The 57,671-nt window shown below is 70.2% G+C and carries 43 protein-coding genes and 1 riboswitch (1 of these 44 running past the window's edge); of the genes, 23 read left to right on the plus strand and 20 right to left on the minus strand.

The genetic code is table 11. The annotated features are described in order from the left end of the window. Positions 1-116 precede the first annotated feature (116 nt). Together iscB and ABT130_RS21050 are read left to right on the plus strand one after the other, a co-directional pair. On the plus strand, positions 117-1,511 hold the full coding sequence (iscB, locus tag ABT130_RS21045) for an RNA-guided endonuclease IscB (RefSeq protein WP_350957562.1): 1,395 nt from the start codon (positions 117-119) through the stop codon (positions 1,509-1,511). After that, positions 1,453-1,956: a mycothiol transferase gene (locus tag ABT130_RS21050; RefSeq protein WP_350957564.1), complete on the plus strand. Its 504-nt coding sequence runs from the start codon at positions 1,453-1,455 to the stop codon at positions 1,954-1,956. Before iscB ends, ABT130_RS21050 begins: the two co-directional genes overlap by 59 nt. A gap of 19 nt (positions 1,957-1,975) precedes the next feature. On the opposite strand, the gene ABT130_RS21055 is transcribed toward ABT130_RS21050, so the two are convergent. Both ABT130_RS21055 and ABT130_RS21060 read right to left on the minus strand, forming a co-directional pair. Beyond that, the gene (locus ABT130_RS21055; protein ID WP_350957565.1) at positions 1,976-2,686 is read right to left on the minus strand and encodes a CHAP domain-containing protein; all 711 of its coding nucleotides are present in this window, start codon (positions 2,684-2,686) and stop codon (positions 1,976-1,978) included. 18 nt (positions 2,687-2,704) lie between these two features. Next, positions 2,705-2,843: riboswitch (cyclic di-AMP (ydaO/yuaA leader) on the minus strand. A 493-nt stretch (positions 2,844-3,336) separates the two neighbouring features. Continuing rightward, entirely contained in the window at positions 3,337-3,537 is a 201-nt protein-coding gene (locus ABT130_RS21060) for a TetR family transcriptional regulator C-terminal domain-containing protein (RefSeq protein WP_350957568.1), read from the minus strand. A gap of 47 nt (positions 3,538-3,584) precedes the next feature. On the opposite strand from ABT130_RS21060, the gene ABT130_RS21065 reads away from it, so the two are divergent. Continuing rightward, entirely contained in the window at positions 3,585-4,625 is a 1,041-nt protein-coding gene (locus tag ABT130_RS21065; protein ID WP_350957570.1) for a hypothetical protein, read from the plus strand. A gap of 137 nt (positions 4,626-4,762) precedes the next feature. Then, positions 4,763-5,947, plus strand: coding sequence for a DUF6716 putative glycosyltransferase (locus ABT130_RS21070; RefSeq protein WP_350957572.1), 1,185 nt, complete (start codon positions 4,763-4,765; stop codon positions 5,945-5,947). A gap of 371 nt (positions 5,948-6,318) precedes the next feature. Here the strand turns inward: ABT130_RS21070 and ABT130_RS21075 are convergent, their stop codons facing one another. The 4 genes from ABT130_RS21075 to ABT130_RS21090 all read right to left on the minus strand — a co-directional run bounded on the left by ABT130_RS21075 (position 6,319) and on the right by ABT130_RS21090 (position 12,038). Continuing rightward, positions 6,319-7,647, minus strand: a complete 1,329-nt coding sequence (locus ABT130_RS21075) for an alpha-2,8-polysialyltransferase family protein (RefSeq protein WP_350957575.1) — start codon at positions 7,645-7,647, stop codon at positions 6,319-6,321. Continuing rightward, complete coding sequence (locus ABT130_RS21080) at positions 7,644-8,573, minus strand: glycosyltransferase family 2 protein (RefSeq protein ID WP_350957578.1); 930 nt, start codon at positions 8,571-8,573, stop codon at positions 7,644-7,646. The genes ABT130_RS21075 and ABT130_RS21080 overlap by 4 nt, the downstream gene beginning before the upstream one ends. Positions 8,574-8,842: 269 nt before the next feature. Continuing rightward, positions 8,843-11,011, minus strand: a complete 2,169-nt coding sequence (locus ABT130_RS21085; protein ID WP_350957581.1) for an N-acetylneuraminate synthase family protein — start codon at positions 11,009-11,011, stop codon at positions 8,843-8,845. Between the two features lie 64 nt (positions 11,012-11,075). Further along, positions 11,076-12,038 (minus strand): alpha/beta hydrolase, encoded by a 963-nt coding sequence (locus tag ABT130_RS21090; protein WP_350957584.1) that lies wholly within the window; start codon positions 12,036-12,038, stop codon positions 11,076-11,078. Between the two features lie 112 nt (positions 12,039-12,150). Here ABT130_RS21090 and ABT130_RS21095 point away from each other — a divergent pair, with 112 nt between their 5' ends. The 3 genes from ABT130_RS21095 (at position 12,151) to ABT130_RS21105 (ending at position 14,495) form a co-directional block, all read left to right on the plus strand. Next, complete coding sequence (locus ABT130_RS21095) at positions 12,151-13,323, plus strand: sugar ABC transporter permease (RefSeq protein WP_350957587.1); 1,173 nt, start codon at positions 12,151-12,153, stop codon at positions 13,321-13,323. A gap of 95 nt (positions 13,324-13,418) precedes the next feature. Further along, on the plus strand, positions 13,419-13,688 hold the full coding sequence (locus tag ABT130_RS21100) for a hypothetical protein (protein ID WP_350957590.1): 270 nt from the start codon (positions 13,419-13,421) through the stop codon (positions 13,686-13,688). Positions 13,689-13,772: 84 nt separating this feature from the next. After that, positions 13,773-14,495 (plus strand): MgtC/SapB family protein, encoded by a 723-nt coding sequence (locus tag ABT130_RS21105; RefSeq protein WP_451935246.1) that lies wholly within the window; start codon positions 13,773-13,775, stop codon positions 14,493-14,495. A gap of 36 nt (positions 14,496-14,531) precedes the next feature. Here the strand turns inward: ABT130_RS21105 and ABT130_RS21110 are convergent, their stop codons facing one another. Next, on the minus strand, positions 14,532-15,878 hold the full coding sequence (locus tag ABT130_RS21110) for an aspartate aminotransferase family protein (RefSeq protein ID WP_350957593.1): 1,347 nt from the start codon (positions 15,876-15,878) through the stop codon (positions 14,532-14,534). Positions 15,879-15,967: 89 nt separating this feature from the next. Here ABT130_RS21110 and ABT130_RS21115 point away from each other — a divergent pair, with 89 nt between their 5' ends. Beyond that, positions 15,968-16,867 carry a LysR family transcriptional regulator gene (locus ABT130_RS21115; protein WP_350957658.1) on the plus strand — a complete coding sequence of 300 codons (900 nt, stop codon included), beginning with the start codon at positions 15,968-15,970 and terminating at the stop codon, positions 16,865-16,867. Between the two features lie 84 nt (positions 16,868-16,951). Here ABT130_RS21115 and ABT130_RS21120 read toward each other — a convergent pair whose 3' ends face one another. Further along, complete coding sequence (locus ABT130_RS21120; RefSeq protein WP_350957596.1) at positions 16,952-17,827, minus strand: AEC family transporter; 876 nt, start codon at positions 17,825-17,827, stop codon at positions 16,952-16,954. A gap of 164 nt (positions 17,828-17,991) precedes the next feature. Between ABT130_RS21120 and ABT130_RS21125 the strand changes: the two genes are divergently transcribed. Then, the gene (locus tag ABT130_RS21125) at positions 17,992-18,564 is read left to right on the plus strand and encodes a putative glycolipid-binding domain-containing protein (RefSeq protein WP_350957598.1); all 573 of its coding nucleotides are present in this window, start codon (positions 17,992-17,994) and stop codon (positions 18,562-18,564) included. Positions 18,565-18,705: 141 nt separating this feature from the next. On the opposite strand, the gene ABT130_RS21130 is transcribed toward ABT130_RS21125, so the two are convergent. The 4 genes from ABT130_RS21130 to ABT130_RS21145 all read right to left on the minus strand — a co-directional run bounded on the left by ABT130_RS21130 (position 18,706) and on the right by ABT130_RS21145 (position 31,500). Next, positions 18,706-21,690 carry a carbohydrate binding domain-containing protein gene (locus ABT130_RS21130; RefSeq protein ID WP_350957600.1) on the minus strand — a complete coding sequence of 995 codons (2,985 nt, stop codon included), beginning with the start codon at positions 21,688-21,690 and terminating at the stop codon, positions 18,706-18,708. A gap of 90 nt (positions 21,691-21,780) precedes the next feature. Then, a complete protein-coding gene (locus ABT130_RS21135) occupies positions 21,781-23,814 on the minus strand; it encodes a carbohydrate binding domain-containing protein (RefSeq protein WP_350957603.1) in 2,034 nt (677 codons plus the stop codon). 93 nt (positions 23,815-23,907) lie between these two features. Further along, positions 23,908-29,694: a pullulanase-type alpha-1,6-glucosidase gene (gene pulA / locus ABT130_RS21140; protein WP_350957605.1), complete on the minus strand. Its 5,787-nt coding sequence runs from the start codon at positions 29,692-29,694 to the stop codon at positions 23,908-23,910. A gap of 207 nt (positions 29,695-29,901) precedes the next feature. Beyond that, a complete protein-coding gene (locus tag ABT130_RS21145) occupies positions 29,902-31,500 on the minus strand; it encodes a glycoside hydrolase family 13 protein (protein ID WP_350957608.1) in 1,599 nt (532 codons plus the stop codon). A gap of 401 nt (positions 31,501-31,901) precedes the next feature. Between ABT130_RS21145 and ABT130_RS21150 the strand changes: the two genes are divergently transcribed. The 10 genes from ABT130_RS21150 to ABT130_RS21195 all read left to right on the plus strand — a co-directional run bounded on the left by ABT130_RS21150 (position 31,902) and on the right by ABT130_RS21195 (position 43,989). After that, complete coding sequence (locus ABT130_RS21150; RefSeq protein WP_350957611.1) at positions 31,902-33,194, plus strand: sugar ABC transporter substrate-binding protein; 1,293 nt, start codon at positions 31,902-31,904, stop codon at positions 33,192-33,194. Positions 33,195-33,207: 13 nt separating this feature from the next. Further along, positions 33,208-34,827, plus strand: coding sequence for an ABC transporter permease subunit (locus tag ABT130_RS21155; RefSeq protein ID WP_350957614.1), 1,620 nt, complete (start codon positions 33,208-33,210; stop codon positions 34,825-34,827). Continuing rightward, entirely contained in the window at positions 34,824-35,678 is an 855-nt protein-coding gene (locus ABT130_RS21160) for a sugar ABC transporter permease (RefSeq protein WP_350920549.1), read from the plus strand. Before ABT130_RS21155 ends, ABT130_RS21160 begins: the two co-directional genes overlap by 4 nt. Before the next feature lie 94 nt (positions 35,679-35,772). Then, positions 35,773-37,623, plus strand: coding sequence for a glycoside hydrolase family 13 protein (locus ABT130_RS21165; RefSeq protein WP_350957616.1), 1,851 nt, complete (start codon positions 35,773-35,775; stop codon positions 37,621-37,623). Positions 37,624-37,731: 108 nt separating this feature from the next. Continuing rightward, entirely contained in the window at positions 37,732-39,342 is a 1,611-nt protein-coding gene (locus tag ABT130_RS21170; protein ID WP_350957619.1) for a glycoside hydrolase family 13 protein, read from the plus strand. After that, a complete protein-coding gene (locus ABT130_RS21175; protein WP_350920541.1) occupies positions 39,332-40,381 on the plus strand; it encodes a LacI family DNA-binding transcriptional regulator in 1,050 nt (349 codons plus the stop codon). The genes ABT130_RS21170 and ABT130_RS21175 overlap by 11 nt, the downstream gene beginning before the upstream one ends. Before the next feature lie 97 nt (positions 40,382-40,478). Further along, a complete protein-coding gene (locus tag ABT130_RS21180) occupies positions 40,479-40,757 on the plus strand; it encodes a hypothetical protein (RefSeq protein WP_350957621.1) in 279 nt (92 codons plus the stop codon). Positions 40,758-41,081: 324 nt separating this feature from the next. Further along, positions 41,082-42,293 carry a right-handed parallel beta-helix repeat-containing protein gene (locus tag ABT130_RS21185; protein WP_350957624.1) on the plus strand — a complete coding sequence of 404 codons (1,212 nt, stop codon included), beginning with the start codon at positions 41,082-41,084 and terminating at the stop codon, positions 42,291-42,293. 95 nt (positions 42,294-42,388) lie between these two features. Beyond that, positions 42,389-43,033, plus strand: coding sequence for an ACT domain-containing protein (locus ABT130_RS21190; RefSeq protein ID WP_350920532.1), 645 nt, complete (start codon positions 42,389-42,391; stop codon positions 43,031-43,033). Positions 43,034-43,257: 224 nt separating this feature from the next. Next, positions 43,258-43,989, plus strand: coding sequence for a hypothetical protein (locus ABT130_RS21195; RefSeq protein ID WP_350920529.1), 732 nt, complete (start codon positions 43,258-43,260; stop codon positions 43,987-43,989). Positions 43,990-44,062: 73 nt separating this feature from the next. Here ABT130_RS21195 and ABT130_RS21200 read toward each other — a convergent pair whose 3' ends face one another. Next, entirely contained in the window at positions 44,063-45,355 is a 1,293-nt protein-coding gene (locus ABT130_RS21200) for an ABC transporter ATP-binding protein (protein WP_350920526.1), read from the minus strand. Positions 45,356-45,649: 294 nt separating this feature from the next. Here ABT130_RS21200 and ABT130_RS21205 point away from each other — a divergent pair, with 294 nt between their 5' ends. From ABT130_RS21205 to ABT130_RS21215, 3 genes are all read left to right on the plus strand, one after another. Then, complete coding sequence (locus ABT130_RS21205; RefSeq protein WP_350920523.1) at positions 45,650-46,714, plus strand: LacI family DNA-binding transcriptional regulator; 1,065 nt, start codon at positions 45,650-45,652, stop codon at positions 46,712-46,714. Between the two features lie 25 nt (positions 46,715-46,739). After that, the gene (locus ABT130_RS21210; protein ID WP_350920520.1) at positions 46,740-47,627 is read left to right on the plus strand and encodes a carbohydrate kinase family protein; all 888 of its coding nucleotides are present in this window, start codon (positions 46,740-46,742) and stop codon (positions 47,625-47,627) included. Positions 47,628-47,759: 132 nt separating this feature from the next. After that, positions 47,760-48,461 carry an SIR2 family NAD-dependent protein deacylase gene (locus ABT130_RS21215; protein WP_350920517.1) on the plus strand — a complete coding sequence of 234 codons (702 nt, stop codon included), beginning with the start codon at positions 47,760-47,762 and terminating at the stop codon, positions 48,459-48,461. Between the two features lie 112 nt (positions 48,462-48,573). Here the strand turns inward: ABT130_RS21215 and ABT130_RS21220 are convergent, their stop codons facing one another. From ABT130_RS21220 to zwf, 7 genes are all read right to left on the minus strand, one after another. Beyond that, a complete protein-coding gene (locus ABT130_RS21220) occupies positions 48,574-48,900 on the minus strand; it encodes a cupin domain-containing protein (protein ID WP_350920514.1) in 327 nt (108 codons plus the stop codon). A gap of 69 nt (positions 48,901-48,969) precedes the next feature. After that, complete coding sequence (locus tag ABT130_RS21225) at positions 48,970-49,587, minus strand: AAA family ATPase (RefSeq protein WP_350920511.1); 618 nt, start codon at positions 49,585-49,587, stop codon at positions 48,970-48,972. Between the two features lie 430 nt (positions 49,588-50,017). Further along, the gene (locus tag ABT130_RS21230; RefSeq protein ID WP_350957626.1) at positions 50,018-51,265 is read right to left on the minus strand and encodes a TIGR03118 family protein; all 1,248 of its coding nucleotides are present in this window, start codon (positions 51,263-51,265) and stop codon (positions 50,018-50,020) included. 245 nt (positions 51,266-51,510) lie between these two features. Beyond that, positions 51,511-52,128, minus strand: a complete 618-nt coding sequence (eda, locus tag ABT130_RS21235; protein WP_350920505.1) for a bifunctional 4-hydroxy-2-oxoglutarate aldolase/2-dehydro-3-deoxy-phosphogluconate aldolase — start codon at positions 52,126-52,128, stop codon at positions 51,511-51,513. Next, entirely contained in the window at positions 52,125-53,081 is a 957-nt protein-coding gene (gene glk / locus ABT130_RS21240; RefSeq protein ID WP_350957628.1) for a glucokinase, read from the minus strand. Before glk ends, eda begins: the two co-directional genes overlap by 4 nt. Before the next feature lie 43 nt (positions 53,082-53,124). Continuing rightward, positions 53,125-54,993 (minus strand): phosphogluconate dehydratase, encoded by a 1,869-nt coding sequence (edd, locus tag ABT130_RS21245; protein WP_350957631.1) that lies wholly within the window; start codon positions 54,991-54,993, stop codon positions 53,125-53,127. 50 nt (positions 54,994-55,043) lie between these two features. Continuing rightward, the gene (gene zwf / locus ABT130_RS21250) at positions 55,044-56,519 is read right to left on the minus strand and encodes a glucose-6-phosphate dehydrogenase (RefSeq protein ID WP_350957634.1); all 1,476 of its coding nucleotides are present in this window, start codon (positions 56,517-56,519) and stop codon (positions 55,044-55,046) included. Positions 56,520-56,665: 146 nt separating this feature from the next. On the opposite strand from zwf, the gene ABT130_RS21255 reads away from it, so the two are divergent. Next, a protein-coding gene (locus ABT130_RS21255; protein WP_350920493.1) for an ROK family transcriptional regulator crosses the window boundary here: on the plus strand, positions 56,666-57,671 show its 5' portion. It continues 197 nt past the right edge of the window; only the first 1,006 of its 1,203 coding nucleotides appear in the window; its start codon is at positions 56,666-56,668; the stop codon falls past the right edge of the window.

A 57,671-nucleotide genomic window follows, 5' to 3' on the forward strand; every position in this document is an offset into this window, starting at 1 on the left:
GGCAAGAAACGGCTCACGGACACCGCCTCGCGGCGGTACCTGGTGTTCGACCTGGGCGAGGGGAGATCGAGCGGACCGGCACCCGGTCCGTTCGGCGTCACCCCGAGGACGCTTCGGTGTCCGAGGGAGCGAACCGTGAGGTTCACCCGGTCGTGTTCGTTCTGGACAGGCACGGCCACCCGCTCGACCCCTGCCATCCCGCCCGTGCCCGTCGCCTGCTGGCGGCCGGGCGGGCGGTGGTTCACCGTCACACCCCGTTCGTCATCCGCCTCAAGGACCGGTCGGTTGCCGATTCCACCGTGGCGGGCGTGCAGGTCGGTATCGACCCCGGCTCCAGGCACACCGGCCTGGCCGTGTTCACCGGCCACGACGGGAGCCGGGCCGGACGGTATGCGATCCGGCTCGACCACCGGGGCGCACTGATCCGCGACAGGCTCACCTCGCGAGCCGCGTGCCGGCGCGGCAGATGGTCGCGGAACCTGCGCTACCGCTCCCCCCGGTTCCTCAACCGCACCAAACCGCAGGGGTGGCTCGCGCCGTCCCTGCGTCACCGCGTCGAGACCACCATGTCGTGGGTGGCGCGGCTGACCCGGTGGGCGCCCGTGACCGCTGTGCACGTGGAGAAGGTCTCCTTCGACACCCACGCCCTGTCGGCCGGGCGGCCGCTCGAAGGAGTGGATTACCAGCGGGGCACCCTCGCCGGGTACGAGGTCCGCGAATACCTGCTGGCCAAGTGGGGGCGCACCTGCGCCTACTGTGGCGCGAGCGGTGTACCGCTCAACCTCGACCACATCCACTCCCGCAGCCGGGGCGGCTCTGAGCGCGTCAGCAACCTGACCCTGGCCTGCATCGGCTGCAACCAGACCAAGAACGCCACCCCCGTGCAGGAGTTCCTCAATGACAAGCCCGCACTCCTGGCGAAGATCCTCAAGCAGGCAAAAGCACCACTGCATGACGCCGCCGCCGTCAACACCACCCGCTGGGCCCTGTGGCAGGCGCTGGAGGCCACCGGCCTGCCCGTGGCAGGCGCCTCCGGCGGGCGCACCAAATGGAACCGCTCCCGCACCGGCGCCCCGAAGTCCCACACGTTGGACGCGTTGCACGTCGGCGAACTGGAGAGCGTGACTGCCTGGCCGTCCACGGTCCTGGTGGTCACGGCGACCGGTCGCGGCACCTACGCCCGCACCGTCCCCGACCGATACGGGTTCCCCCGTCTTGCCCGGCCACGGAGCAAACTGCACCACGGCTTCCAAACCGGCGACCTGGTCCGGGCAAACGTCCCGGCAGGCAAGAAGGCCGGGGTTCACACCGGCCGGGTCGCCGTCCGCACCACCGGAAGCTTCAACATCACCACCCGGCACGGCACCGTGCAGGGCATCGGCCACCGCCACGTTCGCATGCTCCAGAGAGCGGACGGCTACGGCTACGCAACCCATTCAGAAACGCGGCACCGTGCCGCGTTTCCTCCCCCGTCTGAAGGCGGGGGTCTCCACGCTGGAGGTAACCGATGAAATCGCGGGCCTGACCGCCGAGCAGCTCGGAGAAAAGACCGTACCCCCCTCGGAGCCGTCCCTGCTCGGGCTGGTCCGGCACATGGTCGTGGTCGAGCGAAGCCGGTTCCGGAACGTGCTGAACGGAGAGAACCGCCGGAACCTCTGGCGGACCCCGGAATCCGGCGAGCACCCCGAATCCGACGTCGATGGAGCCGGTGTCGATGAGGCGTTCAGGGCCTGGGATGAGGAGTGCGCACACTCTCGCGGCATCGTGGATGCCACCGGGCCGCTGGACGTCACCGCGAAAGGGGCACGACGGCGGGACGATCGATGCGAAGGAGTCGCGAAGGCGGCCGGGGGAACGCCGTCAGGGGCGCCGCTCGAGCGAGCGGCGCCCCTGGGCGAGTGCGGATCGGCCCGCGTTCACCGGCGGGGGGTCGGGTGCCCGCCCCATGGGGGATGACGCGGGCGGCGGGTGTGGATCAGTCGGCGTAGACGGGGTAGCCGTAGCCGACGACCTGGGAGACGGGCCGGATGCGCTGCTCGACGTTGCCGTTGCCGGTGTTGCCCTCGATCGTGGTGATCGTGCCGTCTCCGTTGTCCTTCTTCACGAAGCCGACGTGGTCGATGCCGTCGAGGCTCTTGCCGCCGGCCCAGTCGAAGTAGACGACGGCGCCGGGAGTGGGGGTGGTGCCCCAGTGATGGTTGTTCTTGAACCACTTGGCGTGGGTGACGGTGTAGGCGTCCCAGCCCATCGTGGGCCGGATGCCGGCCATCTCACCGACCCAGGAGACGAACATCGCGCACCAGGGGGCGTTGGCGTAGCCCTGGATGCTGCCGCCGTCACGGGCGACGGTCTCCTTGGCGCGTGGGGAGGACATGTACCACGAGTGGAACTTGGTCCCGCCGCCCTGGGAGTTCTCACGGACGCCGATCTGCTTGGAGGCGAGGTCCAGGACCTGCGCGGCGGAGACCTTGGGCAGCCTCTCGGCCGCGATCTCGAGCGGGGTTCTCGCGGGCCTGTGCTGCGAGACCTCGGAGACCTTCGTCTCGGCGGGCGGGTTCAGAGCGGTGTGGCTGTCGGCCAGGGCTGCGGAGCCCACGGAGCCGGTCGCCAGGACGACGCAGGCGCCCAGGAGGGCGCTCGCCACGCGGGGGGCGCTGAAGGTGGGGGTGAGGCGGTGCTTGGTCATACCGGGGTTCGACTCCTTGCTTCGCTTCCATGCCGCCTACCGGGTTAGCTGACGGGTTCGGGCTGGGAAGTGCCCTACGGCGCGAGAACGCGCTGATTCACCCCAGGAACGTGGTTCCCCGGTTCCGCAGACTTCGCGGATTCGGCGGCCGTGCTCACCGCGGGCGGAGGGGTTCCGCCCAGGTGGAACACGGTCGGGCAATGTGACGGCAATGCTTAGATCTATACAGACCCAGACATTTGCCATGAACAGGACGAACGTACGTCACTCGGACAGACGATTACAAGTAGGACACATTGCCCTGACTTGGTGATACGTCCAAGTCGCGGGGGTACGACGGGGGGTCGCTTGGCCTGGGAAGGAGGCGGGTCGCACCCGTCCTCCGGCCGGTCGCGGCGGGCGGGGGCGCGGCCCCGTCGCGGGCGGGATCCCCTGTTTCCTCGGCGATCCAGCCGTGTGGTACCCGCCGGTGGATCGCCTGACCCGGGGTGGTATGGCGTGATCGGGAGGCTCGCCGGTAAGGGTGTCAGGCCTTAACTCTTTGCAACAAATATTCGATGGTAAAAAGTGTGGAGCGGATGCGTCCTGCTCCCCCGGAAGGCCCGAACAAGATTCGGCGGCCCCGGGGCCCTCCGGCGGCAGGGCGGGCCTCAGCTCTCTTGGCCGGACCAGGAGCGGAACAGCGGGAGCAGGAACCGGTCGACCGTGTCCTCGACGAACTCCCGATCCAGTGGCTTACCGGTGAAGAGCAGCCGGTACCACACCAGTGCCTCCTTGCCCGCCCAGCGACGGTAGATCGTGGCCTTGCGATCGAAAAGACCGCGCGCAAGCACGCGTGGGCGGCTGTTCATCCGTGGTTCCCCGGCGCTTAAGGCCACCGGGTTAGCTTGGGTCAGTCGTGAACGGGTCATCACCCGGCGTGGAGGACGGTCGAGACCACGCGCGGGATCAGGGTTCGGCCATCGCCTGGGTGGAATCCCCGCTGCAGATGCTCTGCGTCGTGGAGGCCCACCACGCGGGGCTGCTCGGTGCCCGCAGCCACCTCGTGCCCAGGGCGAGGCTCCGCCCCCTGGCTGTCACCGGGCGCGAGCTCGGGCGCCTCACCCTGCCGCCGGGCCTGGAGCTCACCGCCGCTCGGCCGGACATGCCCAGGCCGCGCCGGGGCGTGACCTGGGCGGTGGGCGACGCCTTCTCCGGCAAGGTCCAGTTCCGCTGGCTCACCGGGCGCCCCGGCCGTATCGTGATCGTCGACGACGGGCTGGCCACCATCAGGCTCCTGGAGTTGCTCGTCGGCCACGCGGGTACGCCCCTGCTGAGGGCCCGGGGGAAGGCGGGACGGCTCAGAACCGCCCTCGGCGCGGCGGCCGGACTCAGGTTGCGCGCCGCGGCCCGCTCGGGGCGGCTGTCGATCTTCACGGCGCTGCCCGTTCCCGCGGACCTGGCGAAGGCCGTACGGGCGAGAGGGGCCGAGCTGATCACCCACGACTTCGCCTGGCTGCGGTCGCAGCCGCTGCGCGTGCCCCGTCCCAAGGAGCTCACGGTCGTCCTCGGCACCTCGCTGGTCCGCAACGGCCTGATCCACCGCGACCACTACCTCGGCTGGCTGGCCGCTCTCGGCTCGGCCGGGCCGGTGGCCTACTTCCCGCACCGCAGGGAGGACCCCCACGATCTCGCCAAGGTCGGGGAGCAGCCCGGGATCACCGTCTACGGCGGTGGGATCCCCGCCGAGATGACCCTGCGCGGGCTGGCCGCCGGGCAGCGGGTACTGAGCCTGCCGTCCACCGCGGTCACCTCCCTGCGGGTCCTGCTCTCGGCCAGGGGCGTCCCGGTCGAGACGGTGGACGTCCCGGACGAGTGGTGGACGGTGGAGGCGGCCCCCTCGCTCCGCTCCCACCTGTCGATGTTCGCCCATCACGACACGGGAGCCACCGGGGCATGACCTCGTGACCTCGTGACCCCGCGGCCGGAGGCCGGTGGCGTGCCGCCCCGGGATGCGAGCCGCGCCGGGTCCGCCCATGTGAAATCGGATATGAAGCGGGGGATCCCCGTTGGAGGTTCTCGTTGAAGGTCCTGGCCGTGGCCGACTCTGACTCCTACCTGAAGTGGGCGGCCTGCCTGCTGCGGGACCTGCCCTCGGGATGCACGAGGGAACTGGCGGTCATCCGCACCCCCATCACCCCGTCCCCGGCGCAGATCAGTGCCGCGGTCGCGGGCTCGGCGGCGGATCCGCCGGTGCTCTCGGCCCGCGCGCTGCGCCGGGCCGCCGAGCGGCTCGGGCCCGATGTGGTGCTCGCCGCCTGCACGGGGCCCGTGGTGGACGTGCTGGTCGGCGAGGTGCTGGCCGGGTTGCGGCCACGGCCGGTGTTCGTCTCGGGCCTGCCCGGCATCTCCGTCCCCGCCACCGAGAAGGCCTGGCTGTTCCGCAGCGGATGCGAGCTGTTCGTGCTGCACAGCGGGCGGGAGGTCGAGGAGTTCTCGGCGATGGGCCGCGAGCTGGGCGGGGGCGGCCAGGTGGGGCTGGCCCGGCTGCCGTTTCTGCGAGGCCAGGAGGAGGTCGCCCGCATCGGGCCGCGGGACCGGGTGGTGTTCGCCACCCAGGCCAAGGTGCCCAAGCGGAGACAGGAGCGCGAGAGCATCCTGCTGGCCCTGGCCGAACTGGCCGGGCGGCGGCCGGATCTGGACGTCGTCGTCAAGCTCCGTGCTCTGGACGGCGAGCGGCAGACCCACAATGAGCGCCACCACTACCAGCGCCTGTGGCAGTCGCTCGTGGAGGAGGGCAGGGTGCGCGCCGGGGCCGTGCGCTTCGCGGTGGGGCCCATGCACGAGCACCTGGCCCACGCGGCCGGGTTCGTCACCGTCAGCTCGACCGCCGCGCTGGAGGCGATCGCCCAGAAGGTGCCCCTGCTGGTGCTGTCGGACTTCGGGGTGGGCGCCGAGATGATCAACCTGGTCTTCGAGGACAGCGGCCTGCTCGGCACCCTCGACGATCTTTCCGCGGGGCGCTTCCTGGACCCGGACGGCGGCTGGTGCAGGGACAACTACTTCCATCCCGGTGACGAGAGCGACTGGGTCTCGCGGATGGTCTCCCTGGTCGGGCAGGCACGCTCGGGACGCCTCGTTCCCGCCAAGTCCCTGCTCGACGGCCCCGAGTACGCCGCCGCCCGCCGTCGCGCCCGGATGCGCGTGGAGGTCCCGCCGAACGTGCTGCGCATCGGCTACCGCGCCAAGCGCCGGATGCGCCGCTACCTGAGTCGTCCGTAGTGCTTTGCCCCTCAGGCCGGAGGGTTGATAACCGTTCCGTCGTGATGGGGCAGGGAACGCTGATTCGCCGTTAACGGCGAATCAGCGCATGCCGGCGTGACCGCGTCAGATACCGCTGGATGAGCGGGAACGGAGCCGGAAGGGTTCGCAAGCCTGTGGAGACCCGATAAGGCCACCCCGGTGGCGCGGGTCGACGAGGCAGGAAGCCGCAGAGGTGCCGCACACGCGGTACTCATGCCGAAGAGCGCGTCAACTCAGGGCGCCGGGCCGGCACTCGCGCCCCGCCTCCGGACCGGAGGAGACGGCGCGGCACGGGGACGCGGGGCGATCCGCCGTTTCCCGCCCGTGCCGTGCCGCTGTGGCCGTCCGGCTCAGGGAAAGGTTCTCGACAGGCGGCTGCGGAGCCTGCCCAGCGGGCTCCGCTCCTGGGGGGCGGCGACCGGGGCGCCGGCCGGAGCGGTGGCCGATGCGCCGGCCGATGCGGTGGTGGCTGAGGTGGCGATCAGGTCCAGGGCGGCGAGCCGCCGGTGCTTGAAGTAGCGGTCGGGGCCGCAGGCCTGGAGATAGGCCGCGGCCTGCTCGCGCAGCCCCGGATACGCCTCGCTCCGCATGCAGTAGCCGACCGCGCCCACCAGGGCGGAGACGTCCACCGGCGGGGGCTCCCACAGCGAACCGTCCGTCGACAGGCGGGGCAGCAGGGCGTCGGTGATGGTCGCCGGGATCCGGTTGCTGTTCTCGTACGGGGAGAGCCGCTCCAGGATCAGCTTGCCGCCCACCGTCGCCACCGGGAGCCCGAAGTACCGCCCGGCGGTGATCAGAGCGGTGGAGAAGCAGCCGACCACGAGCTCGGGCCCGAGGGTGGCGAAGCACGACTCCGCCGGGACGGTCTCCGCCACCACGTCCAGCTCGACGCCCAGCTCGGCGGCCGTCTCGCGCAGCCGCTGGGCGTGCCGCCGCCCGGCGGCCGGGTGCGGTTTGAACAGCACGCGCGAAAACCCCCGGGCGACGAGGCCGCGCAGCATGTCGGCGTGGAGCTCCGCCTCCTCCTCGGAGGTGACGATGCCGAGGGCGGACAGGTACTGGCCGAGGATCATCGCCCGGCCCGAGGGCGGGTCATCGGCCCGGTGGCCGACCACGTCGAGGAAGGCCCGGTCGGGGAGGGGTTCGGCGGGCACCCCGTACTCGGAGAGCAGCAGCGGCCGAAGACCGGGCACCAGATCGAGGTGGAGCAGGCGGGTGATCCGCCCGTAGATCTCCTGCGGCAGCGGGTCGCGGGTCGGGCCGTAGCTCATCAGGCCGTCGGAGTAGACCGAGATCGGGCAGTCCCTGACCAGTCCGGCCAGCGTCCTGGCAGGGGGGACCGCGACGGATTCCAGAACCAGCTCGGCGGGCCCGGCTCCCAGGGACAGGTGCGAGCGGAGCAGGCGGCCCAGCATCGGCACCTCGACGACGCGTGCCTTCCAGTCCGATGGATGCAGCGGGGCCACGATCTCGTTCCACGAGTGGATCTCGTCGAAGCGCGGGCGCAGCGTGGCGAAGCCCGGGGTCTCGTCCAGAGCCGGGGTGATCTCCGGGATGGCCGCGTTGTTGGAGACCAGCAGGATCCGGCGCCCCTGGCGGGGGCCGAAACGGCCGTCGTCGATCGCCGCCGCCAGCGTCATCGCACCGAACAGGGTCGAGGCGTAGAACAGCTGCGTCATCGGCGCTCCAGGAGGTCGAGCAGGATCTGATCGCGTTCGGGGTCCAGGGCGGTCCCGGCGAGCAGGTCGGCGGGGAACCGCCTCAGTGTCGTGGCACCGCGCTCCTCGAAACGGGCTCGAAGCTCGGGGGAGAGGCGCTCGCCCAGCTCCAGGTGGTGGGCCAGCAACGCGCGGAAGGTGCGCACCGCCTTGGGCATGAACTCCTCCTCCAGGTCCGCGAAGACCAGGTCGAAGGCGTCGAAGAAGTGCAGTTGCCTGGCGTCGCCGGTCTGCGTCAGCGAGCCCGCCACCATCCGCCGGTAGAACAGCCCGGCCAGTGACACCACCGCGAACGAACCCGCGTCGCGGTGCAGCCGCCAGATCCACGGCCTGTCCTCGGCGGTGTGCAGGTGCCCCGGGAAGGTCAGCAGGTCGCCGAGGTCCCGGCGGTAGATCCCCGCCCAGGCGTACGGGTAGTCCACCATGGTCCTGGCGTGATCGGGCAGGATGTGGTCGCGCGGCTTCAGCACCACCTCGCGGGTGGCGAGCGGCGCCCGGTGGATCGTCCGCTTGCGGCCCTCCGCCTGTACGTGGTCGACCCGGACGAAGTCGCAGTCCAGCCGCTCGATCGCGCCGACCAGGTCCCCGAGATATCCGGGCGCGAGCCAGTCGTCGCCGTCCATGAACGTCAGGTAGCGGCCGGAGGCGAGGGAGATCCCGAGGTTACGCGCGTCGGCCAGTCCGACCGGCGCGTCGTTACGGACCACCACCAGACCGGGCAGATCACGGCAGAAGTCCTCGACGATCTGCCCGGTCGCGTCCACCGACCCGTCGTCCACCACGATGAACTCGAAGTCCCGCCGCGCGTTCCTGACCAGCGACGCCAAGGCGTCCCCGACGTAGCTCTCCGCGTCCCGCACCGGAACCACCACCGACAACTTGATCAACTTCGCCCTCCCGTCCCGAACTCAGACGACCCAACCAAGAACCCTCACGTCGACCACCCTCACCTTCCCCCCGACGGGACTACCCGTGAGGCCGCGCCGGTGACTGGGCCAAGAAGCACCCTGGGGACGTGCCCCGTACTCCGTCTCCGAGGGACTCCCCGTGAGGCCGCGCCGACGACTGGACTGAGGAGCGAAGGAGCGAAGCGGATGAGCGACGAGGGAAGGAGCCGGATAAGAGCGGCCTCACCGCGACGCGCCAGCGTCGCCATCTACACAGTGACGCGGCGGAGGCGGGACTTGGGGGCCTGCTCGCCGGGGAAGACCCGCTTGACGCCGTCGCCCAGGGCGGTCTCGATGATGCGGATGTCGCGGACCAGGTGCTCAAGCCCGGCGGGCTCCAGCGAGGCGGCGTGGTCGGAGCCCCACATGGTGCGGTCGAGCGTGATGTGCCGTTCCACGGTCACCGCCCCCAGGGTCACCGCGGCGAGCGAGATCTGCAGGCCGCGCTCGTGGCCCGAGTAGCCGACCGGCACGCCGTACCGCTCCTGGAGTGTGGTGATCGTGCGGAGGTTGGCCTCCTCGGGAGGGAGGGGGTAGGTGGAGGTGGCGTGCATCAGCACCAGCTTGGAGGTGCCGAGAAGCTCCACCGCCTGGTCGATCTCCTCCAGCGTGGACATGCCGGTGGACAGGATGATCGGCTTGCCGGTCGCGGCGAGCGCGCGGAGCAGTTCCAGGTCGGTCACGCTCGCCGAGGCGACCTTGTGGGTGACCACGTCCATGGACTCCAGGAACTCAACGGACGGCACGTCCCACGGCGAGGCGAACCAGTGCAGGCCCCGCTTCCGGCAGTGCTCGGCGATCTGGGAGTACTCCTCCAGGCCGAACTCGGTCCTGAGCTTGTACTCCATGTAGGTCATCTCGCCCCACGGCGTCTGCCGGATCTGGTCGCGCTGCTCCAGCGGCACGCAGATCTCCGGCGTGCGCTTCTGGAACTTGACGGCCTGACAGCCCGCCTCGGCCGCCACGTCGATGAGCCGGCGCGCGATGTCCAGGTCGCCGTTGTGGTTGATGCCGATCTCACCGATCACGTAGACCGGCTGTCCGGCGCCGATCAGCGCGTCGCCGATCTGGACGGGCCTGGCGACCGGGGCGAGCCTCAGCTCGGCGCGGGGCGCGGTCCCTCCGGTGACCTTCTCGTCCGCCGGGCGGGCCGCGAGGACCCGGTCGCACAGCTCCCGTACGGCCCCGGCCCCGCCGGGCCTGGTCAGCACGGTCCTGGCGGCGGCGCGGACCTTCGGGTGGGCGTCGGGGACGGTGACGGGCCAGCCGACGTCGCTCATCGGGCCCAGGTCGTTGACGTCGTTGCCGACGTAGGCGACGCGGGCCGGGTCGATTCCCTCGATGGCCAGCCAGTCGCGCAGCACGGTCCGCTTGTCGGTCAGGCCCTGCAGGACGGGCACGCCGAGCTTGCGGGCGCGGGCCGCGACCACCGGGTTGTGCTCGGTGGACATGATCATCAATTTGACGCCGGAGCGGCGCAGCAGTGAGATGCCCATGCCGTCGGAGCGGCTGACCGCGACCATCTCGCGGCCGTCCTGGTCGACGTAGGCGCGGTCGTCGGTGTGCACGCCGTCGAAGTCGGTGATCACCGCGTCCACATCGATCGGCTCGGGCCGGTCCACGAACGGTGCCAGCGCCCGTACGATCTCCAGATCCTCGGGGGTGTCCACCTCGACGGCGTGGTGCGGGGAGACCCGCTGCACGGCGACGGTGCCGAAGAAGCGGTGGCCGTACTCGCGCAGACCCTCGGCGCGCATCACGTAGAAGGCGCCGGTCTCGCGGAACTGCGGTTCGCGGTCCTGGCGGCGCGGCCGGTGGGAGGGGTCGTGGTTGACGCCCGCGCCGTTCACGCTCCACAGGAACTCGTGCGTCTCCAGCCCGGAGAACACCACGTCGGCGCTGCCGTCCAGGACCTTGGCAATGGCGTCGTCCAGGTCGGCGGGGTCGATGAACGCGCTGGTGCACTGCACCAGGATGACCACGTCGGGGACGTCGGGGGTGTGGTCGAGCGCGTGGAGCACCGCGGACTCGCTGGAGGCGGTTCCGCCGCTCAGCTCTTCCGGCCGGTCGATCACGGTCGCGCCCGCGGCGCGGGCCACCTCGGCGATCCCGGCGTGGTCGGTGCTGACCACGACCTCGTCGACCAGCTTGGCCCGCACACAGGCCCGTACCGCGCGGGCGACCAGGGGACTGCCGCCCACCGGGGCCAGGTTCTTCAGGGGAACGCCCACCGAACCTCCGCGGGCGGGGACAACGGCCAGGACTCGCAAGGTGGCTCCTCGTGACATGCGACAAACGCCCCTGAACTGGGGTGTTTGACGAACGCTAGTCACGGGGGTGACCGGCGAGGGGTGCCTGAGCTGAACGCCCAGAGTCATCAGCCTTAACTTTCGGCGCCCCGATGCACGGGTGGGACACCTTTCGAGGAGGTGTCCCAGGTCGTCAGGGAGCGGCGTCGATGGAGTCCATGAGCATGGGGAGCGCGCGTTCGAGGCCGCGGCTCCAGTAGGGCCAGCTGTGGGTGCCGGGCCCGTAGAAGTCGACGGTCACGTCGACGCCGTTGGCCCTGGCCCGCTCGGCGAAGGTCACGGCCTGGCGGAACAGGGCGGCCTCGCCCTCGTCCCGCGGCTCGGAGGTGCCGTCCAGCGGGCCGGGGGAGCCGTCGCCGCTGGAGACGAAGAGCCGTACCCCGCGCAGCGCGCCGGTGAGATCGGCCGGGTTGTGGGCAGCCCATTCGGGGTCTCGCGGGGGGCCCCAGAGCTTCGCGGAGTCCTCGCCGTTCCGGTTGAGCAGCCAGTCGACGCCGCCGTTGCCGTCGCGGGTGTGCAGCACCCCGGAGAAGGAGGCGGCCGCCTGGAACATGCCGGGATGGCGGGCCGCGTACGACATGGCCCCGAACCCGCCCATGGACAATCCCGCCACCGCCCGCCGGTCCCCGGCGCCGTAGTCGCGCTCCAGGATCCGCCGTACCTCGGTGAGGTGGAAGGTCTCCCAGCCGGGGCCGTCGCGCCAGTCGGAGTAGAAGCCGACGGTGCCGCCCTCGGGGATGACCACGATCGCCCGGTAGCCGGAGGTGAGGCTCGCGGCCTCCCCCTTGGTGACCCAGGTGTCGTAGTCGGACTGGCAGCAGCCGTTCAGCAGGTACAGCACCGGCCACGGACCCGAGTCCGGCGTCCAGCCCTCAGGCAGCAGGACCCGGACCATGCCCTCGCGGCCGAGCGCGGTGGAGGTCACGGTGAGCTCGTGGTCGCGGCCGCCCAGCTTCTTCACCGCGACGGCGGGGGTTCGCGAGGTGCCACCGTCAAGCCTGCCGGGCGAGGACGGTGGCAGCAGTGCCATCAGTACCGCCACGACCGCCACGGCGGCCAGCAGGAACACTCCCAGACGTACAGCTGTGCGGTTCACGCCGCCAATACTCCCGCTTCCCGCCGATCGCGTGAAGCCTACTCGACGCGTTGAGGGCCGATGGGACGGACAAAGTGCCCCACGAACGGGGGCACAGCTCCTCCGGCACCTGGTGGCGATCACCGTCACCGCCTTCGCCCTCTTCCCGATCCTGTTCGTGGTCTCCTCGGCGCTCAACCCGCTCGGCACGCTCAGCTCGGCGACCCTGTTCCCGAGCGGCGCCGGTCTCGCCAACGTCACGGACCTCTTCGAGACCACGGCCTTCCCGACCTGGTACCTCAACTCCGTTCTGATCGCCGGGCTCACCGCCGTGCTGTCGGTGACGGTGTCGGCGGTCTCCGCCTACGCCTTCAGCCGCTTCCGCTTCGCCGGTCGCCGTATGGGCCTGGTGGCACTGTTGGTGATCCAGGCGTTCCCGCAGTTCCTGGCCATCGTCCCGCTGTACGTCATCTTCAGCGTGATCAGTGACAACTGGCCCGTCTTCGGGCTCAACAGCATCTGGGGCGTGGTCCTGCTCTACATCGGCGGCCAGGTCGGCGTGAACACCTGGCTGATCAAGGGTTTCTTCGACACGATCCCCCGGGAGCTCGACGAGGCCATGCTGATCGACGGCTGCACGCCCACCCAGGCGTTCCGCAAGGTGATCCTGCCGCTCTCGGCGCCCATCCTGTTGATCAGCGCGCTGCTCGTCTTCATCGGGACGATCAACGAGTTCCTCATCGCCAGCGTCTTCCTCACCGGCGACGACGCCCGCACTCTCGCGGTCGGGCTGTTCAGCCTGCTGGCCGACCAGCGCAACGCCAACTTCGGCATGTTCGCGGTGGGCACGCTGCTCACCGCGATCCCGACCGTCGTCGTCTTCCAGTTCCTGCAGAGATACATCGTCCACGGGCTCACCGCGGGCGACGAGATCGGCCTGGAGGGCGCGTGGGGAGAGGACTCCCGCCGGACCATGCCCTGGGACCGGCCGGAGAGGTGGGACCAGGGCACCCTCGGTGTCTACCGCGACCTGATCGCGTTGCGCCGGGGCGAGGCCGCCCTGCGCCACGGAGGCCTGCGCTGGCTGCACGTCTCCGAGGACGCCGTGGTCTACGTCCGGGAGCGCGCGGGCGAACGCCTGCTGATCCTGGCCGCCCGCGCCGCCCACCGGCCGGTGCGGCTCCCGCTCGGCGCCCGGTGCCTGCCCGTGTACGGCGACGCGGAACCGTCCCCCGAGGCCGACGGCACCGTCACGCTGCCCGCCGACGGCCCGGCCTTCCACATCTGGCGCCTGGCCCGGAGTTGAGGACCCGGGGACGGGCAAAGTTCTCATCAAACGGCGTTACAGGCCACGTGAGGCCGGGGACTTGCGACAGTACGTCGTGATTCACGGAGGCTGTCATGGTCAAGGGAACCGCCAGTGCACTGGATGGCAGAGCGGGCGGCCAGGCGGGTGGGTCGGAGCGGCCGCACATCAGCCTGCCGGTGATCGGCACGCTGACCGTGCCACCGGCGGACCGACTGGTCTTCTACGGCGTGCTGGGCGCGCTGGGCGCGCTCGGAGTCGTCGAATGGCCCCTCGTGCTCATCGTCGGGATCGGTCACTATCTGACCGAACAGCGGTTCTCGCCCCTCTTGCGGGAAGCCGGGCAGGCCGCGGAGGTGGCGTAGCGAGGAAAGAGACACCGAGCGGCGGCCCGGCCCTTCCCGGCGGACCGGGGCCGGGAGGGGGCCTGCCGGCCCGACCTGGAGGTGGTGGCGCTGGCACCTCTCGGTGATCTGGCAGGACAGGGCTGGACGCAGATCGGCGAGCTGGCCCTGGCCTTCGTGCTCTCGGCCGCGATCGGCCTGGAGCGGGAGATCCGCCAGAAGAGCGCGGGACTGCGCACCCACGCCCTGGTCGGTTTCGCCGCCGCCCTGTTCATGCTGGTGTCGAAATACGGCTTCGCCGATGTGCTGGGAGAGCACGTCACCCTCGATCCGTCCCGGGTGGCCGCCCAGATCGTCTCCGGCATCGGCTTCATCGGCGCCGGCCTGATATTCGTCCGCGGCGACGCGGTCCGCGGTCTCACCACCGCCGCGGCGATCTGGCTCACCGCCGCGGTGGGCATGGCGGCGGGGGCGGGGCTGTGGCTGCTGGCGACGGCCGTGACCGCGGGATATTTCATGACGGTACTCGTCCTCACCCCGCTGGCCGACCGGCTTCCCTGGTCCAGGTACGCCCCCTCACGGCTCCATCTGACCTATCTCGACAGGAGGGGCGTGCTCCGGCTGGTACTGGCCGAATGCACGCACCGGGGATTCGTCGTGGACGAGCTCTCCATCGACCAGCGCGGCGAGCGCCACGTCCCGGAGACCGTCTCGCTCTGGCTCACCGTGCACGGCACCGGCCTGATAACCGAGCTGACCACCGCGCTCTCCGAGATCGACGGGGTGCTCGCGGTGGTGAGCCAGGACGCCAACGCGCCCACGGTCTGACGGCCGTCGCCACCGTGGCGCTCTCTCCTTTCCCGGTCAAGCAGCGAGGTGCGTTCGTGCGGTCACCTCTGCGATCGCCTGGTCGAGCATCTCCAGGCCGAGGGTGATCTCGTCTTCGGTGCTGGTGAGAGTGGGGGCGATCCGGAACGTGCCGCCGATTCCCGGCAGCTGCACGATGTTCATGTGGAGGCCGAGTTCGAGGCAGCGGCGGGTGATGGCCGCTCCGAGCTCGTCCGAGCTCTCCTCGGCGCCGGTGCCGGGCGCGAGTTCGACTCCCTGGAGGAGCCCACGGCCACGCACGTCGCCGATGATGGCGTGCCGGTGCTGGATGGACAGCAGACCGGCGCGCAGGAACGCCCCCAACTCGGTCGCTCGCGCATCGAGCGCGTCACGTTCGAGCACGTCGAGCACGGTGTTGCCGACGGCGGCGACCAAGGGGTCGGAGACGTGCGTGGTGAAGAAGAGGAACCCCCGCTCGGCGGCGGCCTGTTCGATCTCGGCCGAGGTGACGACTGCGGCAAGTGGCAGGCCGGCGCCGAGCGTCTTCGACAAGGTCAGGATGTCGGGAACGACACCGTCGCGCTGAAAGGCGTACCAGGTGCCGGTACGGCACAGCCCGGTCTGAGCCTCGTCGAGGATGAGGAGCATCCCGCGCTCCACACACTTGCGCTTGAGTGCCGCGAGGTAGCCGAGCGGCGGTTCGATGACTCCCCCGGAGCTCAAGATCGGTTCGATGATGCAGGCGGCGAGGTTTCCCGTGGACTGCGCGTCCACGAGCCCGAAGGCGACGTCGAGCTGACGCCGCCAGTCAAGTCGCCCCTCCGCGTCGATGAAATCGGGCCGATACTCGTAGGGGACCGGGATCGGGATGTTGCCCGGGGCGGCCGGACCGTATCCCTTGCGTCCTGCGCTGTAGGTCGCCCCGGCTGCGGCCTGGGTCATGCCATGCCAGGACCGCGCGAACGACACGATCTCATGCTTTCCGGTGACAAGCTTCGCCATCCGGATCGCCGCCTCGTTCGACTCCGCGCCCGTGCTCAGAAGCAAGGTCTTGCTGAGAGGGTCGGGTAGCGTCTCGGCCAGGCGTCGCGAGAGCTCGACGACCGGCCTGGAGAGCATGCCGCTGTAGAGGTGGTCGAGACCGGCGACCTGGCGCTGCACTGTCGCCACGATCTCCGGGTGCGAGTGGCCGAGGATGGAACTCATTTGCCCCGACGTGAAGTCGAGGATTTTCCGTCCCCTTTCGGTGTAGACGAAACTTCCCTCGGCGCGCGCGATTATCTCCGGAACGAACGGGGCGCCGTACCGGATGACGTGCTTGTCAACATCTGACCAGAACGCAGCATCGGAGGCGAGTGGGGGTTCGGAGGCGATGGACGACATGGTTCGACGGTACTGACGTCAGACTGTGCATGTCCATCACAGCATTTCCATCATTCTGTTCGGTTCCATCGAACAGTAGGCTGCGTGTCATGACTCTGAACCCGTGGCGACTTCGGCTTCTCGATGTGTTCGAGCGGGTCGGAACCGTGCGCGCCGTGGCGGCGGAACTGATGTTGAGCCCTTCGACGGTGTCGCAGCAGTTCACAGTGCTGGAGGCCGAGACGGGAGTGCAGCTCTTCGAACGGGCCGGTCGAACCCTCACCCTCACGCCGACCGGTGCGACGCTCGTGGAACGGGCGCGCGAGCTGCGCGACCACATGGATTCCATCGAGGCGGAGCTGGCCGAGGTCACAACCGAACCCGCGGGACAATTACGCGTGGGCGGGTTCGCCAGCTCGATCGCCCCGATCCTGATCAAAGCGGTGACGGCTGTGGCGCGCACGCATCCGCGGCTGAGGCTGGAGCTGCTCGAGATCGAGCCGCGCGAGAGCATGGCGGCGCTCCATCAGGGCCGCTGCGATCTCGTGGTCACCGTCGACGAAGCCGACGGCTCGCTCTTGAGCCCCACCATCACGGTGATCCCGCTCGCGACCGACCCGCTCCTGCTTGTCGCGCCCGCGGCTCATGCGGTGGGGGAGCTCGACGTCGTCTCGCTCGCCGATCTCGCCGCGGAGCGGTGGGCGCTGGACCACTCGGGCACGTACCTGGGTGAGCTCGTTCCTCGTCACTGCCGGCTCGCCGGATTCGAGCCGATCGTCGCCGGTCGCTTTTCCAGCTACGGTGTGCTGCTCTCCCACGTCGCCGCAGGACTGTCCGTCGCGGTGCTCCCCGAGCTCGCGGTCGAGCCCAGGGCCGGCGTCGTCGCTCGCCCGATCATCGGTCTCTCCGATCGGAAGATCGTGGTTGCCGTTCGCTCCGGCAGCGCGCGGCGGCCCGCGATCACGACCGTGATCGGAGCACTTCGGCGGGCCTCCGTTCACGCCTCATAGTGCCCGCATGCGCTGTTGACGGCACTTCGTCACCACGCTCGCCCAGATGACGAACGAACGTACCGGACGGACGGGTCTCTCGGATCACCCGGCTCCCAGCAGGGCGATGACGGACAGGGTCACCAGGGACAGGAGGCTGGAGACGAGGATGGCGTCGCGTGGCAGTTCGGTGGGACGGCCGTGCTCGGCGGCGTAGACGTACGTATTCTGGGCGGTCGGAAGTCCCGCGAACAGGACCGCAGCGAAGAGCGCGGGACCGTCGAGATCGAGGAGGAAACGTCCGGCCAGGAGAGCGACCAGCGGCTGGAGCAGCAGTTTGAGCACCACCACCGGTCCGATTCCGCGCCAGGCGACGGCCGAGCCGTTCAGGGACATGCCCAGTGAGAAGAGCGCCAGGGGCACCGCGGCGCCACCGAGGATCTCCAGGGGCCGCAGCGCGAGGTCGGGCAACCGCCAGCCGAGGGCGGACACGCCCAGGCCGAGGATCGAGGCCGCCACGATCGGCGTCCGCAGCGGGGCGAGGAAGGACGAGCCGCCGGCCCCGAGACCGAGGAAGAGCAGCGGGGAGACCACCAGGACCTGGAACATCAGGACCGACACCACGAACGTCGCGTCGTGCAGGACGTAGAGGCCGACGGGGATGCCGAGGTTGCCGGCGTTGACGTAGGACGACGCCATCGCGCCGGTCACCCGGTCGGGCAGCTTGCCGCGGAACAGCGCCAGTGCCAGCAGGCCGACGGTGAAGGTGCTGATCGCGAAGGCGAGCAGCGGGCCGGGCTGGATCTGGCTGAGCGGGGTACGGCTGAGCGTGGTGAACAGCACCGAGGGCATCGCGATGGTGAACGCGAACCTCGTCAGCGACTGCCGGACCTGAACGCTCGCCGACCCGGAACGGGCGGCCAGCCAGCCGAGGGCACCGATGCACCATATCGGGACGAACGCCGCAATAACCGCCTGCACCCGGCATACCGTAGCCGGGCCTTGCGCCGGAGGGCCGAGAGGGTACGCGTCTTGTTTAACGTTCTTGGAATGGTGTGGAGGTTCACGCTCACCGGCCAGGGGTATTCCCGTGCCGCCGGGTCATCTCACTCGTGGGCCGGGAAGGAGCGGGCGGGGGGACGGCGATGCGCGGGCTCGTGTGGCTGAAGGACGAGGGAGCCGAATACGCGGAGGTCGACCTCACCGGGGAGATGATGGCGGTCGGCGTGGCGATCGGCACGGATCCGGTGCCCTACCGGCTGGAATACACGCTGCGCGTGCTGCCCGGATACATCACCGAGCTGCTGACGGTACGGGCTCACGGCGCGGGCTGGTCCCGGTCCCTCGATCTGCGCCGCTCCGTCCACGGAGCCTGGTCCTGTGAGACCTACGAGGAGGGGCGCCTGGACGGGGCGTTGCCCGGCGGGGACATGAACGTCCTGAACGACGCGCTCGACTGCGATCTGGAGCTCTCGCCGCTGACGCACACCATGCCGGTCCTGCGGTACGGCCTCAACGCTTCCAAAGGGCACGTGGACATCGTCACGGCCGCGGTCCAGGTGCCCCACCTGCACGTGAGCCACCATCCCCAGCGCTACACCCACCTCGGTCCCAACCTGGTGCGCTGCGAGAGCGGGGGCCTGCACGCCGACCTCGTCTTCGACGACGACGGGATCGTGGTCGACTACCCGGGCTTCGCGAAGCTGATCGGCTCCTGACGGCCTGCGCCCGCCGCGACACCCCGGCGGGGGCAGCCGGAGCCGGCCTACGTCGGGGGAGTGCGGCATCGCGCGTGGTGAAAGGCGCGACACCGCCCGGATCGGCTCGGAGGCCGATCCGGGCGGTGCCACCGGGCGCGGTCACCTCAGGTACGGCCCCGCGACGCCGATCTTGCCGGGAGCCGGGTTGCCGGGCAGTGCGAGCACGTAGGCCCTCATGTTGCCCTTGCCGCTCAGCGAGATGGTGAGCGTTCCGCCGGTGACGGTCTTGCTGTCACCGGTGACGGCATCGACGTAGGTGCCGTTGGGGATGCCGGTGAAGGTGGCGTTCCCGGAGACCGAGACCAGCACGAAGCTGTCCACGGACCCCTGCGTGAAACGACGCTTGTAGGCCATGCCACCCGAGACGCCCTCGGTGGAGTACTGCCCCTTCTGCAGCGCCGGGACGGCCCTGCGGATCTGGTTGAGCCGCTGCACGTGCTTGACCAGCGGCTTGTCGAGGGTCTGCGCCACCGTGCCCGAGGCACTGGACACCGTGCCGAAGCCCGAGGCGGTGACCGATCCCGCCAGGTGGTCACCGAAATAGGCGCGCCCCGTCGTGGCCAGCGGGCAGGTCGGCCCGCAGTCGATCGGCTTGCCCGCCTGGAACTCGATCTCCGAGCCGTAGTAGAGCGTCGGGATGCCGCGGAAGGTCCACATCAGGCTCATGTTCTCCGCCCAGGCGTCGGTGCCGCCGTCGTAGCGGACCGAGGACTTGTTCGGGCCGTAGTCGTGGGAGTCGACGTAGACGGTGTTGTAGGTGGCGTCGTTGTAGCTGTCGTCGGAGTCCTTGCCGTTGCCGAACGCGTTGGACGCCTCGCCGAAGTTCATGTGCATGCGCATGTCGATGACGTTCATGCCGGAGAACCTGCTGTGGTCGGGCGCGTGGTAGGTGTTGCCGTTCAGCGTGGCGTTGGTGCTGGTGGGCTGGTTGCCGGGGCCCATCAGGTTCTCGTAGTCGTACTGCTCGATCGCCGCTCGGACGTCGTCGGCGCTGTACTCCTTGCGCTCCTTCCAGGTGAAGAACTGGGCGGAGTGGTTCACCGAGCCGCGGTTCCACTTGTCGTGCACGAACGAGGCGACCTCGCCGAAGACGTAGAAGTCCTTGGCCTTCTCCGCACCGAACCTCGCGGTCGCGTGCTCGCGGATCGCGGGCAGGAACCGGCGGTTCCAGGTGACCCTGGGGATGTGCACGGCGGTGTCGACGCGGAAACCGTCCACGCCCATGTCGATGTACTTGTTGTAGACGTCGATCAGGTAGTCCTGGACGACCTTGCTCTCCGTGTTGAAGTCGGCCAGGTCGTCGTGGAGCCAGCAGCTACGGGAGTCCTCGCCCTCCCAGTTGCCGATCCAGCACTGGTGGTAGTAGTTCGCGGGGAACATGCCGGAGGTCGGGTTCGGCCACTGGCAGTTGTAGATGCGATACCCCTCGGGGCTGCTCCACTGGGTGGGAGTGCCCCAGTTACGGCAGGTGTTGCCGGCCGGTTCGGTGGTGGACCACTGGTCGCCGTTGTACGGCCTGCCCTTGGCCATCGCGTTCTGCGCGGCCGTCAGGTCCGGGGCGTTCCCCTGATGCTCCTGCATCGGGTCGTACTGCCGGCCCGCCACCTTCTCGCTGTAGAGCCACTTCCACTGATCGTCGCGCGCGCCCCACACGGTGGGGGTGAACAGGCCCTTGGCGCCCCAGCGGGAACTGTGGTTGTAGACGACGTCCTGGTAGATCTTGATGCCCTTGGCGTGGGCGGCGTTGATCAGATCCTGGTACGACGTGCCCTCGGACTCCAGGCGGGGGTCGACCCGGTAGAAGTCCCAGCCGTGGTAGCCGTGGAAGTCGTAGTCGGAGCGGTTGAGCACGACCGGGGTGATCCACAGGGCGGAGAAGCCGAGGCCCTTGATGTAGTCGAGCTTGTCGACCAGGCCCTTGAAGTCACCGCGGAACATCGGGTCGTTGTTCGCGGCGTTGCCCGACTTCACGTGCTGGCTGCCCCCCCGGTTGTTGGAGGTGTCGCCGTCGGCGAACCGGGCGGTCATCACGAAGTAGATGGAGTCCTCGCGCGGGTCGCCGCCGAGCGGGGTGCCGCCCTTGGGCGCCTCGGGCTTCTTCCCGGTGGTGGCGGTGGCCTCCGCACTCGCCCCGGAGAGGTTGCCGGCGGCGTCCCTGGCCTGGACGGTGTAGCGATAGAGGGTGTTCTCCGCCAGGCCGGTGTCGGAGTGCGCGGTGGCCGTCACGTCGACGACCTTGGTTCCCCCGGTGCCGCCGGTGCGGGTGACCTTGTAGCCGGTCACCCCGACGTTGTCGGTGGAGGCGTTCCAGGTCAGTGCGATCGAGACACCGGTCGCGGCCGCCGTGACACCGGTCGGCGTGCTGGGCTTCTCGGTGTCCGGAACCTCGGGGGTGCATGGGTCGGCGGCGTTGCCGGTCACGACGCCGTTCTTGACGGTGCTGACGCCGGTGCCGATGGTGTAGTCGGCGCCGTTGTTGTTGTCCCAGGTGCCGGAGCCGTTGTTGAAGGCGGCCTTGAGCCCGGTGGCCGAGCCCAGGCTGACAGTCTTCTTGGCCCAGTCGGTGCAGGCGGTCTCGTTCATGGGGACGCCGGGGACGGCGGTCCAGGCGCCGCCGGTGGGCTGGTAGTGGATGTTGGCGGTCGTCCAGCCCTTGGTCTTCTTGTAGAAGTAGACGACGGCCTGGTTGCCCGGTGGTTCGCCTCCCGAGCACGGGTCACCCGACGTCACCTGGCCGCCGGAGACCTTCACGGTCCCGGTGCCGATGGTGTAGTCGGCGCCGTTGTTGTTGTCCCAGGTGCCGGAGCCGTTGTTGAAGGCGGCCTTGAGCCCGGTGGCCGAGCCCAGGTCGACGGTCTTCTTCTTCCAACCGGCGCAGGCGGTCTCGTTCATGGCGACGCCGGGGACGGCGGTCCAGGCGCCGCCGGTGGGCTGGTAGTGGATGTTGGCGGTCGTCCAGCCGGTGGCGTAGTAGACGGTCACGCTGTTGGCGGCCAGGGCCGCGGACAGCGGGACGACGGCGGAGGTCAGGCCGAAGGCCGCGACGGTGAGCAGTCTGAGGGCGCGTTTGGGAGATGAGCGCATGGGGTTCCTCTGTGTGAGGCGGTGGGGGGATGGTCCGGGGCGCCGGTGGGCGCCCGGGATGGTGAGCCGGGCCGAGGCCCGGCCAGGAGGTCAGCGCCAGCTGTCGTTGCGCGTCGCGGTGCCGCTCGCCGGGGTGGTGAAGGACCGGTTGGGGTCGCTCTCCCACGTCACCGAGCCGTCGGGGTTCTTCTTGATGTACTTGTAGGAGACCGCGGTGTTGGCCGGCAGGTTGGCCGTGACCTTCCAGACCGGGTAGTCGGCCGATGAGAGCGCCACCGCGTTGGCGGGGTTCCAGCTGCCCAGTTCGGCGATGTCGCCGACCACGAAGACGTTCTGGCCGTAGGAGGTCGTCACGTTCGCGTTGAAGGAGGTGGCGACCTTACCGGGGTTCACCGTCGGGGTGGGGCTGGGTTCGGGGCCGCAGGGGGAGGTGGCGTTGGCGGTCACGACGCCGTTCTTGACCGTGCTCACCCCGCGGCCGATGGTGTAGTCGGAACCGCCGTTGTTGTCCCAGGTGCCGGAGCCGTTGTTGAAGGCGGCCTTGAGCCCGGTGGCGGTGCCGAGGGCGACGGTCTTCTTCTTCCAGCCGGCGCAGGCGGTCTCGTTCATGGCGACGCCGGGGACGGCGGTCCAGGCGCCGCCGGTGGGCTGGTAGTGGATGTTGGCGTCTGCCCAGGTGGTGGAGTAGTAGACGGTCGCGTCACCGGGCGGCGGGTCGGTCGGCCTGACGCCGCCGACGTGGATGGCGACCGCGCTCTTGCCGGGGACGGTCACCGAGGCGGAGCCGTTCGAGTCGACGGTCACCGTGCCGCCGCCCACGTCGTTGGAGTAGGTTCCGGCGGGCAGGCCGGTGGAGAAGGTACGGGTGACGCTGCCGCTCTCGTTGTTGATCGCGACCCAGCCCTTGTTGCCGCGGCTGAAGGCGATCACGTTGTTGCCGTTGTCGTACCAGTTGCCGACCGAGGTGCCGGCGACGGCGCGGTTGAAGCCGACCATCCCGCTCATCTGGCGGTGGAAACAGGTCCACTGGCCGTTGCCGCAGTTGACGTCGGTGACGAAGCCGCCGTTGGCGGACGGCGGGCCGCCCTCGCTGTCGCCCCAGGTGAACCCGGAGTAAACGCGCTGGGTGCCGTACGGCCAGGCCAGCATGAAGACGTTGGCCAGCTTGTAGGCGTCGCCGTACTTGTAGTTCATGGTCGAGCCGTTACGCTCGGTGTCGTGGTTGTCGATGAAGACCACGGCCTTGTCGCTGGGCACCGACAGGCCCCAGCTCTGACCGAAGCTCTGCAGGTTCTTGATCTGCCCGGCGAACTGCTCCTTGAGTTTGCGTCCGTACACGAACTCGTGCACGTCGCCGATCCCGGTGTACTGGCTCGGGGTGATCGCCTCGTTGTCGCCCTGGATGACCTCCTGGTGGATGTAGGGCGAGCCGGTCAGCTTGCCCTTGATCGCGGCCAGGTCGCCCGGGTTGATGTGCTTGGCGGCGTCGATGCGGAAGCCGTCCACGCCCAGGGAGGTCAGCTTGTTGAGGTAGCCGGCGATCTGGTCGCGGACGTACTCGGAGCCGGTGTTGAGGTCGGACAGACCGACCAGCTCGCAGTTCTGCACCCGCCAGCCGTCGTTTTTGTAGTCGGAGCCGTTGATCCCGCAGGTGGGGGAGTGGAAGTCGGCGGATGAGTAGAGCCCCGGGTAGTTGTACTTGCCGAAGCTGTAGCCGCCGTAGCTGGTGCTGCCCTGGCCGGTCATGTGGTTGATGACGGCGTCGGCGTGGACCTTGACGCCCGCCGCGTGGCAGGCGTTCACCATGTTCCTGAACGCGTTCTCGTCACCGAACTTGCTGGTGAGGGTGTAGCGGGCGGGCTGGTAGATGTCCCACCAGACCGAGCCGCCCTTGGACATCGAGTCACTCGGCGGCGAGACCTGCACGGCGGAGTATCCGGCCGGGCCGAGGACGTCGGTGCACTCCCTGGCGACGGAGTTCCAGTTCCAGTTCCACAGCTTGACGATCGGGCCGGGGGTGGGCGGTGCCGCCTGGGCGGGGGTGCTCAGCGCGACGGGCACCACGACCGCGGCGCCTGCCAGCGCGCTTAACGCCGTGGCAACGATGAGTCTGTAGGGTTTCATGAGTGGGGGGCCTCCAGGATCGATGGACGGGTTCCCTGGCCGGGCCGGGTGCTGCAACACCTGGCCCGGCCGTCTTTCCGGGGTATGCGGGGGTCAGGGCTGGACGAAGACGGCGACCGTGCGTGCCGGGACCGTCAGCGTGCCCGTGGCGGGGTCGAACGTCGACTGCTTCACGACGGCGTCGTCGCCGGCCGTCTGGACGGGGTGGAGCGTCACCTGGGTGCCCTTCAGCGCGGCGACGGTCTGCGGCCGTGTCTCGGGGGTCGCGTTGAAGACGACGGTGATCGACTTCCAGCGCGGGTCGATCCCCGAGGCGTCCAGGTGCATGGTCACCACACCCGGGGTCTCCGAGGTGCCGCTGGTCGGGAAGGTCAGGCGCTTCTGCACCTCGGCCAGGCTGCCGAGACCGAAGGCCGGGGAGGACGAGCGGATCTTCAACAGCTCGCCGTAGCGGGCGCGGGCCGCGCCGATCGCCGCGCAGTCCGGCTTCAGCGCCGGGTCGGCGAGCAGCGGCCTGGCGTACTGCCACTTGTCCTCGTTGTCGGCCTTCGGGGGGAGCCCGGCGCCGAAGCCGTTGCCCGCCGAGCAGTCCCAGAGCAGCCGGTTGAACCAGTCGCCGGAGTCGTAGGAGTTGCGGTCCAGCGACTTGGAGCGGAGCCGCTCGCTGCCGGCGTGCACGAACGAGGTGCCCTGCCCGAGCACGGCCGTGGCCAGCGAGAGCGACTGCATGCGCACCCGGTCGGCCATGGTGGTGGCCTGCGGCAGCTTGTAGGCCAGCGCGTCGAACAGCGTCTCGTTGTCGTGGGCGTCGACGTAGGTGACGACCTCGCCCGGCGAGGCGGTGTATCCGGCGGGGGAGCCGTTGTAGTCGACCTGCGAGCCCTTGACCTGTCTGCCGTTCGAGGCGGTGAAGGTGTAGTCGCGGAGGTTGCCGGCCAGCCCGACCTTGATCAGGTCCTGGTAGCCGAGCAGCCGGGCCCGCTGCTGCGCCTCGTCGCCGTTGGCGGGCGACCCGTTGGGCGCCCCGGCCAGTCCCGAGCCGAAGCCCTGGACCCGCGGGTCGGGGTCGAACGGGCTGCCGCCACGGACCGCGTCACGGAGCCGGTCGCTGAAGGTGCCGATCCCGGTGCCCGCCATGTTGGCCTGGGTGGCCTGCTCGAAGCGGGCGTTGTCGGCGACCTCGCCGAAGTTCCAGCCCTCCCCGTACAGGATGATCGACTTCCCGTCCACGCCGTCGCGGGCCACGGTCAGCCTGTCCAGGGCGGCGCGGACCGCGAGCATGTTCGCCTTGGGGTGGTGGCCCATCAGGTCGAACCTGAAGCCGTCCACCTTGTACTCGCGGGCCCAGGTGACGACGGAGTCGACGACGAGTTTGCCCATCATGGCGTGCTCGGGCGCGGTGTTGGCGCAGCAGGTGGAGGTGGCCACGGTGCCGTCGTCGAGCAGCCGATGGTAGTAGCCGGGCACGATCCGGTCGAGCACCGAGGTGGAGTCCTGGCCGGCGGCGTGGGTGTGGTTGTAGACCACGTCCATCACCACCCGCAGACCCGCCCCGTTCAGCCCGCCGACCATGCTCCGGAACTCCTTGATCCGCGAGGACCCCTCGGGGTCGGCGGCGTAGGAGCCCTCGGGCACCGTGTAGTGCAGCGGGTCGTAGCCCCAGTTGAAGGAGTCTCCTGCCGCGGTGCGCGCGACGCAGGCCTGCTGCTCCTCGGAGTCGGGGGGCATCGAGGCCAGGTCGCAGTCGGGCTCGGTCCGCTCCGCCCGGCGCTCGGGGACCGTCGCGATGTCGAAGACGGGCAGCAGGTGCACGTGGGTCAGGCCGTCCTTGGCCAGCCCGCGCAGCTCCTTCATCCCCGCCGAGTCGCCGGTGAAGGCCGAGTAGGTGCCGCGGCTGGAGGCGGGGACCGTCGTGTCGGAGGCGGAGAAGTCGCGCACGTGCAGTTCGTAGATCGACGCCTTCTCCTGCGGCACCGCCTTGGGTTTGGCAAGTGACGACCAGCCGTCGGGCCGCAGGGAACGGTCGGACAGGTCGACGAGCTGGCTGCGGCCCGAGCCGGCGGCCAGCGACAGGCTGTAGGGGTCGGTCACCTCGTTGGTGACGATCTTGCCCTCGGCGGGCGCGTAGACCGTGACCAGGAAGGTGTAGTAGCGGTTCTTCCAGCCCTGCTGCCCGCGGACCGACCAGATGCCGGTGCCGTCGTCGCGCCGCATGGCGTGGACGGTGCGGGCCCCGCCGGAGGGGTCGCGGTAGAGCGCCAGCTCGACCTTGCGCGCCGTCGGCGCCCAGACCGACAGGCCGGGCGTGCCACCGCTCCATGAGGGACCGAGGCCGGCGGTCGCCGCCTTGGCGTGCAGGTCGTCGAGTACGCCGGGCAACTGCACGCCGGTGGCGGCCAGCAGCACGCCCGAGGCGTCGCGCTCGACGGCCACGACCTGGCCGCGCAGTGCCTTTCCGACGAGGTCGGCGTCACGCGGGTCGACCGTGAACGCGGCGTGCCCGGCCAGGTGCGGCCACTTCGCCTGCTGCGCCTCGGTGAGCGCTCCGGGAAGGAGGCGGATGATCCGGATGTCGCCGGTCAGCTCGCCCTTGGCATAGGTGATGTCGCCCTTCTCGGAGAAGGCCAGGGAGTGCCGGAGCGAGGACGACGGCTCGACCTTCCACACCACGGTGCCGCGGTCGATCCAGTGCGCCGAGGACTTCGACAGGTCGGCGTCCGCGCCGCGTGCCGCCGGCTGTGGCAGCAGGTAGCCCTCGGTGGCCGCGGTCCGCCAGGCTTCGTGGCCGGTCGCCGTGAGGTCCAGCGCCTGGTTGTCGGGAAGGTCTTTCTCGTCACCCTTGTGGATGATGTAGCTCACGTTCTTGGCCCCCTCGGTCAGGGGGACGCGGAAGTAGACGCCGAAGGCGTCTTCGCCCGTGGGCTGGAGCGGGGTGGCCCACTCGGTGGGCTGGGCCACGTCACCCCACAGGTGCAGTCCCCAGCCTTCATATTTCCCGTCGGGACGGTGGTAGTGCAGGATCGCCACGTTCTCGGCCGAGGCCCGGGTCGGGTGGATCTTCGCCACGCCCGAGACGACGGCGGCCTCCGGCTGGAGTGCCGGGGTGAACGACTGGTCGGGGCCGGGATCCTTGGTGTCGCCCTTGTGGATGATGAAGTTCACCGGCGTCGAGGCGTTCTTCAGCGGGACCTTCCAGAACGCGCCGTAGGAGTCGGTGCCGTCCGGCGGGCGCGGGGTGGCCCACTCGGTGGGCACCCCGTCGGCGAGCCCGTCGCCCCACAGGTGCAGGCCCCAGCCGTCGTAGTTCTTGTCCGGCCTGCTGTAGCGGATCGTCGTGTAGCCCTGGGCGGCCGCGCGGGACAGGTGCGTCTCCGCGTTCCCCTCCGCGAGCCAGACCTCGCCGTTCCTGGCGGGGTTGACGACCCGGTCACCGCCGTCCTTCTCGTCACCCTTGTGGGCGATGATCCCGACGTTGGACGCGCCGGGCTTGAGCTTGATCCAGGCGAAACGGCCGTAGGCGTCCTCGCCGGTGAGCTTGAGCGGCTCGGCCCATTCCGTGGGATTCTCGACGTCGCCCCAGACGTGCAGGCCCCAGCCGTCGTAGTTCTCGCGCTGGTAGTGCACGACCAGCCAGTCGCGCTTGACCGCGCCCGGCTCCTCGGGGGTGGGCTCGGCGCCGACGGTCGCCGCCGCGCTCGCCGAGGCGAAGCGGCCCGCGGAGTCCTTCACCACCGCCTTGTAGGAGATCTTCGTGCCCGCCGCGATGCCGCGCAGGTCGTGGAAGACCCGGAAGGTACGGCCCGCGGGGGAGGCGTTCGGCGCGTCGTCGGTGCCGATCACCTGCCAGGCGTCCCCGCCGACCTTGGCGGCGAAGGTGACCTGGTCGAAGCCGCCTCCCGGTACGGTCGCGGTGACCGGGATCCGGCCGTCCTCGGCGGTGCCCCTGATCTCGGCTCCCGGCAGGGCGATGGAGACGGCCGGGGCCGTGGACGGGGCGGTGAGCTTCGCGGACGCCTTGTAGACCACCGCCGACAGGGCGGGGACGGTGAGCGCGAGCTTCGTGTCCGAGCCGGTGGTGAGCGCGGCGGCGCCCTCCCCGTACACCCTGGTGAAGGCGGCGCCCGCGGAGAAGGTGGGCACGCTCGCGTTCGCCGGCTGCTCGGCGTTGTTGACCGCCACGACGTACTCGACCTGCCGCGCGGCGTCGATCCTGGAGAAGGCGTAGACGCCGCCTGAGGCGAGCCGTTCGATCTGGGCGCCGTCGGCCAGGGCCGGGTGGGCGTCGCGCAGCGCGGCCAGGGCGGAGATGCCCCGGTACAGCGGGTGGGAGGGGACGAAGTTGTCGCGCGCGTGGGTCGCGTCGGTACCGATCAGGTCGTCGCTCAGGTAGCTCTCGGTCTTCGAGGCGAACATGGACGCGCGGGCGTCCTGGTCGCCGCCCTTGCCGGTGAAGCCCTGCTCGTCTCCGTAGTAGACGACCGGCTGGCCCCGGGTGAGGTACATCAGCTCGTGTGCGAGCAGGTCCCTGCGGAGCAGCTCGGAGTCGGGCGCGCCGGGGTTGTCCTGGGAGATGAAACGGCCGATGCGGCCCATGTCGTGGTTGCCGAGGAAGGTCGGCAGCGACGCGGCGTTGCTGTCGGCGTCGGTGTGGTAGTCGTCGCCGGCGTACAGCTGGGCCAGCCGCGCCGCGCCCGCGGTGCCGCCGCTGAAGGAGCGGGCGGCCTCCTGGAAGGGGAAGTCCAGGGTGGCGTTCATCTGGCCCCGGGTGGAGTAGCGGCTGGTGAAGGCGGGCTCGCTGGAGTAGACCTCGCCGAACATGAAGAACCGCTTGTTGCCGTGCTGGGCCGCGTAGCCGCGCAGGGCCGGGGAGAACTTCTCCCAGAACTCCATGTTCACGTGCTTGGCGGTGTCGATGCGGAAGCCGTCGAGGCCGGTCTCGCGCACCCACGTCTGATAGATGTCCGTCATGCCCTTGACGACCTCGGGACGCTCGGTCCACAGGTCGTCGAGGCCGAAGAAGTCGCCGTACTGGTCGTTCTCACCGCTGAAGGTGGAGTCGCCTCGGTTGTGGTACATCGTCGGGTCGTTCAGCCAGGACGGGGTCTTGGCCTTCTTGGGAGCGACCGGGGTGTACGGGAACGAGCCGGTGTCCACCTTGGGGAAGGTGTTCTTGCCCGCGTAGGCCCGGTCGTCGAACGGCACGCCGTCGGTGTCGACGTAGGGATAGGCGCCCTTGGACCGGTAGGAGTAGGTCTTCTCCGCGTAGTCGATCACATCGGCCGTGTGGTTGGTGATGATGTCGAAGAAGACCTTCATCCCGCGCCGGTGCGCCTCGCGCACCAGTTCCTTCATCTGGGCGTTGGTGCCCAGGTGCGGGTCGATCCTGGTGAAGTCGGTGATCCAGTAGCCGTGGTAGCCGGCCGAGACGTTCGCGCCGGTGCCCTGCACGGGGCGGTTGACGAACGCCGGAGTGATCCAGATCGCGGTGCTGCCCAGGTTCTTGATGTAGTCGAGCTTGCCGAGCAGCCCCTTGAGGTCGCCGCCCTGGTAGAAGCCCTTGTGGGTCGGGTCGAAGCCGGTGGTGAGCCGGTCGCCGGACAGGCCGCCCCGGTCGTTGCCGGTGTCGCCGTTGGCGAACCTGTCGGTCATCGCGAAGTAGAAGCGCTCGCGGCTCAGGTCGGCGCGGAGCGCGTCGCGGGCGAGGTCTCTGTCGGAGGGCTCCGCCGTACGGCTCAGCGCGGAGACGACCCCGGCCGGGGCCGGGGTCGCCTGGAGCGCGGCGGCGGGTGAGGCGGATACAGCGAGCGAGGACGTGAGCAGGACCGCCGCGACGGCGGCCCCGGCGATGCGGGCGCCTACGCCCGGTCGTGACGTACCCACGCGCCGCGGGGGGAGCGGCCAGACCACCAAGGCCTCCACATATGTAAGTGTTTCGGGGGTGTTGCCCGGAAGTTACTCACTGGACATGATCTATGCAATGCCTTGCAGAAATTTCCTGAAATATGTTCTGAACCAGCCCTGGGGCGTGGGCCTCCGGCCTGCCGGTCTCCGGACCGCGACCCTTCAGACCGCTCAGACCCTGAGCTTTCAGACCGCGAGCCAGAGCGCGGTGTCGGCGGGGATCGAGCCGTCCGCACCGAGCGGGCCGCTGGAGACCAGCGGCTCGCCGGTCAGGCCGAACTCCGCCGGGGTGACCGGGCTGTCGCTGATGTTGACCACCACGACCAGGCCGGGCTCGCGGGCGATGACCAGCACGTCCTCCGGCGAGTCCAGCCACTTCACCTGGCCGCCGCCGAGCGCCGGGTGTTCCCTGCGGATCCGCAGCGCGGTCCGGTAGAGGTTCAGGGTCGAGTCCGGGGCGTCCTCCTGGGCATCCGCGGTGAGGAGCTCCCAGGACGCCGGCTGCGGCAGCCACGGCCTGGCGGCGCCCGTCGGGCCGAACCGGAAACCCTCGGTCACCGTTCCGCCCCAGGGCAGCGGCACCCGGCAGCCGTCACGGCTCTCCCCGGTGCGGAGGAACGCCGGATCCTCGCGCAGTTCGTCCGGAAGGTCGAGCACCTCGGGCAGGCCCAGCTCCTCGCCGTTGTAAAGGTACGCCGAGCCGGGCAGCGCCAGCATCAGCAGGGTGGCCGCGCGGGCCCGGCGCAATCCCGTCTCGCCGTCGCCGTACCTGGTCACGTGCCGCCACTTGTCGTGGTTGGACAGCACCCAGGTGGTGGGCGCGCCGACCAGCTCCGCCTCGGCCAGCGACCTGTCGATGACGGTGCGGAACGACTTGGCATGGAAGTCGGCCATCATGAAGTCGAAGTTGAACGCCTGGTGCAGCTCTTCCGTGCCGATGTAGCGGGCCAGCCGCTCCGGCGTGGCGACCCAGGCCTCGGCGACCCCGATCCGGCCTCCCGGGTAGCTGTCCAGGATCGGCCGCCATTCGCGGTAGATGTCGTGCACGCCGTCCTGGTCGAAGTACGGCACGAGCTCGTCGCCGAGCATCTCCGCCTGGCGGCCGTCCTCGTCGCTGCTCCGGCCGACCGACGGCAGCCCTTCGGCCTTGATCATGCCGTGCGCCACGTCGACCCGGAAGCCGTCCACCCCCCGGTCCAGCCAGAAGGTCAGGATGTCGCGGAACTCGGCCCGGACCTCCGGGTTCTCCCAGTTCAGGTCGGGCTGCTCGGGGGCGAACAGGTGCAGATACCACTGGCCGTCGGGCAGCCGGGTCCACGCCGGGCCGCCGAAGATGGACTCCCAGTCGTTGGGCGGCAATTCGCCGCTCTCGCCCAAGCCCTCGCCGAACATGTACCAGTCGCGCTCGGGGGAGCCGGGCCCGGCCGCGAGCGCCGCCTGAAACCGCGGGTGCGCATCGGAGGAATGGTTGGGCACCAGGTCCACGATGACCCGGATGCCCAGTCCGTGCGCGTCGCCGATCATCTGGTCGAAGTCGCCGAGGCTGCCGAAGCGCGGGTCCACGTCGCGGTAGTCGGCCACGTCGTAGCCGCCGTCGGCCAGGGGTGAGGTGTAGAACGGGCTGAGCCAGATCGCGTCCACGCCCAGGGCCTTCAGGTACGGCAGCCTGCTCCGCACGCCCTGGAGGTCGCCGGTGCCGTCACCGTCGGCGTCGGCGAAGCTGCGCGGGTAGACCTGATACACGACCGCGTCGCGCCACCAGTCGTCGTTGCCAAGGATGGTCACTGGTTGTTCCTCCCGGGGATGGTCCGGACCGCAGCTCCCCGCGATGTCCGTTGACGCGAATGGGTGTCCGTGATGTCCGGTGAAGGATCCCGTGCGGCTCTGGGGGCGTCAAGCTGGCTTTCAGCAAGTTTCAGATGCCGATTGGATGTCAACCTCTAGTTTTCGATCTTCTAAATCAGGACAAATCGGTCGATTGGGGATGTATTGCAAGCGACTTCCTGCGGCCAGATAGCGGTCTGATAACTCTGCTTCGCAAGTTCTTCCAAAGCTTGCAACCAATCGCTAACGTCCGGGAAACATAAGCCACATCAAGGTCAAGATCATTTAAACGTGACGCGAAGCGTGAAAGTGGTCATAAAAGATCTTTATGTTGAAAACCTCACAGACCACGAGGAGATCCCATGCGCGTCCGTGTTGCGGGTGCCGCCACCACGGTGGCGGCCTTGGCTCTTGCCGTCACGGCCTGTGGCGGCGGCGGGACGCCTGGCGAGGCGGCCCCCAGCGCGACGGCCGACACTTCGGCCGCCACCTCGGCCCCCGCGAAGGACAAGGGCAACGGCAAGCTCGTCATCTGGGTCGACCCGAACCGGACCAAGGCCCTGAAGCCCTTCGCCGACGAGTTCGGCACCGAGAACGGTGTCACCGTCGAGGTGAAGGAGATCAGCGACAACAACCAGCAGGCCTTCGTCGCCGCCTCGCAGCAGGGCAGCGGTCCCGACGTGATGGTCGGCGCGCACGACTGGATCGGCAACCTGGTCCAGAACGGTGCCATCGACCCGGTGAACCTGACCGCCGAGCAGCAGGCGTCGTTCCCCGAGATCGCGTTGAAGGCGGTCACCTTCAACGGCCAGGTATACGGCGCGCCGTACGCCGTGGAGAACATTGCGCTGATCCGCAACACCAAACTGGTCCCCGACGCCCCGGCCTCCATCGAGGAACTGGTCAAGACCGGCACGAAGCTGAAGAAGGACGGCAAGGTCAAGGAGATCCTCTGCCTGCCGGTCACCCAGCGCGGCGACGCCTTCCACATCTACCCGATCTTCGCCTCGGGCGGCGGCGCCCTGTTCGGAGCCACCGACTCCGGCGACCCCGACCCCAAGCAGGTCCTGATCGGCTCCGAGGGCTCGGTCGCGGCGTTCGGCAAGCTGAAGGACCTCGGGGAGAAGGGTGACGGCGCGCTGAAGACCTCGCTCACCAACGAGAACTCCATCCCGAACTTCGCCGCGGGCAAGTGCGCCTTCCTGATCTCCGGCCCGTGGGCGATGGCCGACGTGAAGAAGAGCGGCCTGAGCTACGACATCACCGCGGTCCCGGGCTTCGAGGGGGGCAAGCCCGCGACCCCGTTCGTCGGCGTGCAGTCCTTCTTCGTCGCCTCCAAGGGCAGCAGCAAGGCCCTGGCCCAGGAGTTCGTGAGCAACTACGTCACCAACCCGGATGTCGCCAAGGCCCTCTACGAGGCCGACCCGCGCCCGCCGGCGCTGACCGCCGCGCTGGAGGCGGTCAAGGCCACCGACCCCGACGCCGGCAAGTTCATGGACGCGGGCAAGAGCGGCTTCCCGATGCCGGCCATCCCCGAGATGGCCGCCATCTGGGAGCCCTTCGGCATCGCCGAGACCGCCGTGGTCAAGGGCGGCGACCCGGCCAAGGCCGCGGCCGCCGCGCAGAAGGCCATCGACGACTCGCTGAAGAACTGACCCGGGACGACCGATGTCCACTCCGGAGCTGAAGACGGCCAGGGAGGGCGGGAGCCCTCCCCGGCCGGGGCCGCGAGGCGAGACCGGAAAGCACGGCCCGGCTCCCAGACGACGCGAGATCACCACGGCCTTCGTGGTGAGCCGGATCGCCGTGCTCGGCGTCGTGGCGGCGGTCCTGCTCTACGCGGTGCCCCCGCTGATCGCCACCGAGGCCTGGGCCGCGCTCGCGCTCCTGAGCCTCGTCACCGCGGTCGTCGGCTACCTCTACCTGAGCCGCCGACACGTCCCGGCCAAGTATCTGGTGCCGGGCACGATCTTCCTGATCGCCTTCCAGGTCCTCCCGGTCGTCTACACGATGACCACGGCCTTCACCAACTTCGGTGACGGCCACCGCGGAGACAAGCAGGCGGCGATCGCGGCGATCGAGTCCGGCTCGGTGAAGCAGACGCCCGGCTCGCCCGAGTACGGCCTCACCACCGCGCTCAAGGGTGACGAACTGGTCTTCCTACTGGTCGACACCAAGACCAAGCAGGTTCAGGTCGGGGCCGCGGACGGGCTCACCCCGCTGCCCGGCGCGAAGGTCAGCCTCAGCGGCAAGGTCACGCAGGCCCCCGGCTACACCGTCCTGACCACCCCGCAGGCGGCCGAACGCGGGCCGGAGATCTCCGCCTTCTCCGTCCCCACCCCGAATGGTGCCATCAAGGCCAACGGCCTGAGCCGGGCCGTCGAGGGCAGGGCGCAGAAGACCTACAACACCTTGTGCGACTGCATCGTCGACGCCGAGACCGGCGAGCGCTGGACGGCCGACGAGTCCAAGGGCTTCTTCACCGACCCCTCGGGCCAGAACCTCGCGCAGGGCTGGCAGGTCAACATCGGTTTCGCCAACTTCGCGCGGGCCCTCACCGACCCGGCCATCTCCGGCCACTTCTTCGGCGTCTTCGTGTGGAACACGTTCTTCGCGGTGGCGTCCGTGGCAGCCACGTTCGGGCTGGGCATGGGAGTGGCACTCGTGCTGCACCACCCGCGGATGCGGGGCACGAAGATCTACCGGATCGCCCTGATCCTGCCGTACGCGATGCCGTCCTTCGCGATGCTGATGGTCTGGCGGGACATGTTCAACCGGGACTTCGGTCTGATCAACCAGATGTTCGGGCTGAGCCTGGACTGGCTGGGCGAGCCGACCACGGCCAGGTTCGCGGTCATCCTGGTCAACCTCTGGCTAGGCTTCCCCTACATGTTCCTGGTGACCACCGGCGCGCTGCAGGCGATCCCCAGGGAGTTGACTGAGGCGGCCGGCATCGACGGTGCCTCACCGGCGTACGCCTTCCGCAAGGTGACGCTGCCGCTGCTCCTGGTGGCACTCACCCCGCTGCTGATCTCCTCCTTCGCGTTCAACTTCAACAACTTCAACGCGATCCAGCTCACCACCCAGGGCGGCCCGTTCTCGGCGGAAAGCCCCCAGGTCGGAGCCACCGACCTGCTCATCACCTACACGTTCCGGCTGGCGTTCGGCACCGGCTCGGCACAGTTCGGCTTCGCCGCGGCGATCTCGGTCTTCATCTTCACGATCGTGGCCGTCGTCTCGGCGATCACGTTCCGGCAGACCCGCCGCCAGGAGGAGGTGTACTCATGACGCGCTGGTTCAAGCAGGTCGGCTGGCGCCATCTGGTGGTGCTCGCGGTGGTGGCGTTCGCGCTCTTCCCGATCCTGTTCGTGGTCTCCGCGGCGATCAACCCGCTGGGCACGCTCGCCTCCTCGGAACTCCTGCCGACCGGGGCGAGCCTGGACAACTTCGTCAACCTGTTCAGCTCCGACGTCTATCCGTTCGGGCGGTGGTTCATCAACTCGATCGTCATCGCGCTGTCCGCCTCGTTCGCGAGTCTGCTGCTGAGCATGTTCGCGGCCTACGCCTTCAGCCGCATGCGCTTCCAGGGCCGCCGGACGGGCCTGCTGGCGCTGTTGCTGATCCAGATGTTCCCGCAGTTCCTGGCGATCGTGACGATCTTCATGATCTTCACGAAGGTCACCGAGCTCTACCCGGCCTTCGGCTTCGACACGGCTTGGGGCCTGATACTGCTCTACCTCGGCGGCGCGCTCGGCGTGAACACCTGGCTGATGAAGGGCTTCCTGGACACGATCCCCAAGGAGCTCGACGAGTCGGCGACGGTCGACGGCGCCACGCACGCGCAGATCTTCTGGCGGATCATCCTGCCGCTGGTGACGCCGATCATCGCGGTCACCGCGATGCTCGCGTTCATCGGCACGATGAGCGAGTTCATCATCGCCAACATCTTCCTGCGCGACCCGGAGAGCAAGACCCTCGCGGTCGGTATGTTCGGCATGATCGCCGGTGACGGCCGCAACGCCAACTTCGGCATGTTCGCCGTGGCCACGCTGATCACCGCGGTCCCCACGGTCGGGGTCTTCCTCTGGCTGCAGAAGTACATCGTCTCCGGTCTCACCGCCGGAGCGGTCAAGGGCTAGGGGGTGCCCTACCCCCTCGGAAACGAAGGACAAGTCGCGACCCCGGGCGCGTCCACGGGCTGAAACGTCGACTCCTCATCACGAAAGGACAGGAATGCGTCTCATCGACGAGCCACACCACGACGGTTCAGCCCTCTACGTCTCCACCCTGACGCCCGCGCTCGGCGAGCGGGTCACGGTCTGGGCGCGGATCCCGCGCGCCATGGAGGTCACCGCGGTGCACGTCCGCACCACGTACGACGGCGAGCCGCACTTCACCGCCGCCCAGATCGACCCGGACCGCACCGGTCGGGCGATCGGCGGGTACGGCCCCGCCGACGTGTGGTGGAAGGCGGAGGTGACCGCGCACAACCCGGTCACGCCGTACCGCTTCTACCTGCGCCGCGACACCGGGAAGCCGGTCTGGCTGACCGCTGCGGGCGTGGTCGGGCACGACCTGCCCGACGCCACCGACTTCCGCCTGGTGACGCACGCCGCGCCGCCGGACTGGACCGGCGAGTCGATCATCTACCAGATCTTCCCCGACCGCTTCGCCCGCTCCGCGCAGGCGGGCCCGCTGGACCCGGCCGGCCTGCCGGAGTGGGCGCTGCCTCGGGAGTGGGACCGGGACGAGGTGATCGGACGCGGCCCCGGCACCGCGGAGCAGTTCTTCGGCGGCGACCTGGACGGCATCACCGAGCACTTGGACCACATCCAGTCGCTCGGGGCCGACACCGTCTACCTGACCCCGGTCTTCCCCGCGCGCTCCAACCACCGTTACGACGCCTCCACCTTCGACGCCGTGGATCCGCTGCTCGGGGGGGACGAGGCGCTGCGGCGGCTGTCGGACGCGCTGCACGCCCGGGGCATGCGGCTCGTCGGCGACATCACCACCAACCACTGCGGTGACGCGCACGAGTGGTTCGCCGCCGCGAGCTCCGACGTGGCCGCGCCGGAACGGGAGATGTTCTACTTCGACCCCGAGACCGGCGACTACGAGTCGTGGTGCGGGGTCAAGAGCCTGCCCAAGCTCAACTGGGGCAGCCCGCTGGTGCACGAGCGCATGATCGCCACGCTCCGCCACTGGCTGGGCACCCTGGACGGCTGGCGGGTCGACGTGGCCAACATGACCGGCCGTCGCGGCGCCGACGAGTACACCCACGAGGTGGCGGCGCTGCTGCGGCGTGAGGTCGCCGCCGCGCTGCCCGAGGCGACCCTCGTCGCCGAGCACGCTCACGACGCCGCGGGCGACCTGGACCGCGACGGCTGGCACGGCACCATGAACTACCTGGGATTCACCCGTCCGGTCTGGCGCTGGCTGCGCGGCGCCGAGCTCGACCTGCCCGACTTCCTCGGCGTGCCGGGCGGCGTCCCGGAGCAGGACGGCCCTGGCACGCTGGACACCGTCCGCGTGTGCGGCGCTCGCATGTCGTGGCGCTCGCTTACCCACTCCTGGCAGCTGCTCGACTCCCACGACACGGCCCGCATCCGCACCGTCACCGGCTCCCGCGAGGGACATCTGGTCGCAGCCGGACTGCAGGCCACGCTGCCGGGCGTTCCCATGATCTACGCCGGGAGCGAGTACGGCCTCACCGGCTGGAACGGCGAGAACGCGCGCACTCCGATGCCGTGGAACCGGCCGGACGATCGGGACGAGACGACGCTGGAGGCCTACCAGGCCCTGTTCGGGCTCCGGCGTAGCGAGCCCGCGCTGCGCCACGGCGGCCTGCGCTGGCTGCACGCCGACGCCGACAGCCTGGTGTTCCTGCGTGAGACCGCGTCGGAGTCGTTGCTGGTGTCGGCGCGGCGGGCGGCCGGAGACCCGGTCACGCTACCGCTGGGCGCGTCCGTGACCGGCGTCCACGGCGCGGACGACCTCGCGGCGGACGCGGCGGGCGAGGTGACGCTGCCCGGCGACGGCCCGAGCCTGCGGATCTGGAGGCTGGGACGCGCCCCGCAGATGTAAGGCGGGACCCTGTCCGGGATGGCCTCAGAGTTATCCGTCGGGCCGCGCCCCGCGCGACCCAGCGGACCTCCCAAGCACCATCGAATGTCGAGAATCGGGGGATACTTCATGACCGATCTGATCCGCGATCGACACAGCGGGACCGCCACCACCTGGTGGCGGGACGCGGTGATCTACCAGGTCTACGTCCGCAGCTTCGCCGACGGCAACGGCGACGGGATCGGCGACCTGCTGGGAATCCGCGGCAAACTTGACTACCTGGCGGAGCTGGGGGTGGACGCCCTTTGGCTGACGCCGTTCTACACCTCTCCCATGGCGGATTTCGGCTACGACGTGGCCGACTACCGGGACGTCGATCCGATCTTCGGGACGCTGGCGGACGCCAGGGCGCTGCTGGACGACACGCACGCCCGGGGACTGCGGATGATCGTGGACGTGGTGCCCAACCACACCTCCGACCGGCACGTCTGGTTCCAGCAGGCCCTGGCCGCCGGGCCCGGCAGCCCCGAGCGTGAGCGCTACGTCTTCCGCGAGGGCAAGGGCCCGGACGGCGAGCTGCCGCCCAACGACTGGGAGTCGGTCTTCGGCGGCCCGGCGTGGAGTCGGATTCCCGACGGGCAGTGGTACCTGCGCCTGTTCGCGCCTGAGCAGCCCGACCTGAACTGGGAGAACCCGGAGGTCCACGCCGAGTTCGCGTCGGTCCTGAAGTTCTGGCTCGACCTGGGCGTGGACGGCTTCCGGATCGACGTGGCGCACGGCATGGTCAAGGCCGCGGGGCTGCCCGACGTCGGCCACCCCGACCAGGTCAAGATGATCGGCTCCGAGGTCGTCCCGTTCTTCGACCAGGACGGCGTACACGAGATCCACCGCGCCTGGCGCAGGCTCCTCGACTCCTACCCGGGCGAGCGCATCGGGGTGGCGGAGGCCTGGGCGCCCACGCCCGAGCGTCTGGCCAACTACGTCCGCCCCGACGAACTCCACCAGGCGTTCAACTTCCACTTCCTGACCACCCCCTGGGACGCGGAGCGGTTCCGTGCGGTGATCGAGGAGTCGGTGCTGACCGCCGGCCTGGTGGGCGCGCCGACGACGTGGGTGCTGTCCAACCACGACGTCAGGCGGCACGTCACCCGCTACGGCGGAGGCGAGCTCGGCCTGCGCCGGGCCAGGGCGGCCGCGCTGCTGATGCTGGCCCTGCCCGGCTCCGTCTACGTCTACCAGGGAGAGGAACTCGGCCTTCCCGAGGTGCTCGACCTGCCGGAGGAGTTCCTGCGGGACCCGCAGCGGCTGCGCAACCCCGAGGACGGCCGCGACGGCTGCCGGGTGCCGCTCCCGTGGGCCGCCTCCGGGCCCGACTTCGGATTCGGCCTCCCCGGCAGCGAGGACAGCTGGCTGCCCATTCCCGCCTCGTGGAGCGGGCTCAGCGTCGAGACCCAGCTCGGCGACCCGGACTCCACACTCCGGCTCTACCGGGAGGCTTTGGCCCTCAGACGGGAGCGCGAGGAGCTCGGCGACGGTTCGCTGATCTGGCTCGAGTCGCCCGAGGGTACGCTGTCGTTCGGCCGCGACAGGTTCGTGTGCACGGTCAACCTGACCAGCGAGCCGGTGGACCTGCCGGCCCCGGGCAGGGTGCTGCTGGCCAGCGACCAGCCCGCACTCGTGGGAGACACGGCACGGCTGGCGCCCGACTCCGCAGTGTGGTGGGAGCGCGATGACGATTAGCGGCAGCCTCGCCGGTGGCACCTCACCACGGCTGGTGGACATCGCCGCGCAGGCGGGGGTGAGTGAGGCCACGGTCAGCCGGGTGCTCAACGGCAAGCCGGGGGTGTCGCAGGGGACCAGGCAGGCGGTGCTGACGGCGCTGGACCTGATGGGCTACGAGCGTCCGCAGCGGTTGCGCCAGCGCAGTAACGGGCTGATCGGCCTGGTCACCCCTGAGCTGGACAACCCGATCTTCCCGGCGTTCGCCCAGGCGATCGAGAAGGCGCTGACCCAGCACGGCTACACCCCGCTGCTGTGCACCCAGATCCCCGGCGGGGCGGTGGAGGACGAGTTCACCGAGCTGCTCGTGGAACGCGGGGTCAGCGGCATCGTCTTCGTCTCCGGGCTGCACGCCGACACCACCGCCCGTTCCGACCGCTACATCCAGCTCATCGGGCAGGGCGTGCCCATCGTCCTGCTCAACGGGCACGCCGGTGACGTCCCGGCGCCGTTCATCTCCCCCGACGACCGGGCCGCGGCGCGGCTGGCCGTACAGCATCTGGTGGATCTGGGCCACGAGCGGATCGGCCTGGCCGTCGGGCCGGGCCGGTTCGTGCCGGTGATCCGCAAGATTGAGGGCTACCGGCAGGCGATGGCGCAGCTGCTGGGCATGACCGAGGTGGACGGGCTGATCTCGCATTCGCTGTTCTCGGTGGAGGGCGGGCAGGCGGCGGCGGCGCAGCTGCTGGCGCGCGGCTGTACGGGGATCGTGTGCGCGTCGGACCTGATGGCGCTGGGGGCGATCCGGGCCTGCCGTGACCGGGGGCTCTCGGTGCCGGGGGAGGTGTCGGTGGTGGGGTTCGACGACTCGCCGCTGATCGCGTTCACCGACCCGCCGCTGACCACCGTGCGCCAGCCGGTCCAGTCGATGGTGACCGCCGCCGTCCACACTTTGCTGGAGGCCATCGCCGGCACACCGGGACAGCACTCCGAACTGATCTTCCAGCCTGAGTTCATCGTCAGGGGATCGACGGGATCCGGCCCCAAGGTGCTCCGGTGACGGCTTTCCTCCCCTGACCCCTCTCCCGTCGCCCGAACCCATCCCTTCCCTTCTCCTCAAAGGGGCCGGCATCACCGCCGGTCCCTCTTCCCAGCATGTGCACCATCCGGACCGCCCACGGTCCGGGCTCTCACTCTCGTTCGATCGCGAACAGGAGGGGCTCGACTGGGCGGCGAACCCGGGCGAACTCGACCTCAGCGCTCCCGAGCCGATCGTCGAGGAGCAGCGGGACGGTTCCATGCTCGCCGCCGTGGTCTACAACCACTACGGGTACGCCCCCGAGACGGCCGCCGAGCTCGCCGGGGCCTTCCAGCGCTACGCCCGCATCGCGGTCGAGCACCCGGACAGGCCCCTTCCCGGGCCGGACGCGGGCTAGGGGTGCCGCCCCGGCGGGTCGGTGACGCGCCGGGGCGCTGCCCGATCACCGGAAGGCCTCCGGGGGGCGGCGGCAGCCGTCCTCGCCGTCCGCCCGGCCGCGCACGGTGGCGGCTCCCGTCGGCGGCTGGAGCCGCCACGGGGCCCGCGGGTGAAGCGGAGGTAACGGCTGGCTGTGGGTCCGTCCTTGCGGATCGCTGACCAAACCCCGGGTGTGCGAAGATCTGCGCCTGACACACCTGTGGTGACGGCGATGGAGCGTACCAGAATGAAATCGACGAGACGGTGGGCCACTCCGGTGGCAGGGGCTTTCCTGGCAGGAGGCATGCTCGTCGCACTACCCGAGGCCACCGTGGCGGCGGCGGGCACCGTGTACTACGTCGATTCCAAGGCGGGGGACGACGCCGCGGCGGGCACCTCGGCCGCGGCGCCCTGGCGCAGCCTGGACAACGTCAACGCCGCCACCCTGCGTCCCGGCGACATCGTGCGTCTCAAGCGCGGCAGCGGCTGGCCGGGGGCGCTGAGGTTGTCCGGCCGGGGCACCGCCGCCGGCCCCATCCTGGTCGAGCCGTACGGCAAGGGTGCGGCCCCGAAGATCAGCGGCAGGGGCGAGGACTGCGTGGTGATCTCGGGCTCCTACGTGCGGGTGGTGGGGGTGCGGGCCAGCAACTGCCGGTGGGCCGGCTTCGAGGTCGGCGGCAGCCGCAACGAGCTCGACCGGATCATCGCCGACCGTAACGTCACCGGGGTTCAGTTCTTCGGCGCGTACAACGTGGTCAGGAACAGCGTCCTGAGTGACAACAACCGCATGAGCGTCAACGACGAGGGCGGTGACAACGACTCCGGAGCCTTCGGCGTGCTGCTCAACGGTGACGACAACCTCGTCACCGGGAACCTGATCACCGGCAGCTACGCGAGCAGCAAGGACTACGGCACCGACGGCGCCGCGGTCGAGGTGTTCAACGGCGACCGCAACCGGATCACCCACAACGTGGCCAGGGAGAACAAGACCTTCGTCGAGCTGGGCGCGCAGAAGGGCAAGACCGCCGAGGGCAACATCTTCGCCCACAACGTGGTGACCGCCTCGCGCAAGAGCACCTCCTTCCTCGTCACGCGCGGCGCCCGCCACGCGGTCGGGCCGGTGAAGGGCACCATCGCGGTGCACAACTCGGTCTACCTGCCCGCCCGCAGCACCCTCGGCTGGGCCTGCCACGACGGTTGCTCGCCGAACATCCTGAAGCTGCGCAACAACATCATCATGGTCGGCGGGCAGGTGGGCTTCGAGGACGGCAAGGGAGCCGATGAGGACGCCGGTGTCTACAAGGGCCGTTCCCTCAAGTTCAAGCTCGGCCCCAGGTCGATCGTGGCCGATCCCCGTTTCAGAAGCCGGAAGGACCTGCGCCTGAGCCTCGGCTCCCCGGCGCTCGGCCGCGGTGTCAGGCTCGACCCCGCTTGGTACGGGGGCGCGAGCCTGGCCAGGGACCTTTCCGGCGCCGCACTGCCCGTAGCCCCCGCCGCCGGAGCATATCAATCCTGATTTTTACCTGTTTTAGGTCTTAGTCTGGACATCTCTCCGGAACCTTCGTGAAACCTGGCTAGGACAGTCTGGTGCGCAGAGCGAGGTGATCGGTGATGATGTTGCGGCTCCGTGTTTCCTTCCCCGACAGGCCGGGTGCTCTGGGCCAGGCGGCCCGGGTGCTCGGCACGCTGGGCGCGGACATCCTCCAGGTGACGGTCCTGGAACGTGAGGTCGGCCGGGCGGTGGACGACTTCACGGTCTCCTGGCCCGGCAGCGTGGACGCCGAGACGGTCAGGGACCGCCTCTCCGGCGTCCCCGGGATGAGAGTGGAGGGCGTCTGGCCCACCCGTGAGATCCCCGGCGCGGCACCGGACTACGACCTGCTCAAGTACGTCGCCGCCGATCCGGGCAGGGCGCTGGCCACCCTCGTGGACGCCATGCCGGACCTGGTGAGCGCCGAGTGGGCGGTGACCATGTCCTCGGAGAGCGGAGAGTTCGTCCACCGCAGCTGGCAGGCGCCGGCCGGCCTCGACGGGACGGGCGGTCTGGCCGGTGTCAAGAGGACGGATCTCGCCCCGCTGCGGCCGGCCGTCCTCGGTGCGGGCGATCACCAGCTGATGAGCATTCCGGTGCCGGAGATGAGCCTGCACCTGGTCCTCGCCCGCACCGACGGCCCGCCCTTCCACCGTGTCGAGCTGGACCGTGCCATCCGCGTCCTGGAGATCGTCTCCATCATGGGGCGTGCCTCCCGGGCCTGAGTGTTTCCGATATGTCGGCTATTGGGTAGAAAGCGAGAAGTGGTGTGCTGCCACTTCCCGCGACCGTGCCTTGCCGCCCGTCGCGACCGGCTCCGTCGGGGCCGTCCGGCCACGGCCTGGCAGGCGGGTAACCACCGTGCACGTCCGCGTCGGCTCTCCCCCCGATAGACAGCGCAGGTCATATCGGTACCGGGCCCTCGCGGGTCCGCGAGGGGGGCAGCCTGATGCCTAACCGCCACCACACCGTGGCCATGAGCCTGCTGGGGCTCTGCCTGGGAACGAGCACGGCCTGCGGGAGCGGGGACTGGACCGCCGGGGTAGGGGTTCCCGCCGACCTCATGCGAAACTCCAGCACCGGACCCGCCACGAGCCCCGGCTCCGCGAGCCCCACTCCCGGACGGAGCACCGGTGCGGCACCCGTCCCCAACGGTTTCAAACCGATCGGCGGTCCCGCCAACGGCGTCAGCGCCGCGGTCCCGAAGGAGTGGGTCGCGATCGACCTGACCAAGGATGATCTCAACAAGGGGCTGAAGAGCAGCGGGCTGTCCGGCCCCACTCTGGAGCAGGCCAAGAAGAGCCTGCAGACCCTGGTCGACAACAAGGGAATCTGGGCGGCGGACCCCGAGTCGGCCAAGACCTCCCCGAACGGGTTCCCGACCAACCTCAACGGCTTCTGCCAGGCCGGGCGGCAGATCTCGACGGAACAGCTGATCAAGGAGACCAGATCCCAGTTGGAGCAGCTCAAGGCCAAGGTCGTCGCGGCGGGGAAGGTGACGATCGGCTCCAGGGAGGCGGCACGGATCGTCTACACCTTCCCGACCAACGGTGTCGACGTCAAGGGCGCCCAGTACTACGTGCCGACCGAGAACAAGACCTGCATCGTCACGCTCAGCACCGACGCCGACGGCAAACAGGAGCTGTTCGACCGGATCGCTCAGACGATCCGGCCGGTCTGACGGCCGCTGAGGATCCTCAGCGGCCGTCACAGCGTTGCCGGGCCCACGATCGCCCTTCCGGAGGCGCTCCGGATCAGCGCTGCGGAGGGTCGATGCGGGCGCCGTCCATGGTGAAGAGCATCAGGCGGGTGACGTCGACCCCCACCCTGGCGGACTCGCCGGCCCGCCAGACCGGGCGGGAGCCAAGGCGGACGATGAGGTCGGCGCGGCGGTGGTGGCCGCTGACCTGCTCCTGCTCCTGCTGCGGCTCGGCGTCCCCGTCGAAGAGGTTGCCGGGGATCAGGCGGCGCAGGACCGACCGGACACGGCTGCCGGCGAGGGGGGAGGCGCCCAGGCCGTTCGTCCCGCGGCGGGGGTCCGGCGGCTCGGGCACGGCCACGGAGGTCAGGCCACTCTCGACGTAGGCGAGCCATTCGTGGCCGTGGTACTCCAGGGCGCGGACGCGGCCGAGGAAGGTCGGACCCTCGAAGGTGTCGGGAACCGGGGCCAGGCAGTCAGGGCGCAGGCCGACGATGATCTGGTGGCCGACGTGCTGGGAGATGACGTACGCCCTGGGGTCGGTCCAGGGGATCATGATCTGGTGCGGGCCGAAGTCCAGCAGGATGAACTGGTTCTGCGGGGTGCGGACGGTGGCCGCGAGCAGGTTGAGCTGCTGGGAACTGAGGAAGGCCGCGGTGAAGGCGGTCGCGGGGTCGTTGTACACCTGGCCGGGGGTGCCGACGTCCTGCAGGACGCCGCGGTTCATGATGGCGATCCGGTCGGCCAGGGTCAGCGCCTCGACCTGGTCGTGCGTCACGTAGATGGTGGTCACCCCGAGGGAACGGACCAGCGACGAGATCTCCATCCGGAGCTCGGTGCGCATGCCCGCGTCCAGGTTGGAGAGCGGCTCGTCCATCAGGAAGAGCGAGGGCTGGCGGACGATCGCGCGGCCCATCGCGACGCGCTGGCGCTGGCCGCCGGAGAGCGTTCCAGGGCGTCGCTCCAGGGTCTCGTCGATGTGCAGCGCCTTGGACAACTCCGTCACGCGTTCCCTGACCATCACGGGGTCGGCCTTGGCGATCTCCAGCGGGAAGGCGATGTTGCCGCGCACGGTCCGGTGCGGGTAGAGCGCGCCGTTCTGGAAGACCATCGCCACGTCACGGTCGCGGGGGGCGAGGTCGTTGGCGAGCGTACCGCCCAGCCACAGGTCCCCTTCGGTGACCTCCTCCAAGCCCGCGATCATCCGCAGCAACGTGGACTTGCCGCAACCGGAGGGGCCTAGCAGAACGAGCAGCTCCCCGTTTTCCGCGCGCAGGCTCATGCGGTCGACCGCAAGGTATCCACCCGGGTATACCTTGCTCACATTGTCGAGGACGACGGTACTCATGCTCGCTCGTTCCTCCCGGGCGCCCCCGCCCGGATCCAGCCGTGTGATTGATGAGGTAGTACATCGCGACACTTGCCCGTGTGTCCATAGATGTCGTTAGAAATTGCTCATCTGATGGTTACTTCTACGTTCCCTGATGTGACGGTCAGTCGTGACCGGAGAGCTTTACCGAAATGCCACTGCGGGGGTTGGGATGTTACAGTTTGCGAAAAGTTGCAGAAACGAATTTCATAGCGGGTGTCGGATGCCGATCGGCTTGCGCCTGATTCGGCCGCATGGTGGGGTGGCTCATTGATGGACGGTGAACTCGCGCAGACCTCACGCTCCCGCTCCGACGGGACGGCGATTCGGCTGGCCGACATCGCCGCGCAGGCCGGGGTCAGCGAGGCCACGGTCAGCCGGGTGCTCAACGGCAAGCCCAGCGTGTCGCAGGCGACCAGGCAGGCGGTGCTGACCGCGCTCGACCTGATGGGGTACGAGCGCCCGCAGCGGTTGCGCCAGCGCAGCAACGGGCTGATCGGCCTGGTCACCCCGGAACTGGACAACCCGATCTTCCCGGCGTTCGCCCAGGCCATCGAGAAGGCGCTCACCCAGCACGGCTACACCCCGGTGCTCTGCACCCAGCTGCCCGGCGGCGCTCCCGAGGACGAGTTCACCGAGCTGCTGATGGACCGCGGGGTCAGCGGCATCGTCTTCGTCTCCGGGCTGCACGCCGACACCACGGCCAAAATGGATCGTTACACCCGGTTGACCGAGCGTGGACTGCCGATCGTCCTGCTGGACGGCTACAGCGAGCGGATCGATGCCCCCTTCATCTCCCCCGACGACCGGGCCGCGGCGCGGCTGGCCGTTCAGCACCTGGTCGACCTGGGCCACGAGCGGATCGGCCTGGCCGTGGGGCCACGCCGGTTCGTTCCGGTGATCAGGAAGATCGAGGGGTATCGGCGGGCGATGGCGCAGTTGCTGGGGGCGACGGAGGTCGATGAGCTGATCTCGCATTCGCTGTTCTCGGTGGAGGGCGGGCAGGCGGCGGCGGCGCAGCTGCTGGCGCGCGGCTGTACGGGGATCGTGTGCGCGTCGGACCTGATGGCGCTGGGGGCGATCCGGGCCTGCCGTGACCGGGGGCTCTCGGTGCCGGGGGAGGTGTCGGTGGTGGGGTTCGACGACTCGCCGCTGATCGCGTTCACCGACCCGCCGCTGACCACCGTGCGCAAGCCCATCGGCGCCATGGCCTCGGCGGCGGTGGCCACCCTCCTGGAGGAGATCAACGGGGTCCGCGCCAAGCACGTCGAGCTGATGTTCCAGCCCGAGCTCGTCGTGCGCCGCTCGACCGGTTCAGGCCCGCTGGTCAACCGCTAGGCACGCTCGCCGTGAAAGGTCTGAGATGAACAGCGGTCACGACGTCGTCGTCATCGGCGGCACCGGGGTCGACACCACCGCCTACGTGCCCTCGCTGCCCCTGCCGTACGCCGACACCTACGCGGTCCCTCCGGTGGTGGACCGGATCGGCAACACCGGCAGCGGGGTCGCCCTCGGCTGCCACGCGCTCGGGTTGAGGGTCAGGCTGGTCGACCTGATCGGCGACGATCCGCAGGGCCGCTTCATCCGGGCCCATTTCGAGGCCAGGGGTGTGGAGGCCGGCTGGGCGCTCGCCCCGCAGGGGACCCGGCGCAGCATCCTGCTCGTCGGCCCCGACGGGCGGCGCACCTCGCTGTTCGACCCGCGCGCCGCGGCGGGCGAGCGGCTGCCCAGGGAGCTCTACCTGGACGCGGTCCGCGCGGCCCGGCACGTCCACGTGTCGATCACCGACTTCTCCCGGCACGTCTACCCCGACCTGGGCTCCGGGTCCGTCTCCACCGACCTGCACGACTGGGACGGCGAGAACGACCACCACAGAGACTTCGCCTACTCCTCCGACCTGGTCTTCCTGTCGGCCACCGCCCTCGGCCCGCGCCGCGACGAGGTCATGCGCGACATCCTGGCGCGCGGCCGGGCCAGGGCCGTGGTCTGCACCGAGGGCGCGGAGGGCTGCCACGTCCTCGACGAGAACGGCCTGCGAGGCTTTCCCGCGGCACCGCTGCCGGGGCCGGTGGCCGACAGCAACGGCGCCGGGGACGCGTTCGTCTCCGGCGTACTGTACGGCCTGCTCTCCGGGCGCTCCCTCGACGACTCCATCCCCCTCGGGGCCATCGCCGGGGCCCACGCCTGCACGTCGGAGGGCACCCACGAGAACCCCATCGGAGAGCCGGACCTCCTCGATCGTGCCGGGTGACCCTTCTCCAACCGGGAGCTCCACGCGGGCCTGGTCGCCGCGCGGATCCCGGCGGCCGGCCTCCCCGTCGCGGCAGACGTCCGGCTCGCCGGCACACCGCTCCGCGGACAGGGAAGGCTCTACGATCGACCCATGACGCTGACGGTGCTGACGGGCGCGGGGATCTCCACCGAGTCCGGGATTCCCGACTACCGAGGGCCGAACGGCGTGTGGCGTAAGGATCCCGATCACGAGAAGCTCGTCACCTACGGCCACTACATGGCCGATCCGGAGATCCGGCGGCGCTCGTGGCTGATGCGCCGCGACAACCCCGCCTGGCGGGCCGAGCCGAACGCGGCACACCGCGCCCTGGCCGGCCTGCCCGACACGTGGATCATCACCCAGAACGTCGACGGCCTGCACCAGCGGGCCGGGTCGCCGCCCGAGCGGGTGCTGGAGCTGCACGGCAACATGTTCGGCGCCCTGTGCACCGCCTGCGGCGCCACCTCCACCACGCGGGAGGCGGTCGACCGGATCCTCGCGGGCGAGAGCGACCCCGCCTGCCGCGACTGCGGTGGCATCCTCAAGACGGCCACCGTGATGTTCGGCCAGGCCCTCGACACGGCCACCCTCACCCGGGCGATCGAGGCGGCCGAGAAGTGCGAGGTGTTCGTCGCCGTCGGCACCTCGCTGCAGGTGCAGCCCGCCGCCTCCCTGGTGGGCATCGCCGTCGGAGCGGGCGCCCGGCTGGTCATCGTCAACGCCGAGCCGACCCCCTACGACCACCTGGCCGACGAGGTGATCAGCGACCCCATAGGCGTCGCGGTCCCCCGCCTCTGCTCGTCTCTCGCCTGACGGAGGGGCCGGCGGACGACCCCGGGCGGGGTGCCGTGTCCGGTGAACGGGAGCCGTCAGGATCGAACGGACGAGGACGACGGCCATCCGCCGGGTGTGCCCAGGGCAGGCCTCACACGGAGATGTTGACGACGCTGGTGAGGATGACCGCCGAATCCTCGGCGGCCTCAAGTGAGTGACGTCGCTGCGGGATCGGGGTGGCCTGGCCCGTGCTGACTTCGACGCTCTGCCCCTCCTCGACGATCCGTACCCGCCCGGACAGGACGTGCAGGCTCGCGGCCGGCGGGGCGTCGTGGTCACCGAGGACGGTTCCGGCGATCAGCGCGATGACCGCCTGGCGTAGCGTGCCCTCGTTGAGGTAGGTGTGGGCGCTACGGCCGTGCGCGCTCTCCCTGGCGAGGGCGAGATGTTCCTCGGCGAGAGCCAGTACGTCGATCATTGAGGTTTCCTCCCGGTCGTTCTGAGCCTGCCCTGGGTGAGGAATGCGCAGCGCCAGGCGGAGGTAAAGTCATCCGTCCCGGGTGGGGGGCCGTTCGTCGAAGCGGATGGCCCGGAGCAGGTCCGCGGCGGGACGGTCGAGGATCGTGACGCCCGTGGCCGGGGGGAGCACGCCGCCGCGGGCGCGCTCGATGAGCACCCGCCAGCGGCGGCAGTGCCGGGCGAAGGTGGTGCCCGTGACGACCCGGCCGCGCGAGAGTTGTCCCTCGCGGGCCGCGCTCGGCTCCACGTCGAGCAGGATCAGATGGATCTCGCTGCCGACCCCGCGCGCCAGCCAGGCGAAGCCGTACAGGATGTGCGGCCAGGTGCCGCGGGTGTGCGCGACGACGCCGTGCCCCCGCAGCAGGGCGCGGGCGATCCGCGCCACATGGGTGGTGTGCACGATCGGGGTGCGGGCTCGCGGGGGGATCGGGCCGAGATAACGGGCCCACCAGTTGCGGGACTGACGGGAGTCGATGACGCGGACCTCACCGGCGCGGACCGGTTCCCTCTCGTCGCCGCGCAGCCCGTACAGCCGGTCGAGCAGGGTGCTCTTGCCCGCACCGGGGAGCCCCGCGAGGAGCACCAGCGTCCCGGCCGGATAGTGCAGCTCCTCGACGGAGGACTGGCCGGCCGATGTGGTGGCCATCGGGTGCACCTCGCAGGAAAGGGGATTCCCCCCATCATGTGTCCCGGGGCACCGCCACGGTGGAATCCGGTTCGCCGCCGATTCGGCGGGCACCGGAGGGGACTGCGCCCGAGCGGAGGAACACCGGGAAGGCGGTACCTGCGGGAGACCGTCGGTGGGCATGCTCGCTCCTCGAATGCGCTCGGTCATTCGAGGTCTCCTTCACCCGCACCTCGCGGGCAACCGTCCGGGGACGCCACAGGGCGTCCGTACTGACCGGGGCGGCTCTTGGGAAGTACTCCCCTCGTTCGTTCAAGGGTAGGGGAATCCGGGCGGTGGCGCGGTCACCGGAAGGAGACTCTCCGGTAAACGCGCGGCGCCGGCACCTTTTGGCGGTGGGGTGCCGGCGCCGCCTGCGAGGCCCGGGGGCCTCGTGCCCGTCGGCCGTCCGTCAGTAGCCGTAGCCGGGGCCGCCGGAACCGGAGCCGTGGGAGCTTGAATGTGAGGGCGAGGGCGCGGGGGAGGCGCCGCTGGAGGGGGAGGCCGTCGGGGTGGCGGCGCCCGCGGGCCGGATCAGGCCGAGCAGGCCGTGGGTGCCACCGTCGCTGCCGGCGCTGAACCACAGGGAGCCGGTGCCGCCGACGGCGTCCGTGCCGGGTTCCAGGTCCCACAGGCCGCCCAGGGTGATGGGCCTGCCGTCGGCGGAGCGCAGCGGGCCGAGCGAACGGCCGTTGCGCGGGTTGTAGGCGTTGATCCGGCCGTCGCCGAAGTTGCCGACGAGCAGGGCTCCGGAGTGGGCGCCGAACCCCTTCGGGGCCGGCGTCATCGCCCAGGGCGCGTTGAGCGCCCCCCGCGCGGCGAAGCGGCCGACGAACCGGCCGGAGCCGTTGAACTGGCTGATGAACCCCTTGCCCTGCCCGGCCACCGACTTGCCGGTCTCGGGGTCGCGCTTGGCGTACGCGACGAGGATGGAGCGGCCCACGACCTCCACGTTGAACGGCGCGTAGTCGTCAGGCAGGCCCGGGTCGCGGAACGCGCGACGGCTGGTCATGATCCGTTCGAAGTCGCCGTCGAAGACGTGGATCCGGTCGCCCGCGAAGTCGGCGGCCAGCAGCAGCGGCCCCCGGTTGGTCTGGGCCAGGGCCAGGCCCTTGAAGTCGGCGCCCTTCACGAACGCGCTGATGATCGCGTCATCCGGGTCGGCCTCGGCGTTCCAGCCGGTGATCGCCCCGCTGGGGCTGGCGAAGATGAACGTCGCGGGTCCCGAACCGCCGGGTCCTTTGACGACGAACTCCTCGCCCATGTTGACGACCTGCCCGGTGGGCCTGCCGCCGGGGACGCGGACCTGGGTCCTCTCCTGCTTCACGGTGCCCGCGCCGCCGGAGTAGACCGTGGCCAGGCCGCTGCCCGCGGCCGAGACCCAGAGGGTCTTGCCCATGGCCAGTCCCCACGGGTTGATCAGTGCGGGGTCGGTGACCGCCGCCCGTCCGCTGACGTCCGAGACCAGGTTGGTGACCGAGAAACGGCTCTGCGTGCGTTGCGTTCCGGCCTGCGCGTGGCCGGTCCAGGATTTCGCCGGACCGGTTCCGGCTCGGGCCTGTTCCGCTCCGTTCTGCGCCTGCTGGGTTCGGGCGGACGCCGTACCGGCGACGCCCACGACCAGAACCGTGGCGCAGATCGTGACGATGCGTACTCGCATTCATGGCTCCTCTGTGCGGGAGTGCCTTTCGCCGCGAGATACGCGCGGGGTCCGTACCCGGTTCAGCCCGTTTCCCGGTGGCCGGGACCTGCCAGGAGCCGGCCGAGCGGAAAAGGGATGGCCCATGGCCGCCGGGTAGGGCGGCCATGGGCCTGATCTCACGAGCGTCACACCGGGTCACGGCAGGCTCATGACCGCGGGCGAGCCCAGGGAGGACAGGCACGCCCGCGGAGTCCTGCGGCGAGCTAGCGGCGGAGGGCGGCCGCCTCGGTGGCCAGCTTCTCGATCCGTGCGTAGTCACCGGTGGCGAGCGCGTCGGCGGGGGTGAGCCAGGTACCGCCCACGCAGCCCACGTTCGGCAGTGCCAGGTAGTCGGGGGCGGTCGCGAGCCTGATGCCGCCCGTCGGGCAGAACCTGATCTGCGGCAGCGGGCCGCCGAGCGCCTTCAGGTACGGCAGGCCGCCGGCGGCCTCGGCCGGGAAGAACTTCATCTCGGTCACCCCGCGCTCGGCCAGCGCCATGACCTCGGACGCGGTCGCCGCGCCGGGCAGGAACGGCACCCCGCCGGCCGCAAGGGCGTCGAGAAGTTTCGGGGTGGTTCCCGGGCTGACCAGGAAGGCGGAACCGGCCGCCACCGAGGCGGCCACGTCGGCCGGGGTGCGGACGGTGCCCGCGCCGACCACCGCCTCGGGGACCTCGGCGGCGATGCGCGCGATGGCGTCCAGGGCGGCGGCGGTGCGGAGGGTGACCTCGATGGCCGGCAGGCCGCCCGCTACCAGGGCGCGGGCCAGGGGGACCGCGGTCTCCGGGTCGTCGATCACGACCACCGGGATGACGGGGGCGATGTCGAGCAGGCTACTCACACGTACTCCAGGTTGGACAGGTGCTGGTTCAGCCACGCCGCCGCGCCGACCAGGGCGGGCTGTGGGGCCACGATCAGCGTGGTGGCGATGCCGGAAAGGTAGTCGTTCAGGGTGGGGTTGGCTTCGAAGCGGCGGCGGAAGTCGCTGGAGCGGACCCGGTCCACGATACGTGGCAGCACGCCGCCGCCCAGGTAGACCCCGCCCCGGGCACCGAGGGTCAGGGCGACGTTGCCGGCGAAGGTGCCGAGCATGGCGCAGAAGACCTCGATGGTCTGCGCGCACAGCGAGTCGTCCATCCGGGCCACGATGTCGGAGGCCGGCAGTCTCGGCGCGTCCACCCCGCGGACGAGGGCGAGCCCCCGGTGCAGGCGCGACAACCCCGGCCCGGAGAGCAGGTGCTCGGCCACCACGTGCTCCATGCCGTCCGCACGCAGCGCCCGGACGATCTCGTGGTCGCGCTCGTCGAGGAGCGGCATGGTGACGTGGCCGCCCTCCCCGGGGATCGGCACCCAGCCCTCGGCGGCGGGCACCAGGCCGCCCACGCCGAGGCCGGTTCCGGGCCCGAGCACGGCCTTGACACCGCGCGAGGGCTCCGGGCCGCCCAGACAGACCAGGTCCTCGCCCCGCAGGTACGGCAGGGACGCGGCCAGGGCCTCGAAGTCGTTGAGCAGCCAGGCGTTCGGGATGCCCAGCTCGCTCACCGACCCCGTCCACCCGGCGTTGGTGAGCCGGTAGCGGTCACCGTCCACGGGTCCTGCGATCGCGATGCACGCGGCTCCCGGCCGAACTCCGCCCGCATGGTCTGCGAGATAAGCGGCTACGGCTTCGGGAAGGCCATCGTGTTCCGCGCCCGCGAGCACGGCCACTTTATCGGGCTGACCACCGGCCTCGGTGACCAGCCCGAACCGGGCGTTGGTGCCGCCGACGTCCGCGACGAGCCAGGGAAGGCTCACATGATCTCCTTCGCGGGCCGTACGGGAGAGACGGTGTGCGCGGTCATGCCCGGCCGCCGTTCGCGACGGCCTCGGCGTGGCCGTTCAGGGGGAAGATGCCCGCGCCGCGCTCGGCCGGGCCCGCCGCGCGGCGGAAGGCGCCGAACAGCTCGCGGCCGGTGCCCACCCACTGGGCGTCGGTGAGCGGCGCGCCATGCGGGGACCGGGCGGCCAGCTCGTCGGCGGGGAGCAGCAGCTCCAGGGTGCCGGTGGCGGCGTCGAGGCGGATCGGGTCGCCGTCCAGCACCAGCGCGATGGGGCCGCCGTCGGCGGCCTCCGGCGACAGGTGGATGGCGGCGGGGACCTTGCCCGACGCGCCGGACATACGGCCGTCGGTGACGATCGCCACCCGCTGTCCCCGGTCGAGCAGCACCGCCATCGGCGGGGTGAGCTTGTGCAGCTCGGGCATGCCGTTCGCGCTCGGTCCCTGGTATCGGATGACCGCGACGAAGTCCTGCCCGTCGAGCTCGCCCGCGTCGAAGGCGCGCAGCAGCTCCAGCTGGTCGTCGAAGACCTTGGCGGGGGCCTCGATGACCAGGTGCTCGTCCTTGACCGCGGAGACCTTGCTGACCGCGCGCCCCAGATTGCCGTTGAGCATGTGGATGCCGCCGTCGGCGGAGAACGCGTCGGAGACCGGGCGCAGCACGTCCAGGTCGGTGCTGCCCTCGGTGCGCTCCTCCCAGACCAGCTCGCCGTCCTTGAGCTCGACGGCCGAGCGGTAGTGGTCCAGGCCGCGCCCGGCGACGGTCAGCACGTCGCCGTGGAGCAGCCCGGCGTCCAGCAGGTCGCCGATGAGCACCTGCATACCGCCCGCGGCCTGGAAGTGGTTCACGTCCGCCTGGCCGTTGGGGTACATGCGGGTCAGCAGCGGTACGACCTTCGACAGCGCGGCCAGGTCGTCCCAGAGGAGTTCGATGCCCGCCGCCGCGGCGATGGCGACGATGTGCATCGTGTGGTTGGTCGAGCCGCCGGTCGCCAGCAGCGCCACGCAGGCGTTGACTATCGCCTTCTCGTCGACGACCTCGCCCACCGGGGTGTACTCGTCGCCGTGCGCGGTCAGTTCCACCGCCCGCCTGCCCGCCGCCTTCGTCAGGGCCTCGCGCAGCTCGGTGCGCGGGTTGACGAAGGTCGAGCCCGGCAGGTGCAGGCCCATGACCTCGATCATGACCTGGTTGGAGTTGGCGGTGCCGTAGAAGGTGCAGGTGCCGGGGGAGTGGTAGGACTTCGCCTCGGCGTCGAGCAGCTCGTCCCTGCCGACCTTGCCCTCGGCGAACAGCTGCCGGGTGCGGGCCTTGACCTTGTTGGGCAGGCCGGAGGTCATCGGCCCGGCAGGGACGAACACCGCGGGCAGGTGGCCGAAGTGCAGCGCCCCGATCAGCAGGCCGGGAACGATCTTGTCGCAGACGCCGAGCATGAGGGAGGCGTCGAACATGTCGTGCGAGAGCGCGATCGCGGTGGCCATCGCGATGACCTCGCGGCTGTAGAGCGACAGCTCCATGCCCGCCCGGCCCTGGGTGATGCCGTCGCACATCGCGGGCACGCCGCCGGCGAACTGCGCGACGCCACCGGCCTTCCGGACGGCCGCCTTGAGGATCGCCGGGTAGGTCTCGTAGGGCTGGTGCGCCGAGAGCATGTCGTTGTAGCTCGACACGATCGCCACACCGGGCTTGACGCCTGCCCGCAGGTCGCGCTTGTCGCCTTCTGCCACGCCGGCGAAGCCGTGGGCCAGGTTGGCGCAGCCCAGGCTCGCCCTGGCGGGACCGCGCCGGCGGGCCGCCTCGGCCTCGGAGCGCAGCCGGGCCAGGTACGCGGTACGGCTGGGGCGGCTCCGCCCGACCAGGCGGTCCGTCACTTCTTGGATCACGGGATGCATCCGGCCTCCTGCGTCACGGTCGGTTCGGTCTGTGTGCTGTTCCCGGCCGCTCAAGCCAGTCCCTCCCCGTGCCAGGTGCGGCCGCTGCGGCCGACGAGTTCGTGGGCCGAGGTGGGGCCCGCGCTGCCCGCCGGGTACGGCTCGGGGGCCGTGCCCCGCGACTCCCACTCGCTGATGATCGGATCGATCCACCGCCAGGCGGCCTCGACCTCGTCGCGCCGCATGAACAGGGTCGGGTTGCCCGCCAGGACGTCCATGAGGAGTCGCTCGTAGGCGTCGGGCACCCGGCCGGTGAAGGTCTCGGCGAAGCTGAGGCCGAGCGGGACCGGCTTGAGCGCCACCTCGCCCGCGCCGGGCTCCTTGGCCATGATGTTCAGCTGGATGCCCTCGCTCGGCTGCAGCCGCAGCACCAGCCGGTTGGGCGTGCTGCCCGGGAAGATCGAGTGGGGCACGTCCTTGAACTGCACGACGATCTCCGAGCAGCGGTACGGCATCCGCTTGCCGGTGCGCAGGTAGAACGGCACCCCCGCCCAGCGCCAGTTCTTCACCTCGGCGCGGATCGCGGCGAAGGTCTCCACCCGCCGGGAGGCCTCGGTGGGGGCGGTGCGGTCGGGCTCGTCGAGGTAGCCGGGGACCCGGGCGCCGCCGGACTCGCCCGCCGTGTACTGGCCGCGTACGGTGAAACGGTCGACCTCGCCGCCGGTGACGGCCCGCAGCGACTGGAGGACCTTGACCTTCTCGTCGCGGATCGACTCGCGGTCGTTGCGCGAGGGGGGCTCCATCGCGACCAGGCAGAGCAGTTGGAGCAGGTGGTTCTGCACCATGTCGCGGAGCGCGCCCGCGTGGTCGTAGTAGCCGCGCCGGCCAGGGGTGCCCACGGTCTCGGCGACGGTGATCTGGACGTGGTCGATCCAGAGGGAGTTCCAGATCGGCTCCAGGAACGCGTTGGCGAACCGGAGCACGAGGAGGTTCTGGACCGTCTCCTTACCCAGGTAGTGGTCGATGCGGTAGACCTGCCGCTCGTCGAAGATGGCGCCGACCTCGTCGTTGATGCGCAGCGCGCTGGTCAGGTCGCGCCCGAGGGGTTTCTCCAGCACCACTCGTGAGGCGGGGGTGACCAGACCCGCGCGGTGTGCCTCCCGGCAGAACGGGCCGAACGTCATGGGCGGGCTGGCCAGGTAGAAGACCCGGGCGCGGTGCTCGTACCCGGCGAGCAGCCCGGTGAGCCTCGCCCACCCGGTCGGGTCCTGGCCGCCGATGTCGATGCTGACGTGGTGCAGGCGGCCGAGGAAGCGCTGCCAGGTGCCCGGGTCGTCCACCGGCACCGAGCCGCGCACCTCCGCGTCCACCTTGCCGCGGAAGTCGGCGTCGTCGAGCCCGCCGCGGGACATCGCGATGACGCGGGTCGCGGGGGCGAGGAGGCCGTCGCGGTCGGAGTGGTAGAGCGCCGGGAGGAGTTTCCGCATGGAGAGGTCGCCTGTGCCACCGAAGACGATGAGGTCGGCGGGTTGCGGGGTCTCGGGCATGGGGGAGCGCTCCGTGATGATCTACCGAAATTAGGGATAGATCGGACAGTAGCCATATCTTGCGCTCTACACAAGCCGAGTTTTGTCATTTGAGATGAGAAAGTACGACGTTTTCATTTCCTAAGCAGGTGTGGTTCACTTAGCCGATGCCTCGACGTCCCGCTGCCGCGCTGGCCACCAGCGGTGAGGTGCTACGCCTCATCCGCTCCGGTGAGGCGGTCACACGCGCCGACATAGGGCGCGTCACCGGCCTGTCCAGGCCGGCCGTGTCCCTGCGCGTCACCGAGCTGCTGGAGCAGGGCCTCGTCGTGGAGGACAGCGAGGGCCCCTCCACCGGAGGCCGTCCGCCCACCCGCCTGGTCCTGAACGCCTCGGGTGGCCTCGTCCTGGTCGGCTCGCTGGGCGCGAGCCGCGCGCAGGTCGCCGTCTGTGACCTGGCGGGCGAGGTGGTGGCCCGCGCCGGACTGTCCGTGGACGTGGAGGAGGGCCCTGACGTCGTCCTCCCGCTGGTCATGCAGACCTGGAGTGAACTGCTCGGCGACCGCCCGGCCTCCCTGGTCCGCGGCGTCGGCCTGGGTGTCCCGGCCACCGTCGAGTTCGCGGCCGGGCGCACCGAGAGTGCCCGGATCATGGCCAGCTGGACGGGGGTGGCCATCCCGCCGATCATCGCCGAGCGCTTCCCCGTTCCCGTCCTCCTCGACAACGACGTGAACGTCATCGCCATCGGCGAGCACCGCGCGATCTACGCGGGTGAGGCCGACGACCTGCTGTTCATCAAGGTCTCCACCCGGATCGGCTCCGGCGTCATCGCCGGCGGCGAGATCCTGCGGGGGGCGCTGGGCGCCGCCGGGGAGATCGGGCACATCCCGGTCCGCGACGGCGGGGGAGTGCTCTGCCGCTGCGGCAACATCGACTGCGTCGACTCGGTCGCCAGCGGCACCGCGATCCTGCGCGAGCTCCGTGCCCGGGGGCACGAGGTCAAGACCATGGCCGACGTGGTGAGCCTGGTCCGGGCCGGCGACGCGGAGACCATGACCGTGGTCCGCAACGCCGCCCGGATGCTCGGCGAGGTCGTCGCCAGCGCGGTCAACCTGCTCAACCCCGCGGTGGTCGTGCTCGGCGGCGACGTGGCGGAGACCTTCCAGCCGATGG

This window comes from Streptosporangium sp. NPDC001681 (assembly GCF_040298085.1).
In the GTDB taxonomy this organism is placed as follows: Bacteria; Actinomycetota; Actinomycetes; order Streptosporangiales; family Streptosporangiaceae; genus Streptosporangium.

Excerpts from the sequence above, each read along its gene's own strand:
- ABT130_RS21055 (WP_350957565.1), bottom strand. The coding sequence starts at position 2,686 with ATGACCAAGCACCGCCTCACCCCCACCTTCAGCGCCCCCCGCGTGGCG.
- ABT130_RS21060 (WP_350957568.1), bottom strand. The coding sequence starts at position 3,537 with ATGAACAGCCGCCCACGCGTGCTTGCGCGCGGTCTTTTCGATCGCAAG.
- ABT130_RS21075 (WP_350957575.1), bottom strand. The coding sequence starts at position 7,647 with ATGACGCAGCTGTTCTACGCCTCGACCCTGTTCGGTGCGATGACGCTG.
- ABT130_RS21085 (WP_350957581.1), bottom strand. The coding sequence starts at position 11,011 with ATGACTCTGGGCGTTCAGCTCAGGCACCCCTCGCCGGTCACCCCCGTG.
- ABT130_RS21100 (WP_350957590.1), top strand. The coding sequence starts at position 13,419 with ATGGTCAAGGGAACCGCCAGTGCACTGGATGGCAGAGCGGGCGGCCAG.
- ABT130_RS21110 (WP_350957593.1), bottom strand. The coding sequence starts at position 15,878 with ATGTCGTCCATCGCCTCCGAACCCCCACTCGCCTCCGATGCTGCGTTC.
- ABT130_RS21115 (WP_350957658.1), top strand. The coding sequence starts at position 15,968 with ATGACTCTGAACCCGTGGCGACTTCGGCTTCTCGATGTGTTCGAGCGG.
- ABT130_RS21125 (WP_350957598.1), top strand. The coding sequence starts at position 17,992 with ATGCGCGGGCTCGTGTGGCTGAAGGACGAGGGAGCCGAATACGCGGAG.
- ABT130_RS21130 (WP_350957600.1), bottom strand. The coding sequence starts at position 21,690 with ATGCGCTCATCTCCCAAACGCGCCCTCAGACTGCTCACCGTCGCGGCC.
- ABT130_RS21135 (WP_350957603.1), bottom strand. The coding sequence starts at position 23,814 with ATGAAACCCTACAGACTCATCGTTGCCACGGCGTTAAGCGCGCTGGCA.
- ABT130_RS21150 (WP_350957611.1), top strand. The coding sequence starts at position 31,902 with ATGCGCGTCCGTGTTGCGGGTGCCGCCACCACGGTGGCGGCCTTGGCT.
- ABT130_RS21155 (WP_350957614.1), top strand. The coding sequence starts at position 33,208 with ATGTCCACTCCGGAGCTGAAGACGGCCAGGGAGGGCGGGAGCCCTCCC.
- ABT130_RS21160 (WP_350920549.1), top strand. The coding sequence starts at position 34,824 with ATGACGCGCTGGTTCAAGCAGGTCGGCTGGCGCCATCTGGTGGTGCTC.
- ABT130_RS21165 (WP_350957616.1), top strand. The coding sequence starts at position 35,773 with ATGCGTCTCATCGACGAGCCACACCACGACGGTTCAGCCCTCTACGTC.
- ABT130_RS21170 (WP_350957619.1), top strand. The coding sequence starts at position 37,732 with ATGACCGATCTGATCCGCGATCGACACAGCGGGACCGCCACCACCTGG.
- ABT130_RS21175 (WP_350920541.1), top strand. The coding sequence starts at position 39,332 with ATGACGATTAGCGGCAGCCTCGCCGGTGGCACCTCACCACGGCTGGTG.
- ABT130_RS21185 (WP_350957624.1), top strand. The coding sequence starts at position 41,082 with ATGCTCGTCGCACTACCCGAGGCCACCGTGGCGGCGGCGGGCACCGTG.
- ABT130_RS21190 (WP_350920532.1), top strand. The coding sequence starts at position 42,389 with ATGATGTTGCGGCTCCGTGTTTCCTTCCCCGACAGGCCGGGTGCTCTG.
- ABT130_RS21195 (WP_350920529.1), top strand. The coding sequence starts at position 43,258 with ATGCCTAACCGCCACCACACCGTGGCCATGAGCCTGCTGGGGCTCTGC.
- ABT130_RS21200 (WP_350920526.1), bottom strand. The coding sequence starts at position 45,355 with ATGAGTACCGTCGTCCTCGACAATGTGAGCAAGGTATACCCGGGTGGA.
- ABT130_RS21205 (WP_350920523.1), top strand. The coding sequence starts at position 45,650 with ATGGACGGTGAACTCGCGCAGACCTCACGCTCCCGCTCCGACGGGACG.
- ABT130_RS21210 (WP_350920520.1), top strand. The coding sequence starts at position 46,740 with ATGAACAGCGGTCACGACGTCGTCGTCATCGGCGGCACCGGGGTCGAC.
- ABT130_RS21215 (WP_350920517.1), top strand. The coding sequence starts at position 47,760 with ATGACGCTGACGGTGCTGACGGGCGCGGGGATCTCCACCGAGTCCGGG.
- ABT130_RS21220 (WP_350920514.1), bottom strand. The coding sequence starts at position 48,900 with ATGATCGACGTACTGGCTCTCGCCGAGGAACATCTCGCCCTCGCCAGG.
- ABT130_RS21225 (WP_350920511.1), bottom strand. The coding sequence starts at position 49,587 with ATGGCCACCACATCGGCCGGCCAGTCCTCCGTCGAGGAGCTGCACTAT.
- ABT130_RS21230 (WP_350957626.1), bottom strand. The coding sequence starts at position 51,265 with ATGCGAGTACGCATCGTCACGATCTGCGCCACGGTTCTGGTCGTGGGC.
- edd (WP_350957631.1), bottom strand. The coding sequence starts at position 54,993 with ATGCATCCCGTGATCCAAGAAGTGACGGACCGCCTGGTCGGGCGGAGC.
- zwf (WP_350957634.1), bottom strand. The coding sequence starts at position 56,519 with ATGCCCGAGACCCCGCAACCCGCCGACCTCATCGTCTTCGGTGGCACA.